Origin of the sequence: Solibacillus sp. FSL R7-0682 (assembly GCF_038005985.1) — a bacterium.
In the GTDB taxonomy this organism is placed as follows: domain Bacteria; phylum Bacillota; class Bacilli; order Bacillales_A; family Planococcaceae; genus Solibacillus.
This window is the reverse complement of sequence record NZ_JBBOUI010000001.1, coordinates 2,217,847-2,275,517: the sequence shown is the minus strand read 5'-3', so window position 1 is coordinate 2,275,517 and position 57,671 is coordinate 2,217,847. Positions and strand designations below refer to the sequence as shown.

Here is a 57,671-nt window from a genome sequence, read left to right as displayed (position 1 = left end):
CGTTATGGGGTCTGCTTATTAAAATCCGCCGCGAAATGAAACAAGCAATTAATGTCCGACCAGCTAAACTATTAAAGGGTTTGGAGTCGCCATTAAAAAATCCAAATGGTTTTAATATTACGGTTGTTCGAGAAAATTCTGAAGGGGAGTATTCAGAGAGCGGTGGGCGCATTCATCAAGGACAAGATGAAATCGCAATGCAAAATGCCGTTTTTACTCGTAAAGCAACGGAACGTGCAATGCGCTATGCGTTTGAATTAGCAAAATCCTCTCGTGGACATGTAACAAGTGCGACGAAATCAAACGGGCTTACATACTCTATGCCGTTTTGGGATGAGGTATTTACAGAAGTGAAAAAGGATTATCCTGACATCGATACAGCGGTGAATCATATTGATGCATTAGCTGCCTTTTTCGTCATGAAACCTCATGCATTTGATGTTGTCGTTGCATCTAATTTGTTCGGGGACATTTTAACCGACTTAGGTGGTGCAATTATGGGAAGTATTGGCATCGCACCAGCTGCGAATTTAAATATTGAACGTCAATTCCCATCTATGTTTGAACCTGTCCATGGATCTGCTCCGGACATTGCTGGTAAAGGTATTGCAAATCCAATCGGACAAATTTGGACCGGCAAAATGATGCTTGACTTCCTAGGTCATCAAGAAGCAGGAAAAAAAGTGCTAGAAGCGATTGAAGCGACTCTTGAAAAGGGAATTAAGACAGGTGACATCGGTGGTCATTCAACTATGTATGAAGTCGTAGAAGAAATTTTAAACCAATTACAATAAAAAAAACGAATGCGCGGTGATTGATGACATTGCACATTCGTTTTTCGTGTTGATAGATTATAAATATGTGTATACACATGCAACCATACATCCACAACCAGCAAGTACAAATAAATGCCAAATCGCATGATTATATGGTAAACGCGTCCATGCATAAAAAATGGCACCAAACGTAAATAATAACCCACCAGCAAGTAAGAGCATAAAGCCTTCAAAAGCTAAATATGCATAAAGGGGACGGATAGCGAAAATAATTAACCAGCCCATAAGGATGTACAAAAACAAAGAAAGTTTTTCAAATCGGTGTATGAATAGGCATTTAAACACAACACCAAATAATGCGATACTCCAAATTAATATGAGCATGACAATGCCAAGTGTCCCTCCGATTGCGATTAGTAAAAATGGCGTATATGTACCAGCAATCAAAATGTAAATAGAGGAATGATCTAATATAGAAAAAACTCTTTTATATTTCTCTGGTACGCTATGTAAAAGAGTAGACATTAGAAAAAGTAAAATTAACGTTGCACCAAATATCGAAAATGCAGTCACTTGAACTGCAGAACCGTGAAGTCCTGCATAGATAATTAACAATATACAGACAGGTATACTTAAAATTAATCCAAATCCATGGGTAAGGGCATTCCATAATTCTTCTTTTGCGTTTTTATAATCAAATGCTTCAACATTTTGCATAAAATTTTTCACGCTCCTTTTGTATTTTACTATAACTAAAGGAGTATCCACTTGCGATAGTTGTTTGTCATAATGTTATACTGGGATATGTCATGTTCCAATAATGATAGATGGTCAATTTGTGGAATGACAAATGTCATATTGGTAAAAAAATTGTATTTATTTATAATAGTAAAGAAGATAGAAAAAGGATGTGTAAGCATTGGGTCAAATTCATATTGTAGCAGATTCAACTTGTGACTTAACAGATGAGGAAATTAAACAGCATGGGATTCATGTTGTTCCACTAACAGTTCAAATTAATGGTAAAACATATACAGATCGTGTAGATTTACAGCCAGACATGTTTATGGATTTAATGAAAGATGCACCTGAGCTACCAAAAAGTTCTCAGCCAGCGCCAGGCGTATTTAAGGAATTATATGACGAGTTAGGCAAAGACGGAGCCCAAGTTATTTCCATACATATGACAGGTGGGATGAGTGGGACAGTTCAATCGGCAAAGCAGGCTTCTGAAATGACCGATACAGATGTAACAGTGATTGATTCACGTTATATTGCATTCGGATTAGCTTTCCAATTACGTGAAGCGATTCGTTTACGCGATGCAGGTGCAACGGTAGAAGAGATTGTAGCAGGGGTAAATCGTGTACGTGAAAATACCCGTTTATTCGTTGTATTAGATACACTTGAAAATATGGTGAAAGGTGGACGAATTGGGAAGGGTAAGGCAGTAGTAAGCTCATTACTTAATATTAAACCAATCGGAAACCTTGATATCGGGGAAGTAACAATATGTGCGAAACCTCGTAGTCATAAACAAGTTGTGAAATTTTTAATGAGTGAATTTGAAAAAGATACTGCTGGAAAAACAGTAAAGTCAGTCGGAATCTCACATGCAAATGCTATGGACACATTAGTAAATCCATTAATTGAACAATTGCGAGCTGCAGGCTTTACAGGAAATGTTGAGGTAGCTTATACATCACCTGTAATTAGTACGCATACAGGCGAAGGTGCCATTGGATTCATGTATTATGCTGAATAAAAAATAAAAGCGAGTTGTTGATTGAGCTAAAAATAAAGCCCTTTCAACAACTCGCTTTTTTGTGTTTTCAGCAACGGAGAATAAACATTCGTTGCTGGAAACATATAATTGAATTAAATGTAATTTTTACTTGTGGCCATTCAATAAAATGATACTTACGAATGTTTACAGCGTAATTAGTACGTGATTTTTTACGTTTTTTGTCACCGTAATTGTACCATCGAAATGGTTGAAGTTTGTGCCAGTTGTATTGTCTGGTGCTGTGGTGGTGTTTTCATTTCCAATTGTAGCGTGGAATAGTACGCTTCCGAAATGGCAATAAAATACATTAAAAATAGTAAAGTCTTTGTTCAATGATTCAAAAAAATCGTTTCTCCTTTAACAAAATCTAATTATACATACGTAAAGATTTGAAAAAAGTTTCATAATTTTTATATGGGACGCAATATATATTTTTATAATGCCATAAATTAGTGTTTTTTAAGTCGTTCTATACCGCAAAACACTAAAAATAACTTATAATAGAATAATAAAGAAATGAAGGGGATATGGTATGTGGCGTTACTTACTAGCAATCATTTTAATGATGTTCTTAGCAGGGTGTTCCGTAACAATTGACCCGAATGAAGTAAATCATCAAAATGAACGGACTTCTGAGAATAATGATCAGCAACCTACTCCAACAAATGAATCGGAGCTGTCGAATGAGGAAAAATCAGATGGCATAATTGAAATGTTAGAAGGGGTTTTCAATCTTGATTGGTCATCGCGAAAAGATAGTAAATCCCAACATATTTTTTATTTAGCCCTTGGTGACTCCTTAACACGTGGTGTAGGGGATGAGTTAAGAGAGTATGGTTATACAATTCGCTTGCAAGAACAAGTAAAAAAGTGGCCAATGATTAAATCGGTTGAACTGGATAATCGAGGGAAAAATGGACGTAGAAGTGATCAACTTTTATCACTTCTTCAAAAAGGACATTATGATGAGGAAATTGCCCAAGCAAATTTAGTAACAATTACACTTGGCGGAAATGATGTCATGAAGGTCGTGAAGCGAAATTTATTTTCGTTAAAGAAAGAAATGTTTGATAAAGAATTACCGGGGTTTGAACAAAGGTATGAGGAGATACTTTCGGAAATTCGCTTAAGAAACCCAGAAGTACCGATAATAATGATAGGGTTTTATAATCCATTTTCAATCGTGGTGGATGAAATAACGGCGTTTGATCCCATTATTTCGGAATGGAATACTGTGATTGATCAAGTGGCTAGTCGTGATAATAATGCTTGCTTTGTTCCTATAGATGATTTATTTTCTTCCAATGAGGATATGGTATATCATGTAGACTTCTTTCATCCGAATGCAACAGGTTACAAGCGCATAACGAATCGAATTATTGAAAGGATGCAAACATGTGATATTGAGCAGATGTCAGATGGTTTAATTGGTTTTGAGGAGTGGGAAGATGAATAAATGGAAAGTAGCATTTTTATTATTAGCAGGCACAGTATTGTTTTTTATCGTTAGCATTTTCTATTTTGCTACGGCTGATGTCAATCAAGCATCGATAAAGGAACCGCTACCGCTAGAAGGCAATATCTTGTCTGTCGAAACGACTGCAAGAGAATTTGAGGCGATTGCCAAACAATACTTAATTGCAGCGATGGATCAATCACCGCTTCCTTTAGAACTAGTTGTGGATGATAAAATTTATTTATATAGTACGTTGACTGCATTCAATGTGGAAATTCCGATTCAGATGGATTTTAGCCCAGTCGTGAAGAATGGAAATATCATTTTAGAGCAAGAGGCAGTGCATGTAGGGAAATGGAATATTCCACCTAAAACAGTTTTAAAATTAGTTGAAGATGCCGTTGATTTCCCGACATGGATTACTGTACGTCCAAATGATGAGGAAATTTTCGTAGATTTATCTCGCATTAACATTGCAAGTGGATCACGTGTTCGGGCAAAGGAAATTGATTTGCCAAATGATAAAATTGTTTTGGAAGTAGTCATTCCAAACGAAACGAAATAGAGGAGGATATACATGACAATACAAAAAGCAACATTTGCTGGTGGCTGTTTTTGGTGTATGGTAAAACCATTTGACACACAGCCCGGCATTTTAGAGGTCATCTCAGGCTATACAGGTGGACATGTAGAAAATCCAACTTATGAGCAAGTTTGTAGTGAAACAACAGGCCATTTAGAAGCAGTACAAATCACATTTGATTCAGACATTTATCCATATGAAAAATTAGTTGAATTATACTGGACTTTAATTGATCCAACTGATGCAGATGGTCAATTTTATGATCGTGGGGAATCGTATACTACGGCGATTTTTTACCACGATGATGTACAAAAGCAAATTGCCGAACTATCGAAAGCAAAGCTAGAGGCAAGTGGAAAGTTCAATGCACCTATTGCCGTAAAGCTGTTACCTGCAAAACCTTTTTACCCAGCAGAGGAATATCATCAGCACTATTATAAAAAAAATCCGGCACATTATAACCGTTATTCTATCGGTTCAGGGCGTGTAGGATTTATTGAAAAGTATTGGGGGACAAATTCATGAATAAAGAAGAAAAATTAAAACAATTAAATGAAATGCAGTACTATGTCACACAGCAACAGGGGACAGAGCCTCCATTTCGCAACGAATACCACGATGTATTTGAAGAGGGAATTTATGTAGACATCGTTTCGGGGAAGCCATTATTCAGTTCCCTTGATAAGTTTGACGCAGGTTGTGGATGGCCGTCATTTTCAAAACCAATTGAAAAGCAGGAGGTAACAGAGCATTTTGATACATCGCATGGCATGCGTCGTGTAGAGGTGCGAAGTAAAACAGCTGATTCACATTTAGGACATGTTTTTCCTGATGGGCCACAAGAACAGGGTGGTTTACGATATTGCATAAATTCAGCTGCATTGCGCTTCATTCCAGTAGCAAAGCTCGAAGAAGAGGGCTACGGCGAATACTTAAACTTGTTTAAATAAATTGAAAAAACTTACGAAGGCTGTATGCGCACTTCGTAAGTTTTTTTGTGTGAATTTTAAATTTTAAATTCATTAACAACACTACGTAAATCGTCTGCCTGTACTGCTAGTTCAACAGCTGAGGCATTAATCTCTTCCATCGAAGCAGAACCTTGTGAAGCGGCCGCAGCACTTCGCTCTGTATTGTCAGCTGTGTTGTTGGCAATGGCAGATACGTGAATAAATGATGCGGTTACATCATGGCTATTTTTTAATGTTTCTTCAATTTGATCAACCATTTGCTTCAAAATTTCCGATGTTTTCTCTGTTTGTACTAGTATATTTTGAAGAGAATTTGTTGTTTCGTTTGTTACTTCTACACCACGGATTACTTTTCTTACACCCGTACTATTTTGTTCGATAATGGAGTTTACTTCACTTTGAATCGAACCGACAATTGTAGATACTTTGCTCGCTGCTTGTTGTGATTGCTCAGCCAATTTTCGAACTTCATCTGCAACAACTGCGAAGCCTTTCCCATGTTCACCAGCTCGGGCTGCTTCAATTGCTGCATTTAATGCTAATAAATTCGTTTGCTCGGCAATCGCTGTAATTGTTCCGATAATAGATGTAATGTCTCCAGATTTGCGACCTAAATTTTCAACGGTTGATGATGTACTAGCCATTGTCTCTTCGATTTCTAACATGACATTGGAAGATTGGACAACCGACTGACTGCCTGTTTGTGCCGCACTTTGCATTTCCACAGCAGCTTGTTGGACTTCATGTGCTTTTTCATTCAATTCGTGCATCGATTGTTCCAGCTTGTGCATATCATTTGCCGCATTCCCAATGCTCGCCATAATTTCATTACTGTCATTTGCGATGTCGAGCGTTGAATTGGCAATGGAATCGATCGAACGAGCATTATCATCTGCAAGGACGGTTAGCTCTTTTGAACTTGTCGATACATTTTCAGCAAGACCGGAAACACGTTTAATTAATGTTGAGATCGACTCAATTAAAATATTTGTCGATTCGGCGATTTGGGCAAATTCATCTTTTGTTTTAACTTGTACACGGCGGGTTAAATCCCCACCAGCCTGTGCGATATCTAAAATCGACTGATTAATCGCATATGTATTTCGGCGAATGGATTTTGATAATATGTAACCAAGAGTTATTGTGAAACTCATCGCAATTACCGCCAACACGAAAAATGATACTTTCGAAGCTAAAGCAAATGACTCTAGTTGTAAGATGGTTTCTTCATTTCTCTGCTCAAGCATTTGGATGAGCTTTGTTGTATTCTCATCAATATAGTTCTTGAAACTTTGACTCCCACTTGATATAAATAGTTTTGCCGCATTTTCATAGCCATATTTTTGACGTACTTCAATCGTCGATTTAGAATAAGATAAATAATTTGCATAAAATTGCTGGATAAGTCCAAGCGTTTTTAGCTCTTCTTCTCGGTTTTCTAACGTTGTTGTTATTGTCGTCATATTGGAATCAATAATGGATTTTGTATCGTCAAATGCTTGTAAATACTTCTCATCACCTGTAATAATATAAGTTTGTTCATAGCTTGACAGTTTAGCAATATCGTTGGCTAAATTATTAATATACATTTGTTGTTTTAAATTTTCGTCTGCAAAATCTCGGAGGCTATTTTGTAAATTTGTAATGTTGAGGTAGGATAAAATTTGCATGGCTAAAATAATACCCATTAAAATGGTGAAGCTTAAAATAATTCTCCCACGTATTAAATGTAGAAATTTAAATGAAGATTTCGGTTTCTTAAATAGTTTGTTATCTTTATGTACTTTACGTTTCTGTTTCTTTCTTTTAATCAAAAAATTCACCTAATTTCTGAAAAATCAATTTTTTAATATTCTACTACATAAATCATCCATTTGTCATAATTAATTGTAAATTTTTTAAAATAGGAGGAATAATATTGAAAAAATCATTTTATCACTATGTTCAAACGTTTAGAGGGGGAGAATGGTCTGACCAAAAGGTACGATTTGCTGAAAGTATGTTTCTCGATCATGCCTTTCCTAAAACTTCGGATGACTTTGACGAACTATCGAACTATATCGAGCTGCAATCCGATGAGTATATAACAATATCTGCGTTTGATGAATTATGGGATTTATATTCTCTGAAATATAAATAGGAAAAAAGAAAGGGCATTTTGTTTCGTGTTTTTTGGGTATACAAAATTGTAGACTAAAAATAGAAGTTATTGAAGGTTCATTAAATTTAAGTAGTTAATTTATGTAATATGCAGATTTTTTATAAAAGAAAGACGTCTAACGATTGAATATTTATGTGGAAACGATTACAATCTAGAAGAATGAAGATGAAAAGAGGTTTTATAGATGAGCGTTCATATTAATGCCAAACAGGGCGAAATTGCAGAAATCGTATTATTACCAGGAGATCCTTTACGTGCAAAATACATTGCAGAAACATTTTTAGAAGATGTTGTTCAGTACAATGAAGTACGTAACATTTTAGGCTACACAGGTACATATAAAGGAAAGCGTGTTTCTGTTCAAGGAACAGGTATGGGTGTACCATCGATTTCAATTTACGCGACAGAACTGATGCAAGAATACGGTGTACAAAAATTAATCCGTGTTGGTACTTGTGGTGCAATTCAAAAAGACGTGAAAGTACGTGACGTTATTATTGCACAAGCATCATCAACAGATTCGAACTTAAACCGTGTTATTTTCGGTGGGAACTTAGATTACGCACCAACTGCAGACTTTGATTTATTATTAAAAGCATACAATGCAGCGAAAGAAGCGAACTTAAATGTACGTGTAGGAAATATCTTCACGGCTGATATGTTCTATTCGGATGAAGCACAAAACGAAAAATTAGCACAATACGGTGTTTTAGCGGTTGAAATGGAAACATCAGCACTTTACACATTAGCTGCTAAATTTGGACGTCAAGCACTAACAGTATTAACTGTTTCTGACCACATTTTAACAGGTGAAGTAACAACTTCAGAAGAACGTCAAACTACGTTCAATGACATGATGGTAATTGCGTTAGAAGCGGCTATTCAAGAGTAGCAGTGAGGGTTTGTAAGTTATCAAAGTTTATTTTATAAAGGGACAAAAGAGACTATAAGTTTTTTGAATGCCCATCTAAAGCCTGCTAGACAAGAATTTGTTTAGTGGGCTTTTTTATTTGAATGAATTGAATAGGGAAGTTGGAAGTTGTGTCACATTTGAGCATGAGGAATCATTCGTGCAGGTTGTAATACATAGCCTGTGTTGTAGCTTTTGAATAAAGTTCGATTAAAAGTAAGTTGCAACGCTAATTTTATACAGAAAGAAACCAACTGTTTGAAACAGATTAAAATAGTTGGTTCTTTATTGATCTAGTTTGGATTGAAAATTTCGGGATATAATTATTCAATTAAAACAACCGTTAATATAAAAATCATTTTGATAAGGGCTTGTCAAAATACTCCATTACTAGTATTAATAGCCCCAAAATCGACAACAACAATCCTACAACAAATGGGAAACCTAGGAATAAACTTTCAACACTTTCATTCCCATATTGCTTTCCTCCAAAAATTGCATACCACAACTGTGAACCAGACCAACTAGTCATGCTGGGAATATATAAAGCTGCCACCACAATTATAGTTAATGTAGTAAATAATCCCCCAAACATTATAAAGCCGCCAATTACTGTCCTTTTCATTCTTTAGCCTCCAATCTATAAATTTTCCCCTTATTTTCATCCTTTTTTACTCTATCTATAAATAAACAATCTTTATTACAAAGTTACATGTGTGGTACTGAGGAATTGTGTGCGCATAACAAAAAGACTTATGTTGTATGTTTCATACGCACAAGTCCATAGAATTATGAAAAATCAATACTAGTATTCTCTTAAAAATTTTGTGCTTTTTAAGGATACCATGAAAGTTTAGAATCACTATCTAATGGTTTCGTTTTTATTTCCTCACTCAAAGTATTGAACCATTTACTTAAAATATCTGCTTTTTTTAAGTCAACAATGTCGTCATCTTCCCAAATGATATGAGAGAACCAAGCCCCTGTTGCCCATTCAAATTGTAGTTCAGCAAATGAAATTCTAGGATGGTTAGCTTGAGTGAATTTGCCATTTACTGCGATAACAACATCAGCAGCTTGAGGGAGTAACTCATTTTGAATTTTTTCTGTAATACTAGTATTTTCAAGCTCATTCCACATCTTGAGACAACCATCAACTTGGTAAAAAATATTGAAAGATGGATGTTCGCCCATATCTATTAAAATAAAGGCACGTTCTATTGTGTTGTCAGTCGCCCTAACTGCGTTTACGATAATATTTTGTGCCATTTCCACCCAAAAGTTATTTGCTTCGTCTAGTGGCGACTCTAAATAAAACTCAGATTCAAGTTCAGAAACAGCAACTTCACCTTTATTACTATCTTCTATTTTTTTAAAAAACCTCTCAAAGAATCCCATTAATTGCACATCCTCCAATATTATTTATGATAAATGATTTAAGTTATATATCCTCACAAAAAATATATATTACAAATTTTAACATATAAAAGTGTTGAATAATGTGTACGTATAGACCTAATTGAGCCTTTGAGCTTTGAGAGAGGTATCTTCACATAGATTTCTTTTTGGTGTTACATTTTTAGATATAGGAGCTATTGAGAGAACATAACAAAAGGAATTGGTATGGATGAGATTTAAACGTACAAGTCCTAAGGGGTTTCTTTATTGATGCCACTCATATTTATATAATTGATGGCTTTTGGCTTTGTATAATAAAATAATGAAGTCATTTCCATTATTGCGTCCATCATAGTAATAATAGTCATCAATTTCTGCTTTAATATCATATTGATTAAATATATCAACAATTTCTTTCGATTTTTGACGAATATCAATTGTACTTTTTTCGAATTGCGCTATTTTATTATTTACATGACTTACATCACTCGAAGTAAGTTTTGTAAAGCTTGTATTACTAAAATCAATTGGTTTTGAATAATCGAATAATGTAAACCATTCCCCATCACCATGAAAATTAGCTTCAGTTGTTAGTAAATATATAACTTCATCTGCTTTAGGTAAATTAATCCCCCAATTACTTTCGAGTACCTCATATTCATTTGGGAGAAGGCTTTTAATTAGTAAAGCACACCCTGAAAACAAAAATATAATTGCTATAAAAACCGTTATTAACCATTTTTTCATAAAATCACCTCGATTTAAAGACGAAAGTATTTTTTGGGGGTTGCATTTTGTTTATTTTTGATTGACTGATTCTATCTATAGAGAAGTCATAACATGGCAAGGACGAGTTGTTAGAAAAATGGTAAATGTGTTATTAATGAGTTTGACAATTAAATTAAAATAATCGGTAGATGCTTTATATTTTGTGAGTCAAATTTTGAAGATAAGCTATTTACTCGGTTTACTATACATTTAGGTTACAAGATTTACAATTGTATTAAATGGGTTGAGTGTTGCATTTATCGGTGGTAGATTAAGTAAGAGGGGTGTAAATATGAACGAAATAATGATTCTACCAAAACTAGATGCTCATATACAGTTCGCTAATACTTTGCATGGCCGAAGATTACGTGTACTTAAATTACAATTCCTTATAATTAAAGAAATTTCTAATGATTGGGAATCCTTGCATATTTAAGATGATACATATTGAAATAACGAGCTTGGGTCCTGAAATAGAAGAGTAGATAGCTAAAAAATTCAAAGCCTGTCACACAGTTAAAGTTATTGTGACAGGCTTTTGGCATTTATAAGATTAGTAATAGTTAGACCGTGTTTATTGTACGATTCAATAAATTTAATTTGGGGATTTTTGGTGGTTTTGTTTTGACATATAGGTCCCTCCACCTGCGAGCATAGACTCCATCTTAGATAAACACACGTTAGCGTAATAAAAGCCACTTAAAATGTAATAAAAAATGGATAATTATTTTTGTCTAAACATATTAAAAGTTCTTCTTTAAAGTAATCATTTTTTATCAGTTTTAACGCAACTTCTATGCTAAAAAAACCAACCTCTAAACTTTCTTTACTTGTTTTTAAACTTCCCTTTATCGGTGTTCCTAACCACCACATATTACATATATTTCTTTTTAATTCTTGTGAAACCCCACAAAATTCAATAATATCAATATATATTCCTGTTTCTTCTTCAACTTCTCTAATTACTGCATTCTTTATATTTTCATTCTCTTCTACAATACCACCTGGTAATTCCCAACCTCGATTAGGGTCTTTTTTTAATAAGATCCTGTTTTGATTATCAATAACTACAGCACCTGATGTAACAGTAAATTTATTCATAGAAACACCACCTACAATATCATTATTTATCTTGAACTATTACTATGCAGTTAGCCCAAAACCACTCACTTCTTTACAGATTGCGTTACCTATTTCAAGCATATTTTAGTCCACATAATCATATCTCTTGTCACTTTGATCTTATACCATATGGCACCAACTACTTGATTTTCTCCGTTGAATGCGATTAATGCAACAGCGCCATTTCTTCCCTAATCTACATGATATTTTTTTATGAGCAGAGTTTAAATAACGCTTCTTTGGTTGGATTGTTTTGCGGAATATGAATTGCTACATATAGCTTTTCCGTTAAAAAAACGACCTCACTATTTTTATAACTTCAAATGCTAAACCAGTTTAACGACTCCTAAAACTTGGGAGCCTTTCGCAATAACGATGCCTGTTCAAATGCATAAGCAAATTTGATTAAAACACCTTCACTGAAAGCAGAACTTGCAAAAGTAATTCCAAATGGTCGACCACTTTCCATATAACCTGCAGGAACAGCGATTGATGGGTAGCCCGCTTTGGCACAAAGTGTTGAACCAATGTAAGAAGGAAAAACAATTGCATCAAGTCCATATTTTTTTAATGAAAAATCAATTCCTTGTTCTTGTGAAAAATATAAATCTTCTAATTTTGCGTTTAAATACTCTGCATTCCGTAATGTATTCGGAAAGAATTTTCTACGTTCCAACTTATCCTGTCCATACTTCAATGCTTTTTCGCCAATCGTCTGATTAAATTGAATTAACTCAGAAATTGAGTGCACGGGCATATGTGCAGGTAATTGATGTAGGTAATTATCGAGACTATGTTTTAACTCATACAAAGAGACGTCCCATTTCCATTCTCTATGAAAGGAGGGGATATCAATATTTTTAATTATCGTAGCCCCTTGCTCCGTTAAAATTTGAATTGCATTGTTAAATAGTTGTTCATCATATTCTCCACATTCGTAATAATCTTTAGATCCCTTATTAAATAGACCAATTGTAGCGCCCTTTAAACCGTTTGGGTCTAAATAGCCTGTGTAATCCTGTGGTTTACTATTTTCCCCCTTATACGTGACGATATCGTTTTCATCTTTTCCTGTTAAAACCCCTAACAAAACGGCTGCATCCTTAACATTTCTTGCAAACGGCCCAGGTGTATCTTGTGAGTATGTAAAAGGAATAACACCGTCTCGACTGATTAAACCAACCGTAGGCTTTATACCGACAACTGAATTTTGAATGGCAGGGCTAAGAATAGAGCCATCTGTTTCTGTTCCGACAGATAAAACGGTAAAATTCGAGGCAACCGCTACTGCAGAACCAGAACTAGAGCCGCCAACAAACAGTGTTGGATCTCCATAAGGATTTAAGGTTTGACCTCCTCGTGCACTGTAGCCAGCCCACATTGTACTGGACATTCCATTTGCTAATTCGGTCATATTTGCCTTCCCTAATAGGATAGCACCTGCTTCACGGAGCTGTTTAACAAGAAAAGCATCCTTGCTAGCGAGATGATTTTCTAATGCAATTGTTCCTGCACTAGTATGCATTGAATCTTTTGTTTCTATATTATCCTTGAGTACAACGGGAATACCATGTAAGGGTCCTCGTGCACCTTTTAATATTCTTTCATTATCCAGTGCTTCTGCTATAAATAAGGCATCCGGATTTATTTCGAGCATTGAATTTATTTGTTTACCACTTTGATCGTATTTTGCAATCCGGGACAAATAAAACATCACTAATTCTTTTGATGTGATTTCTCCGTTATCCATAGCAACTTGTATGTCATCGATTGAAAGTTCATCTCTAAAAAATCGTTTGAAATTTATCTCCATTTTATTACCTTTCCTATGCTGTTTTATTTTTTATTTCTAATAACCAACCTCACTTCATGAATACATAAAATACTTGTGTTGAAATTGTAAACAAATTTTGGAAATAGTACAATGGAATAATTACATATACGTTACATAAAGGAGAACGAACGAAATGCCTGTTTATAATAAGCTTGTAAGAGATAAGATTTTAGAAATAATTGAAGCGGAAGGGCTGCAATATAACGCTAAGATTTTAAATGCCAGTGAGTTTAAAGATTCAGTTAAAGTAAAAATGAAGGAAGAGGCGCAAGAGTTTTATGAGGCAAAGAATATAAATGAGAGCATTGAAGAGTTGGCGGATATATTAGAGTTAGTACATGCCGCTGTAAATTTACTAGGTGTAAGTTATGAAGAATTAGATAGTATTAGAGAACAAAAGAAAGCAAAACGAGGTGGTTTTGATAAAGGAATTTATTTAATGGATGTAATTGATATATAAATCCCAGCATAATGAAAGTAACTAATTCTCCAGTGAAAACTGAAACAATTCCAACTAATAGCGTAGATAAATAGTACATTTTATCCATATGTAAAAATTTTACTCCTTTACTTGTATAGTGTATCGTAAATATATTATACTAAATAATGGTAAATATCGATATGGCTATTTTGATGAATTGTATAGAAAGAAACTTGATACAAATGATCAATATTTTTGTTTCTTCTTATTTAAATGATGTTTAAGTAATAGAAGAAGGGTATAAGTCATAGTAATCTACTGGAGAGAGGTTGGAATGATATGAAAAGGAAAATCTTTTTAGCTGCAACAAGTCTTTCATTATTGACTATTGCTGCGTGTGGGGATACAGCAACACCGACAAGTGGTGTAAAGGACGAATCAAATTTAACTTTACAGGAAGTATATAATAAGGCGATTGAGCGCCAGCAATCTTTAGAAAGCGTTCATGCAAAGCTAGAAATGAATCAAGCTACGGAATTGTCGATTGATGGTCAATCTGTCATGTTAACGTCTTCATCGAATTTAACGATGGAAATGACACAAAACCCACTCAGTTTCTATACGAATGGAACTGTTGATATGAATATGGGTGATGAGAAAGTAAGTATGCCTATGGAAATGTATATGACCGAAAAGGATGGATTTTTCTTCTATAATGGCCAAAATGAACAATGGTTGAAGCTTCCTGAAAGTCAACAAGAGCTATTATTACAACAAACGGGTGCCCAGGCAGATGCATCAGAGCAATTGGAACAATTAAAGCCATTTATTGAGGATTTTACATTTAAGCAGGATAACGATTCCTATCTATTAACATTAAGTATTGAAGGCGAAAAGTTTAAAGAATTTATTCTTTCTCAGATGAACACAAGTTTAGGTGACTTGACAGAAGTAAATGAAGAAATATATACGAATATGTCTTTTAAAGATTCAAAATATGAAATCGTTATCGAAAAAGATACGTTTGATACAAAACAGATTGATATGGATTTAACACTTTTAATGGATATAGAAGGCCAAACAACAAAGGTTGAAAGTGACACGAAAGTTGAATATTCTAAGTTTGATGAAATGGATCAAATTAAAATTCCAGATGCAGTGAAAAATAAAGCGATTTCTAGTGATTTTTAAGTATTTTAATTAGTAGTGGCGGTGTTTTTTCTTCACAATCACTACTTTTTTCTATTGTTTTGGAAATCCATTAAAAAAAATGTTGTCTGTTCTTTCCTATCGCTTTGTAAACTGCTATTATTGGTATAGTGTGAAATCAGTCAGTGTAAAATGAGAGTGGTGAAATTTAATGGATGAACAAAAAAAAGACGGGGAACAAACAGAAATGAATGAGCAACAAGTCAAAACTGAAAAGCCAGCCGGCAAGTTTTTACGCATTAAGCCATTTGCATTCATTATGTTGATTTTCCTCACAATTTTAGTGACAGTAGGGTTAACCATTTTTGCGTTAACTTTCGGTGATCAAAAAGTTGTAGAAGTAAAAGTACCTATAGAGCGTACAGAATTTAAAAAGCTATATGAAGCGTATGACGCGTTACAATCAAAATATTATGAAGATATAAATGAAGAAGATGTTGTATATGGTGCGATAAACGGTATGTTTGATGCACTAGGAGATCCTTATTCGGATTATATGAATCATGAAGAAGCTACATCGTTCAATGAAAGTTTATCTTCTAGCTTCCAAGGGATTGGCGCTGAGATTTCAGAGAGAAATGGCTATATTATGATTGTTTCACCAATTAAAAACACGCCGGCCGAAAAGGCGGGTCTACAACCAAGAGATATGGTATTAGCGGTTGATGGTCAAAGCGTAAAAGGTATGAGTTCAACAGAAGCCGTACTATTAATTCGTGGTGAAAAGGGAACGAAAGTTGTGTTAACTATTCAGCGTGGAGAAGCAGAACCAACAAATATTACAATTGTTCGTGACGATATTCCGGTTGAGACAGTGTATGGACAATTAGATGAAAGTGGTATTGCTCATTTCCAAATTACTTCATTTAGTGAGAACACAGCAAAAGAGCTTGAAAAACTTATGGCTGAGTTTGAAACAAAAGGAATGAAGGCGATCGTACTTGACGTTCGTCAAAATCCAGGTGGTTTCTTAAAAGCAGCCATTGACATTTCAAATCTATTCGTAGAGCAAGGCAAAACAATTGTACAAATTCAAGAAAAAGACAGTGAGCCAGAATTAGTCGTTGCAGAAGGCGGTAAAAAGTATCAATTACCTGTAACAGTTCTAATTGATGAAGGTAGTGCATCAGCATCTGAAATATTAGCCGGTGCTTTAAAAGAATCTTTCGGTGCAAAAATTGTTGGTTTAACTTCATTTGGTAAAGGTACAATGCAAGAAGTTATTTATCTTGAAGATGGTTCAAACTTAAAATTCACAACGGGCAAATGGTTAACGCCAAAAGGGAATTGGATTAACGAAAAAGGAATTAAACCAGACGTTGAAGTAGCATATCCTGATTATGCTTCGTTACCGTATATTGATCCAAGTCAAAAATTCGAAATCGGTGCAAATCACGTAACGATTCAAGCGGCTAAACGCATTTTAGAAGTGCTTGGATACGACCCAGGTGAAGTGAATCAAGAGTTTGATGAAAAAACTGCTGCTGCTTTAAAGGAATTCCAACAAGCGAATGAACTAGAAGCAACAGGCATTTTATCAGGCGATACAACGTACGCATTAATGGATGCAATTAGCGAAAAGCTTAAAACAGATGACCCACAAATCGTTAAAGCAAAAGAATTATTAGGTGTTAAGACTGAAGAAGCAACTTCAAATGAATAAAGCCCCTGTTACGGCAGGGAGAAAAATTGGCTGGTGTAAAGTGTAGGACACTTTGTACCAGCCTCTATTTATAGGATGTGATTGAGATGAAGGATGTCTATTTATTTAGTGGATTTTTAGGGAGTGGCAAAACATCTATGCTAACGGATGTGATTCGCCAATTAAAAGATGTAGGTCTAAAGCCTGCTGTCATCATGAATGAATTAGGGAAATTACCGTTTGATTCTCAAGCAGTGGAAGCGGATGTTCCCCTAAAGGAAATGTTAGAAGGGTGTATTTGTTGTAGTGGAGCGGAAAAAACAGAAGCGCAAATTCAATCTCTACTACATGATCAAGAGTTTGATGTGTTAATTATCGAAACGACTGGCGCGGCCCACCCAGTAGAAGCTTTAGATGCAGTGTATTCACCAATATTCGCTGATCAACTAAATATTAAAGGGATAGTTACAGTAGCCGATAGTAAGCTATGGCTTGATCGAGCTTCGTTAACCCCGCAAGTGCGTTCTTTATTTATGGAACAAATTCGCCATGCACATTTACTGTTAGCCAATAAAACGGATTTATTAACAGAATCAGAGCAAGCGCAAGTTGTGTATGAGCTGCAAGGTTTTAATCCGAATGCTTTTATTTTGCAAACAATAAATGGACGTGTTCCACTTAAACTCTTACAAAATATGCAATCTACAGCACAGGTGGCAAAGGAAGAAATCGTTTCTGCTCGCATAGGAGAAAGCTTTAATTTGGGCTCGAGACTAGTCGAATTCACAGAAAGCTTTACACAAGAGCAAGTTGAAGACTGGGTTCGTGCTTTACCAGATACGGTTTATCGAATGAAAGGCTATATACCAATTGAGGGCATAAAAAATCCGATGCTCTTTCAATATGCATATGGAATGGTTCAATGGCTGCCAGAATTCATTAAAATGCAACCGAATCTTGTGATTATTGGTGAAAATATTCAAAATATAAAAGTGATAGGCGAGAAATCATAATTCGTCAATAGCTTTTCAGATGAAATTGATTCTTTAATTGGATAAATTTATTGAAAAATTGTATTTAAAAATACTATAAAAAAGGCTTATAGATTGGTAGATGGCTATCTTACCAATTTATAGGCCATTTTTTTTGAAAAAAGTATTTTACGATAAGGGCACACGAAAGGAGGCGTACAAAATGAAAAAATCGTTAATGACATTTTGTGCAGTAATACTTTTATCAACTCAAGCACCAATCGCTAAGGCGGAAGAGGTGAAAGAAAACAAAGGAATCGAGGATTACAAACATTACTATAGCTACGTTGTAACTTCGAATGATCAATATAAACTGGTAGATTTAAAAGAACTTTTGAAAAAATGGACATTTAAAGGTACAGCAACAGTGGAGGATAATCAAACTTCAACTGATAAGAAAAATCAAACTTCTACTAAACAAGAGCAAAAAGATACGAAAGTAGAACAACCAAAGAAGGAAGCTACTGTAACTAAACCAGTAACTAAGCCAGTTGAAAAACCAGTAACAAAACCTGTTGAAGAAAAGGTACCAGCTAAGCCGGTTGAAGAAAAAGAAACTACAAATCAAGTGGTGACACAACCAACAGAAACACCAAAAACACCAGTTGTTGAATCACAACCAGTAAAAGAAGAACCTAAAAACGAGTCATTAAGTGATATTGATGCAATTGAAGCAAAAGTAGTTGAATTGACGAATGCAGAGCGTGCAAAAAATGGTTTAAGTGCACTTCAAATTGATAAACCATTAATGGCAGCTGCTCGTGAAAAATCTCAAGATATGAAAGATAATAATTACTTCTCTCATACTTCACCAACTTGGGGAAGCCCATTTGATCGATTAAAAGCTCTTGGTATTTCATATCAAGCTGCAGGAGAAAATATCGCTAAAGGTCAAAAAACAGCTGAAGAAGTTGTTACAGCTTGGATGAATTCTGAAGGCCACCGTGCGAATATTTTAGATGCTAAATTTACTCACATTGGTGTTGGGTATGTAAAAGACGGAAATATTTGGACACAACAGTTTATTAAAAAATAACAATTCACTCACTATCTATTTCGAAATGAAGTAGATAGTGTTTTTCTTTTTATTTATTGTATTAAACTGTCTCCAGAAGCATTTTTGTTTGGAAAAGAATTTATCCGATTGCCATACTATGCTACAATTAACATTATAATTAAAAGGTGTGGGAAATACATATGGACGATCTTTCACAACAATCATTAATTATTTTAAATGTTTAAATCGTTTTTTATAACAAAAGCTATATTGATAAACAAGAATTTTTCATACTAATTTATATTATCGCTATATACAAGCAAATTGAGACGAAACATATCGATTTTTGTAAGCATGAATGAACTTGTATAAGCATAAATTGGAATAAGGAAAATTGACTGTGTTAGGAGAAATTTATGAACGAAAAATCAATCATTTTAACTGGTGGGGGTACGGCTGGACATGTTTCGTTAAATGAAGCAATTATCCCATCATTAATTGAAGCAGGATACAAAGTACATTATATAGGTTCACACGATGGTATTGAGAAAGAAATTATCGGCAATGCATTTCCTAATATACCTTATCATAGTATTTCTAGTGGAAAGCTAAGACGTTATTTTTCAATGAAAAACTTTTCAGATCCATTCCGAGTAATGGCAGGGGTTGGACAAGCTTTCTCTATTATAAAAAAGGTAAAACCTACAGTAATATTTTCTAAGGGAGGATTCGTCTCAGTACCAGTCGTTATGGCGGCCAAACTGGCAAATATACCGGTAGTAGTACATGAATCAGATGTAACGCCTGGTTTAGCGAATAAAATAGCACAACCATTTGCGTCACATGTTTTTACTGTTTTTAAAGAAACGATGAAGCATTTACCAAACGACAAATCGACAAATACGGGATCAATTATTCGTCAACAGCTTTTTGAAGGAAATAAAGAGCGTGGTTTAACGTTTTGTGGATTTACAACGGATAAAAAAGTGTTGTTAGTCATGGGAGGAAGCTTAGGCTCAGTCGTTATAAATGATGCGCTACGGAAAAATTTGAATACATTATTAGATCAATATCAAATTATTCATTTATGTGGTAAAGGAAACAAGGATGCGAGTTTAGAAAATCTGAAAGGCTATAAGCAATTTGAATATGTAACGACAGAATTACCGGATTTATTATATGCGGCGGATTTAGTTGTATCACGTGCTGGTTCAAACTCAATTTTCGAATTTTTGGCATTGCATAAACCAATGTTACTAATTCCGTTATCCGCAACAAAAAGTCGCGGCGATCAAATTTTAAATGCCCGTTTATTTAAGAAACAAGGTTTTGCTCATGTATTAGATGAAGATACGATGACAACGGCAACTTTTTTAGCTGCAGTAATGCAGCTTGATAAAGAGGGGGATGAAATGATTGATCGAATGCTCGATGTAGAACAACCAAAAACACCAGCAGAAATGGTATCGCTAATTACGCAATATGAGAAGTAAATAGAAAAGATGCTGGAACAAAACCTGCCTCAAAAGCAAATGCAGTCCAATTTTACGATAAGTAAAATTTGGACTGCTTTATTTTTTATTTCAGCTTCGTAACTATTGTTCTCCGTTACGGCGGAAGCTTTCCTAGGGACAAGGCTCGAGCCTGTAGTCTTTCCCACGTGCTGTTCTACTGGGAGTTCCAAAACTTTTTAAAATAAGTTTATTCAATATAAAAACCACCCATACAAAGTAGTAGGGTGGATTGTAGTTTGTGTGATTACATTGCTTGTTCTTCTTCTTCTGTTTGTGTGTTTGCTGTAGTTAAATAGAATAAATCTCTTGGGATTTTAAAAAGGTGGAATTTTGTCTCACCTTGATTGATTTCATCAAATAATGCGGGATTACTCAACTCAGCATCAACTACGTAAGGTAATTTTAATGCTGCAGCTTTTGAACGAGCATTTTCTTTACGAATACGTAAGAAAACCGTATGGAAATCATAATTAAAAAACAAATCTTGAAGAAAAGCTAACTTTGCTTTTTGATTGTAGCCAAATCCTTGGTAAGGCTTACCAATCCAAGTGCCTAGAAAACCAGCGCCATCTTGGATATCAAAAATACTAATAGTTCCGATTGGGGCGCCCCATTCGTCAACAATTGTTCGAGAAATTGTTAAGCCGTTCAATTCTTCTTCGATTAATTGCTTTGTCATAAATAAATATTCTTCAGCAGATGTTGCTTTTTGACGAACAAATGGAAATACAGACGGATGACGTAATAGCTCATATAGCTCTGCAGTTTCATGTAGTTCTCGGTGTTTTAACATTTGAAACGCCTCCTTTTAAGAAGAAAAATGGTAGAGCCCTTTGTAAAGAATGGTTACAATGAAATTTCATCAAAATAATAAATTTCTTTATCACAAGGCAGTAGTCATTTCGAACTTGATCCAACCTAAAAGAATTTGACGTTAAACTATGGCGTGCAATCGTCTCTGTCTCGCTCTATTCTAGACAATGAAAAACAATATCGAAATAAGATTATTATCTACATTTTATTATAATATATTCTCTTGGTGCAACTTTCAAGCTCGAAAAAAACATTTTTTTCTATTAATTGACGATTAATTCTGAAAAATCTTAATATTCATTCGACTGTTGTGTCGTGTGTTTTTAAAAGCGTATAATAGAGTGATATAGGAAAGTAGGGGGAATATTTTTGAAGTATCAATTATTAAAAGTGCATGGTTCAGGTAATACATTTTATTTATACGATTCATTATATGAAAATGAATTGGATTGGGTTCGTTTAACTAAATGGCTATGTGATCCAAACAATCACGAGGGAGCGGACGGGTTATTACTTGTTTTGCCTTCTGAAAAAGCAGATGCAAAAATGCGAGTTATTAATGCAGATGGCTCGGAAGCATCAATGTGTGGAAATGGATTGCGATGTGTAGCTCGTTATATTTGTGAAAAGTTAAATGTTGACAGCGCAATAATTGAAACAATGAAAGCCAATTTAACTGTTCGTAAAGAGGCGCCGATTTTTGAATCGCTCCCAACATATGCAGTAGAAATTTCTCCGGTATCGTTTGATTTGCAAACATTGCCGATGCATTATGAACACAAAACTGAAATTAAAAATCAACTACTACCGGCTTTCTCGGATGAAATTTTATTTACAGCTGTTTCAGTTCCTAATCCTCATCTTATTGGAATCGTGGATAAGCAGTATATTGAAGACGTTTCACATCAGCAAAAATTGGCCGCTTATTTAAATGGGGATAATGAATATTTTCCAGATGGTGTAAATGTTAGCTATGTTTTGCCGATTTCTGAAAGTGAAATATTTGTGAGAACATATGAACGTGGTGTAGGATTTACAAATGCATGTGGTACTGCAATGACAGCATCTGCATTAATTGCTAAACTATATGATTACGTAAATGTTCCAAAAATTAAGGTGTACAATCCCGGCGGCTTCGTTCAATGTCAAGTTGAGGCTAATGAAAACAGCTACCAATTATCATTAATTGGAAACGCTACAGTGCTAGGGAATTATGAAATCGATAATGATTTACATATTTTAGGTTGTTTTATGACGGATGAGCAGTTACAATATGAAAAATGTAACATTTTTGTAAAAGAGAAATTAGGTAATCTTATTTAGTTGTTTGAGATTTAAGGAGGGATTTTAAAGATGGATTCGAAATTTTCTGTTGAGCAGCTCGAACTGTTATTTGGAAAAAGCCGAGATGCAGTATTTTTTATGGAAAAAATCGAAGATGACTATCGATATAATTTTTTAAATGATACTGCGATCAAATTAATTAATATGAATCCAATCGGACAAACATTACTACAAGTAATCCCTCCACATACATCAAAAAACATATTTCATTATTATCAAATTTCGGATGAACAACAAGATCAAGTGGAATTTGAAGATTATACGTATTCAAAGTTCGAAATACGTAAGCAAAAGACGACGGTCATTCCTGTCCAAACAGAAGGGAAGTCTTTTTTGCTTGCAATTACAAGAGAAATTCCAGTTGGTCGTGACTTGGAAGATAAATATTTGTTCATGCGCTCGGTATTTTACAAATCGTTTTTATCGACTATTCTTATTTCGACAGAATTCCAATTGCTAGAGGCAAATCAGAAGTTTGTTGATGAATTTAATATTCGTTTAGAAGATAGCCATAGTAATTTTTTTGAGTTGCCATTTATCGACCAAGAATGTGTACCTATGCTCAAGGAGTATATTAATCAAGCGCAAAATGGAGAAAATATTACGTCAAAAATGTTGTACTTCATCGATAAAAACCATGTGAGACGATACTACACGGCTACATTTTCATCGTTGACAAGCAATGATAAAACAATTGCAGTATTTATTATTTTGCAAGAAATTACAGCATTTGTGGAACAAAAGCAAGCGTTGCGTACTGCTTCCCATGGTCTCGAAACATTAAAAAATGCCATTAGTTCGGCTGCAGATGTTATTTTCACAAATACAGATGGCATAATCATCGATGTAAACGAACGAGTAATTCAAAATACTGGATATGCTCGTGAAGAGCTTGTGGGGAAAACTCATCGCGTGTTTAATTCCGGATACCATACGAAACAATTTTTCGATAGGCTTTGGAAAACGATTAAAAGTGGAAATATTTGGCGTGACGAGATTTGTAATCGAAAGAAGAATGGTGAGACATATTGGATGGATGCAACAACGATTCCGATCATTGATGAAAATGGTGAAATCGAACAATATATTACGATTCAATATAATATTTCCTCGAAGAAGGAATTAATGTCAGAGCTATATAAAATCGAAAGTAACTTTCGTGCAATTACGGAAAACACAAATGATTTTATTTTAATAGCCGATAAGGATGGGAAAATAAAATATGCTTCACCTTCATATATTCGTAAATTAGGATATTCTGAAGAGGAGCTAATTGGTCAAACATACGAAAATTTACTGACGATTGACAGTTTAGCTGTCTGGCAAAAGGAGCTTTCCATTATTAAAAGAAATGGCATTTTAGAAAATAAAATTGAATTGCAACTTTTATCTAAAAACCATCATACTATGTGGACAGAAGGAAATTACACTATTACGTTAGATATGGCACAACAAAAAATAGAAGAAATCGTGATGGTATCAAGAGAAATTACAGAGCGAAAGCAATTAGAAGATAAATTAACCTATTTAGCTTATCATGATAGCCTGACACAGCTAGGTAATCGACGACTCCTCTATAGAGATTTTCCGGAGATATTAAATAAGGCGATCATTAATAATGAATCAATTGCCATTTTCTATATAGATGGTGATAATTTTAAACAGGTAAATGATCTTTATGGACATGACGTAGGCGATGAATTTTTAAAAGAATTTGGTCAAGCACTTGTAAAATGTATTCGTAATGATGATTTAATTGTCCGTTTAGGTGGGGATGAGTTTTTAATTGCTTTAACGGGCCTTTCCTCAAATGAGCAAGTGCGCTTAGAGCAAATTAAACATATCGTCGAACGCATCCGATTACAATTAAAAATTGGTTGGACAATTCGTGATTTACACTTTGCGCCAACGACATCAATTGGCATTTCAATTTATCCTGAACATAGTGATACATTAGAGCAATTAATTGATTTAGCAGATCGTGCGCTCTATCAAGCAAAACAAATATCAAAAAACAATTATTGTATTAGCAGTGTACAACTAAATGTTTAAAAGAATGCTCAGTGTTGCAATAGAACACTGAGTTTTTTATTTTGTAAATAGAAATTCAAGTGAAAGAAATGGTAGACTAACTGCAAAATTATTCATAGAAACGCTATAATATGTCAACGCTATATAGACCATGATAAACTAGTAAAAAAGGTTAAAATAATTCGTTTATTCGAGGGGTAATATGAAACAAAAAATATTGATAGTTGAAGATGAAAAAAATATTGCTAGATTTTTAGAATTAGAATTAAAGCATGAGCAATTCGACGTTGCGGTTGCATATGATGGAAGAAAAGGACTTGAAGTTGCGACATCTGAAACATTTGACTGTATATTACTTGATGTCATGCTTCCAGAATTAAATGGGATAGAAGTTTGTCGACGTATTCGGAAACAAAGTGATGTGCCAGTCTTATTACTGACAGCACGTGATGCCGTTATGGATCGTGTAGCTGGACTTGATGCGGGCGCGGATGATTATATTGTAAAACCGTTTGCCATTGAAGAGTTATTAGCACGGATTCGTTCAATTTTAAGAAGAGTACGTCCTGTCCATACAACGGAACAATTGACCGTTCGAGATATACGCATTGACCCAAATGCATACGAAGTCTTTTTTGAAGGCAAAAAGTTAGAATTAACTCGTAAAGAATATGATTTATTAAAGTTTCTTGTTGAAAACCTGAACCGAGTATGTACAAGAGAGCTTATTTTAGAAAATGTTTGGGGATTTGACAGTGAGGTGGAGACGAATGTAGTAGATGTTTATATTCGCCATTTACGAACAAAACTACTAACAAATTCAGAACCGTACATTGAAACCGTTCGGGGGGTTGGATATGTGGTGAGAGGATGAAGAGACTTCGAAAAGGGTTATATAATTTATCACTTAAATCAAAATGGACCTTAACGGTAGGTGCGACGATCTTTATAAGTTATGCAATGATTTCAATTGTATTGTATATAGCGTTACAAACATGGCTCATTAACAATGAAGAAAAAAATGCAATTCGAACTGTTGATGATATTACGAGTTTTTTTGAAGCACAAGGAAGCACTGTTACAATACAGCAATTACAAAATAATAACGCATTGATGAAAGCTATTATGACACAGGAGCAAACTGTTCGTATTTTTAATTTAGATGGAGTTGAAGTGATCCGAATTAATGATGTTACGGAAGCTGCTATTTTTCCACAAACGAATCGGAAAAATGTTCCTACTATTATAGAAGAGCAAAATATTGGAGGGACTGAAGCGTTTGTCATCCATCAAGTTGTTCAAATTGGACCGTTTCATGGAATTATGCAACTTATCCATCCGTTGACAACATTTCAATCGATGATGAAATATATTTTGACAACAATTTTAATAGTAGGACTTGGCGCATTATTGTTTTCCGTTTCAATTAGTTATTATTTAGCGAATTTACTAATGAAACCACTTGTTCAGCTGCGAGATGCAATGAATCTTGTACGTGATCGTGGCTTTACAGCGCAACCACAATTTCAATATGAAGCAGATGATGAAATTGGTGATTTGCTTAAAATGTATCGCTCCTTAATGAATGAATTAGAAATTTCATTTACTAAACAACAGCAATTTATAGCCGATGCATCCCATGAGTTACGTACACCAATCCAAGTAATTGAGGGACATTTATCGTTGTTAAAACGATGGGGGAAAGATGACCCAGTAGTGTTAACGGAATCTTTAAATACGTCATTAGAAGAAATTTCACGCATGAAAAAAATGATTGAAGAATTGCTTCAACTTGCTAAGCGCGAAGAGGTTGATAAAAAAGCTGAAGCAGATTTAGAAGTTGTTTATGATAACGTAAAAATAGAACTTTTACAGCTGTATCATGATGTCATTATTGAAAAAACTGTTGTAGGACAGAAAAAAACAGCCTTAATAAGCGAACATGCTGCAACGCAAATCTTTAGAAATATTATGAGTAATGGTATACGATATAATAGCAATCAACCGAATCTTCAAGTAGCTATTTATTATACTGAACAATTCATTTCTGTCACAATACAAGATAATGGAATTGGTATTTCAGAAAAGCAACTTCCGCATATTTTTGATCGCTTTTATCGAGTAGAGGAATCTAGGACGAAGGAGATTTCTGGAACGGGTTTAGGGCTGAGTATTACAAAAATGCTCGCAGAAAAATATCAGATTGAGATGCAGGTCGAAAGTTCAGTAAATAATGGAACTGCGTTTATACTTAAATTCCCTACAAAATAGAACATTTCTTGTGGTTCCAAATTGATTTTTAATTGTTCAAGAAAAAATATGCTTATTTTGCTAAAAAGAGTTGTATTTTTTGTGAAGAGTAGTAAGATTGAGATGGAAAAAATGTTCTTCTACACGTAATGACATTGTGCTTTTAGTCTGTGTTGAAGAATGGTAAAATATTATTTGATTTATTTAGGTAGATAACAAAGTCAAACTTTTTATCAACAAAGGGAAGTACAGTAGTTGTGCTTAGCATAGCAATGTCTTTCTAAGTAAATTATTGGAACAGCCATTAGGCAAAATTTGGAGGTTATTTTCATGTCGAACAATGTATTACCTGCAGGTTCCCCATGGTCAGCATTCTCAGGTCCAAACTTAGGTTATGTACTTGAGCAGTATGACTTATTCCTGCAATCTCCTGAAGAAGTAGAAGCAGAGCTAGTTGAATTATTCAAAGCATATGGTGGTCCTGTATTCGCAGAGGGTCAAGCTCCTGTTGTTTCTGGAGATACAGCAGTCCCAGGTACTGGCGATTATAAAAAAGTGTTAGCAGCAGTAAAACTAGCAGATTCTATTCGTGAATACGGTCATTTAGCGGCGGATTTATATCCATTAAAAAACCGTGCATTAGATACTTCTCGTATTGAAGAAAGCGTATTCAATTTAACTTCTACAGACTTAGCAGCAATTCCTGCGTCTGTATTCTTTAAAAACGTTCCTGCTGGTGTAACAAATGGTAAAGAGGCAATTGACTTTTTAAAATCAGTTTACACTGACAAAGTTGGTGTTGAAGTTGCACACTTACAAAATGCAGAAGAACGTGCATGGATTGAAGCACAAGTCGAGGCTGGTGCTTTTAAGCAAGCATTATCTGTAGATGAAAAGAAAGCGGTTTTAGAACGCTTAACTCGTATTGAAAACTTTGAAAAATTCATTCACAAAACGTTTGTAGGTCAAAAACGTTTCTCTGGTGAAGGTTTAGATACACAAATTATTTTACTTGATGAAATTATTAACGCATCTGAAACAAAAGGCGTAAAAAATGTTCGTATCGGGATGGCCCACCGTGGTCGTTTAAACGTTTTAACACACGTATTAAACAAACCATACGACATGATGTTCTCAGATTTTGCACACGTTTCAAATGAATTATTCTTACCAGAAGACGGTCGTTTAGAAATTACAAAAGGCTGGACAGGTGACGTTAAATATCACATGGGTGCTTCATATACTCGTGATTCTGGAATGAATGTTAAATTAGCATATAACCCTTCTCATTTAGAAGTAGGGAACCCAATCGTAATTGGTTCGGTTCGCGCGGCTCAAGATGATACATCTGCAGCTGGTTTTGCAAAGCATGATCCATCTAAAGCGTTAGGTATTTTACTACACGGTGATGCAGCATTCGCTGGTCAAGGTATCGTAACAGAAGGCTTCAACTTCTCTCAAACAGAAGGCTTCACAACAGGTGGTACAGTTCAAATTATTGCGAACAACATGATCGGTTTCACAACTGAATTATATGATTCACGTTCGTCAAATTATTCATCTGACCCTGCAAAAGGTTATGATATCCCAGTTATTCACGTTAACGCGGATAGCCCAGAAACAGTTGCACAAGTAGGTCGTTTTGTAGCAGAATACCGTGCGAAGTTCAAAAAAGATATCGTAATTGACCTAATCGGTTACCGTCGCTATGGTCACAACGAAACAGATGATCCAACAGTTACGAACCCTGAAACATATAAATTAGTATCAAAACACGAGCCAATTCGTGCTTTATATGGCGCTGAATTAGCGACAACTGGTGTTTTATCTACGGACGAAATAAAAGCTTTAGATACAAACATTTATGCAGAAATGCAAGCTGCGTATGACCACGTAAAAGCAATGGCAGAAAAAGATGAGCATTTAACACCTGAAATGCCAGAAGAAGTGAAAGTGGAATTCCCGGAAATTGATACTTCAGTTGAGTTAGATCGTTTAAATAAAATTAACGAAGACTTATTAGTATTCGAAGATGGCTTTGAACCACAAAACAAATTAGGTAAAATTTTAGAAAAACGTCGTGATGCATTTGCAAACGCAAAAATTGACTGGGGTCATGCAGAGACTTTAGCATATGCAACAATTACTCAAGATGGCACACCAGTTCGTTTCACTGGTCAAGATGCACAACGTGGTACATTCTCACAACGCCACTTAGTATTACATGATAAAAACAACGGTTCTGAATATACACCATTACATCATGTAGATGGCGTTAATGCGTCATTCACAGTATACAATTCACCACTTACAGAAGCAGGTGTAGTTGGATATGAGTATGGTTATAACTTAGAAAACGAAAACGTATTATCTGTATGGGAAGCGCAATTTGGTGACTTCGCGAACATGGCACAAGTAATGTTCGATAACTTTATCTCAAGTGCACGTTCAAAATGGGGTCAAAAATCTGGATTTGTTATCCTTTTACCACATGGTTATGAAGGTCAAGGTCCAGAGCACTCATCAAGCCGTATGGAGCGTTACTTACAATTATCAGCAGAAAACAACTGGTTCGTAGCGAACTGTTCAAATGCTGGTAACTACTACCACCTATTACGTCGTCAAGCAGGCTTACTTGGTACTGAAGGCGTTCGTCCATTAGTTGTAGTATCTCCAAAATCACTTTTACGTCACCCATTAGCAGCAGCTGATGCGAACCAACTTGCAACAGGTCGCTTCCAAGAAGTAATCGAGCAAGAAGGCTTAGGTAAAAATGTAAAAGCAGTAGAAAAAGTAGTATTAGGTTCTGGTAAGGTAATGATTGACCTTGCAGAGCGTGTTAAAGATGGCGAAGGCTTCGATCACTTACACATCGTACGTGTTGAGCAAATTTATCCATTCCCAACACAACAAGTGAAGGACATTATCGCTCGATTCCCGAATGTAAAAGAAATCGTTTGGGTTCAAGAAGAGCCGAAAAACCAAGGGTCATGGACATATGTTCTTGAAACATTATATGATATCGCTGAAGGCAAAAAAGTTCGCTATGTAGGACGTCCTGCAATGAGCTCAACTTCTGAAGGCGACGGCGATTCACATAAAGCAGCACAAGCAAAACTTGTTAATGAAGCATTAGAAAAGTAAGATTGAACTTGAATGAAATGGGCTACTTATATAAGTAGCCCAGCTATACAGCTTGTATAGCGTAATTAAAGGAGGATATTAACGTGGCTGAAATTAAAGTCCCTGAATTAGCAGAATCGATTACTGAAGGTACAATTGCCCAGTGGGTTAAAAAAGTTGGAGATCGCGTAGAAAAAGGCGAATTCATCGTAGAATTAGAAACAGATAAAGTAAACGCTGAAATCATCTCTGAAGAAGCAGGCGTATTAACTCAAATTTTAGCTGAAGAAGGCGATACTGTACTAGTAGGTCAAGTAATCGCAGTTGTAGAAGCAGGCGAAGGCGCTGCACCAGCACCGGCTGCACCAGCTAAAGAGGAAGCTCCAGCAGCACCAGCTCAAGAAGCACCAAAAGCGGCTCCTGCTCCTGTAGCAGTAGAAGAAACTTCTGGTGAGCGTGTAATCGCTTCTCCAGCAGCTCGTAAATTAGCACGTGAAAAAGGTATCGACTTAGCAGCGATTTCTCCAGTAGATCCACAAGGTCGTGTACGCGTACAAGACGTAGCAGCACATGGTACAGCACCAGTTGCGGCGCCGGCAGCAGCACCAGTTGCAAACGGTCCAATGATTTTCACACCAGCGGGTGACTCTGATCGTGTAACTGTAGAAAAAATGTCACGTCGTCGTCAAACGATTGCAAAACGTTTATTAGAAGTTAAACAATCAACTGCGATGTTAACTACATTCAACGAAATCGACATGACAAACATCATGGCATTACGTAAACGTAAACAAGACGAGTTCGTAAAAGCGAATGACATCAAATTAGGCTTCATGTCATTCTTCACAAAAGCAGTAGTTGCTGCACTTAAAAAATATCCATACGTTAACGCTCAAATTAACGGTGACGAAATTCACTTAAATAACTTCTTTGATATTGGTATCGCGGTATCTACTGAAGAAGGATTAGTAGTACCAGTAGTTCGTGATGCAAACGCTAAAAACTTCGCTGAAATCGAGAAAAACATTGCTGAATTAGCAGGTAAAGCTCGTGACAAAAAATTAGGCTTAAACGACATGGCTGGTGGATCATTCACAATCACAAACGGTGGTGTATTCGGTTCATTAATGTCAACGCCTATCATGAACGGTACTCAAGCGGGTATTTTAGGAATGCACTCAATCGTTAACCGTCCAATCGCTGTTAACGGTGAAGTACAAATCCGCCCAATGATGTATGTGGCATTATCTTATGACCACCGTATTATTGATGGTAAAGATTCTGTAGGCTTCTTAAAAACAGTTAAAGAAATGATCGAAAACCCAGAAGATTTACTATTAAACTCTTAATTTGAACAATAAGCGTCGGCATCGAGAGATGTCGGCGCTTTTTTCGTTTGAATTAATTTGCTTGCATACCACCATCGACATTGTAAAGGGAACCTGTGACGAAGGAAGCGTTATTAGATGCTAGAAAATAGACGATTTGTGCTACTTCTTGTGGAGTACCAAAACGACCAAGCGGTATTCCTTGTTTAATCGCTTCGCCGGCTGAATCTGGGGTTTCTGGTGAAATGTTTGATTGGATTGTCGTAAGCATTTGCGTATCTATTGCTGCGGGTGCCACTGCATTTACACGAATACCGTATGCAGCAGCTTCTAAAGCGGCGGTTTTCGTTAAACCTGCCACTGCATGTTTAGATGCAATATAGCCAGCCATTCCCGCCGAACCAATGTATGCAGCATTGGAAGCTGTATTAACAATTGTGCCATATCCTTGCTTTTCCATTTGTTGAATGACATACTTGAGCCCTAGGAAAACACCTGTTACATTAATATTCATCAGAAGATTAAATTGCTCAAGCTCCAAATCTTTTATCATTTTAAAAGGTCCACTAATGCCAGCGTTGTTAAAAAATACATCAATTTTGCCAAATTTCTCAACGGTTTCGTTTACATATCTTCTCACGTCTTGTTCATTCGTTACATCGGCTGTAATTGTGTGTACGTATCCTTTTGCTACTTGTATGGATTGTAGTGCTTCTTCTAATGCTTCTGTTTTCAAATCGACTAATACAATCGTAGCCCCATGTTCTAAAAACAATTGCGCCGTAGCTTTTCCAATTCCCCCTGCACCGCCAGTAATTAAAACGACTTGACTTTCCACATTTTTCACCCTTTCACCTAGTAATACTAATATTATAGAAAACGGCAAATAAAACGGCAAATAAATACATTTACGAGAAATATAGTTAGGGGATGTTTAACATAAACTATTTGTAGCAACTTTTTCTTTTAAATGCATTTTAATTTTGAGTAGTAATTAAAAGGAAATTGTAAATATTAAGAAATTAATAAGGTATTTTACAATAGTTGTCGAATAGATTATTTAGATGATGATTAAGGAGGAATTGGATTATGTTCAAGACATATGATTCAACTAATTTTTTTGATGAGATGATTGAAAATAATGTACCTAAGCGCCATTATGCACCTTTTTATGAACAACTACTCGCCTTAACAAATGAACAGCTATTGACGAAACACAATGCTGCACAATCCAGTTTTTTACGGCAAGGTATAACGTTTACGGTATATGGTGCTGAAGGGGGGACGGAGCGTACGATGCCATTTGACTTCATTCCGATTATTATTCCACATGATCAGTGGCTTGTAATTGAACAAGGAATGAAACAACGCATTAAAGCATTAAATATGTTTTTACACGATGTTTATAATGAACGTCGAATAATCCATGAAGGTGTAATACCAGCAACATTAGTTGATGAAAATCCTTATTATTCCCGACAAGTCATCGGCGCAAATATTGCTTTACAAAATCATGTGTTTATGGCCGGAATCGATTTAATTCGTGACGAACATGGTACATATCGTGTTTTAGAAGATAATTTACGCAACCCATCAGGTTTAAGCTATGTATTTCAAAATCGTTATGTAATGCGAAAAATATATCCTGAGTTTTTTAAAAACTATGCAATTGAAACACTTGAAGATCAAATGGGGAAACTTCAAGAAGCACTACTAGCTCATCGCCCCCCTAATCTCCCACATTATGAACAGCCGACTGCGGTGTTGCTTTCTGCTGGAGTATACAATTCTGCGTATTACGATCATGTTTTTTTAGCAAAAGAGATGAATATTCGCCTTGTTGAAGGAAGAGATTTACTCGTAAAGGACGATAAAGTTTACGTAAAGACGATTCGTGGACTAAAACGTGTTGATATTATTTATCGTAGAATAGACGATGATTTTCTTGACCCTACTGTATTTCGTGAAGACTCACTTCTTGGTGTAGCAGGAGTTTTACAGGCATATAAGAAGGGAAATGTATCGATTTTAAATGCAGTAGGGAATGGGGTAGCGGACGATAAAGCAATGTATGTATACGTACCTGACATGATACGCTATTACTTAAATGAAGAGCCTATAATTGGAAATGTAAAAACCTACTTGTTAACAAATGCTGATGATTTAGACTATGTTTTGAAAAATTTAGAAACATTAGTAGTAAAAAATGTAGGAGAATCTGGTGGATACGACATGTTAATTGGTCCGCATGCAAGTGAGGAATTACGTCAAAAATTCCGTGAAAAAATACTTGCCGCTCCTCATTCATACATTGCGCAGCCAACAATTAAGCTTTCCCGTGCACCTGCATTTCAGCAAGGTAAATTTTATCCGTGTCACATTGATTTACGTATTTTTGTGATACAAGGTAGAACAACACATATTGTTCCAGGAGGACTTTCAAGAGTGGCATTACAGGAGGGCTCCCTCGTTGTGAATTCATCACAAGGGGGTGGTGGTAAAGATACTTGGGTGTTAAAGGAGGAAGACCCACATGCTTAGTCGAGTAGCAGATGCACTTTATTGGATTGGTCGCTACAGTGAGCGTACTTGTACAAATGCACATATTTTAAATTATCAACTAGAACATATGCTGGAATTAGGAAGAACAGATAAGCAATATAAGCATCAATGGAATACTGTACTAAGTATTTGTGGATACTATGATGATTTTTCAGCACGTTATGGAAGCTGTGATATTTCACAAATGCTCTATTATTTATGTAAAGATGAGCATAATTTAAATGCACTAGATTCATTAATTAATAAACTCCGAAATAATGCAAAAAATTCACGTGATTGTATTCCGAACGAACTATTTGAAGAATGGAATAGCTTATACTTATTGAACAAAGAAACCTCCTTAGACAAACCATTTGATGTACTAGAGGCAAATGAATATTTAGCAAATATTCGTAAATATTCTTTAACATCAACAGGAATTATTGATTCTGTTATGACAAGAGATGACTGTTATCATTTTATCAAAATTGGAAAATGGCTAGAACGTTCGGAAAAAACTGCACTCATTCTTTTGAACTTAATGGAAGATGAATTGAATTTAAAGAAAGATTTCCCTATTACTACCGCACTCCAGTTTACAAATACTTTCGCAGAATATATACGGCGTTCTGGAACACGAGAAACGAATGCTGTACTAAACTTTTTAATAAATGAAGTACATTGTTCCAAATCAATACTGTACGGAATTACAAAAATAAAAAGTACAATAATAGAGCTAGAAAATTATGAAATCCGCCCATACGCACAAAAGTTGATTGAAGCAATAACTGATGTGGAGAAACTATTGAAAAGTGATGTAAGTAAAATGACAGTAAGTGAACGCAAACAATGGATTATCGCCATTCACAATGCGTGTATTCACCTAGGCCCAATTTTATCAAAAACATATTATTTAACAGAACCGATATTAGTGAAATGAATCGCTCCGCATCGAATAAATAATCAATAAAGGCGAAAAAAGGGGAAATGACAATGAAATACCGCATTACACATACTAATCTATTTCGATATGACACAGATGTTGAGCAATCATTAAATACAATTCGTTTAAAACCACGAAATAATGAGTGCCAGCGCTTGATTTCATATGACGTTAAGATTGAACCCCATTCCCTCACTAGAGATAGTTTTGATATTTGGCGAAATGCTATTAGTACGTTTTTTATTGCAGGAAAACATCGTGAATTGGAGGTAACCTCCTATTCCCATGTGAGTATTCAACGAGCACCCTATATTTATCAAATCAATTATTCCGATGAAATGAAAAATATCTTTCATTCACAATTATTTAAAGAACAATATTTACCGTACTTAACGGTTTCGCGATTTACAACACTTCTACCAGAGCAGCTTGATGAAATTATAGCTGCTGTAGGTATTCCAGATAATCCTGTAAAATATGCGTGTGATTTAATGACCTATTTATTCCATACCATTAAGTATGATCCATCTGCCACCACCGTTCACACTACGGCAAGTGAAGCATGGTCAATTAGGCGTGGGGTATGTCAGGACTATACGCATATAATGCTTGCTGTATTACGACATTTAAATATTCCTGCACGCTACATTAGTGGTTATTTATATGTCGGGGAGGGAGATGAGTTAATCGGAGAGACGGCGACGCATGCATGGGTAGAGGTAATGGTACCAGGAATTGGGTGGATTGGGCTAGATCCAACGAATAATGTTGAAGTGTTAGAAAATCATATTAATTTATGTGTCGGACGGGATTATAGAGACGTTTCACCTATAGAGGGTGTTTATCAAGGAGGTATGCATACACTTGAAGTAAAGGTGAATGTTGAAAAAATCGCTCATAAATAGGTAAAAATATTTAACTATCAGAAAAATCCGTGTTGACTGAATCGTTTTAATAATGTAATATAAGTGTATCAATTTCATAACAAAACCTCACAGTTTCGTGAGGTAGAGGCGCGATATTTATTAGTTTTTCATGGAGTCATTGAGCTGGCGAAGAAATGAAAGAGAAGGAACTATCGCCGAAGTGTTGTTATTGCTCTAAGTAACAGTGCTGGGTCTGTAGTAAATAATTGCAGAACTGTCTCAATCATCTTTCCCTGATGGTTGAGTTGTGCTATCTCAAAATGGGAACTGAATGAGGATTTGGGCTAATTTTAATCGTATGCGACCTGAAGTTCTTCTTTAGGTCGCTTTTTGTATACAATAAAGCCCAAAAATTTAAATTAAAGGAGAGAATTGGAATGAAAAAGAGATTTTTATTATTCTTCACAGCAATGATGACGATGCTTTTATTAGCGGCTTGTGGAACGGATGGATCAGGTGACACAACAAATGGTTCGGATTCTACAGACAAAAAATCAGTACTAAAGGTTGGTATGGAGGCAGGCTATGCACCGTTTAACTGGTCGCAAAATGATGATTCAAATGGAGCAGTTGCTATCAAAGGTACGAAAGAATTTGCAGCAGGCTATGATGTGGAAATTGCAAAACGTATTGCTGATGGCCTAGATATGGAATTACAAATTGTAAAAACGGATTGGGATGGTTTAGTGCCATCATTACAATCAGGAGCAATTGACTTAGTAATTGCTGGTATGTCGCCAACAGCAGATCGAAAAGAAGCGATTGATTTTACTGAAAACTACTATACAAGTGACTACGTTATCGTAGTGAAAGCAGATGGGCCTTACGCAGATGCAAAGTCAATCAATGACTTCGCGGGTGCAAAAGTAACTGGTCAACAAGCAACAACTCACTATGATGTAATCGATCAAATGGAAGGCGTAAAGAAAGAAGTTGCAGCAACAGACTTTGGTGCAATGCGCGTTCAATTACAATCAGGAGCAATTGATGCTTACGTTTCAGAGCGTCCAGAAGGTATTTCAGCAGAGCTAGCTATGAACAATATTAAATACATTATTCCAGAGCCAAACTTCGAAGCAGATCCATCAACAACTGCTGTTGCGGTAGGTCTTAAAAAGGGTTCGGATTTAACAGAAAAAATTAACAAAGTTTTAGCTGAGATTTCAGAAGATGATCGTCAAAAATTAATGGAAGATGCAATTGAAAATCAACCAGCAGCGCAATAATGGTTGAGGATTTAAAGGTTGTCTTGCTAGTATCCAGAAGGCAACCTTTTCAATTAAATGAAAGTACTTAAGACATTGTATATAGTAGTCATGTTGAAGCAGATGTCTTAATAAAATGATTTAAAGAATCGTTGCTTTCCATGTAGAAACATATTACAAACAATATGTATGCATTATGACAGCAAATGATATTGGAGGAGAGCAAAATGGCATTTTTAGATTCAGTTTGGACTTTGTTTATAAATAACTGGGAAGTATTTTTACGCGGTGCCTATACAGCACTTTTATTAGCGGTTATCGGGACAATTGTCGGTGCCCTTATTGGTTTTTTCATCGGAATTATGCATACGATTCCGCAGCGTAAAAAATCTGCGAAAACTATTCTATTAAAAATCGTAAACTTTATTTTAACTGTTTATGTTGAAATATTCCGTGGGACACCAATGATGGTACAAGCGATGGTTGTATTTTATGGTTTAGTATACTTAGGAATTGATATTGATCGCTTTTTAGCTGCAAGTATCGTTATTAGTTTAAATACAGGCGCGTATATGGCAGAATACGTTCGTGGAGGAATTGTTTCTGTTGATAAAGGGCAGTTTGAGGCAGCACAAGCAATTGGTATGAACCACTTACAAACGATGATTTATGTCGTAATACCCCAAGTAGCTCGAAATATTTTACCAGCGACAGGTAACCAGTTTGTCATGAATATTAAAGACTCATCTGTATTAAGTGTTATTTCTGTAGTCGAGTTATTCTTCACTGCGAATTCAGTTGCCGGAAGTAATTATAAATATATTGAAGCATTCTTTATTGCAACAGTCTTATACTTCATTATGACGTTAACGGTAACACGTTTCCTATTATTATTCGAGAAAAAAATGGATGGACCAGATTCATATAAGGTCGAATTAATAACTGGAAATAAGCTAGATAAGGAAGGTGAGTAATTCCATGACAACTGTAATTGATATTCAGCATTTAAACAAAAAATTCGGTGCACATGAAGTATTAAGTGATGTTAATTTCCAAGTGAAAAAAGGGGAAGTTGTAACGCTCATCGGATCTTCAGGCTCAGGAAAATCTACGTTACTACGCTGTATAAATTTATTAGAAACACCGACAGCGGGAAGCATAATTTATAACAATGTAAATATTTTAGAGGACAATCATAATGTAGAAAAATACCGTACGCATTTAGGCATGGTATTCCAATCGTTCAATTTATTTAATAATTTAAATGTTCTCGGAAACTGTATCGTTGGACAGCAAAAGGTATTAAAGCGTACAAAGGAAGAGGCCGAAGCGAATGCGATGAAGTATTTAGAGCTTGTAGGGATGTCTGCCTATAAAAATGCAAAGCCTCGTCAACTATCGGGCGGTCAAAAGCAGCGTGTGGCTATCGCTCGAGCACTTGCAATGGATCCTGATGTAATGTTATTTGATGAACCTACTTCAGCGCTTGACCCTGAGATGGTAGGAGAAGTATTAAAGGTAATGCGACAGCTTGCGGATCAAGGGAATACAATGCTGATCGTAACACATGAGATGGAGTTTGCAAAGGAAGTATCGGACCGCATTGTCTTTATGGATAAAGGGGTTATTGTGGAAGAAGGCCATCCGAATGACGTCTTAGTTAATCCGAAACACGAGCGTACGCAAGCTTTCTTAAAACGTACACTGAAATAGCTAAAAAGGAGCTGTTGTCCTCACGTTGGACTAGCTCCTTTTTTATGTCCATTATCTTCTTGAATTCCATTCATTAATAATGATAAAGACTATGGCAAACGCAATGGCGATTGCAAAAAACCACATCGGAATACTACCAAATGCCATAAATACCACCTCTTGTTAGCAGTTTACCATGATAGAAGGTATAGGAGCAATGGGAGACAGCTCAAAGGGGATAATTGGCAAATAGAATATTGTTGATTTGTGTTACAATGTATGACTGAAAGGAAGCATTATGAAAAGAACAGTATATTTTGATAACGCAAAAGCAATATTAATATATTTTGTAGTATTAGGCCATTTATTGTCAGGCTATTTACTGGAAAACGAATATGTAGATACATTCTATTTAGTTATCTATTTATTTCATATGCCAGCATTTATATTAATAGCTGGGCATTTTTCTAGAAGGATTAAACGTATAGCAGATTTAACAAAAATCGCTAAAACGTTGTTATTACCTTATATCATTTTTCAATTAATCTATAGCCTGTACTATAAAAATATTTTCGGTGATAATGTAAAAATTGAATTTTTAGAACCTCGCTATGCATTATGGTTTTTATTGAGTATGATCATGTGGAAAATCATGCTTTTAGCGTTTGGTAGCCATAGATCGATGGTTTTCGTATCTGTTGCCATATCATTACTTGCAGGCTATATGAGTGAAGTAAATGAGTGGCTATCCCTCTCAAGAACATTTTTCTTCTTCCCATTCTTTTTACTAGGTTACTACTTAGATCGCGAAAATTTTGTGAAGATGAAAAATAAATGGAATGTCCGTGTTGCGAGTATACTAGCAGTTGCGGTTGTATTAATTGTATATCTATATGGTGATATACATTGGCAAGAGTGGTTTTTCGGACGTGTTCCATATGAAGACATTCACTATGGAATTTTACAATTAAACGTCTTGAGTAGACTATTTATATATGGATTAATGATGGTGAGCACCTATATATTCTTAACTCTTGTTCCAAAAGGAAATAGGTGGTATACGACAATAGGTGGTAAAACATTATGTGTTTATTTACTACATTTGTTTATCGTTCGTGCCTTTAAAGAAACACAAATTTTTGAGTGGATAGAGGATACAGGGAATTATGTAGTATTATTTGGAGTCGCTTTTATGATAGTTTATGTATTATCACGTAATTGGGTATGGCGCATAACAGCCCCATTAATAACAGTAAATAAGAAATAGTTTTTATATTGAACTGTAGACAAACAGAATATTGAATTGTCTACAGTTTTTTTATATCGTCCAAATTGATAGTAACGCGTTTATTTTCAGTAATAGACTTTCATCTGAAAGAAAAATCGTATAAAATAAAAGAGAGAATTTATAGACGTTTTGAAAAGTGAGGTAAATAAATGTTACATTTAAAATGGAAAGATGCACCGACAATTCGCACAGTAAAATGCGTACATACGAATGCATCAAAATATTTAGTGTCTAACGTATTAACAGTAGGTAAAGAATACGAAGTGAAAAACGAAACTGAGGAATTTATCTTTGTAATTGACAACACAGGAAATGTTGGCGGGTATTATAAAGAATATTTCGCATAAAATGCTAAAAAGCGCACGAATCAAAGACTGATTCGTGCGTTTTTTATTTGGTTCTATAATATTTGTTGGGGTTCACTGGGCAGTAGATGAAGTCCGTAGAAAAGTACAGAAAGAATGGCATACGTATGACCGGAAGAAAATTAAGCGTATCCGATTTGTCTTACATAAGGATGCGGAGAAACTAAATCCTGATGAACGTTGGTATTTAGAGCGATATTTAAAGACGTCTCCAGATTTAAAAGAAGCATATGAATTAAAAGAGTGCTATAAAAAATGGCAACGAGATTCAAAAGTGACGAAAAATATAACAGAAGTAAAGGCTGGTTTAGAAGCATTTTACCGCAATGTAGAGGAAAGCGGAAAAAAGAAATTTTTAAAAGCAATTTATGACATTTAAAAATTGGCAAGTAGAGATTTTAAATCGTTACGCATTTGGCTATTCAAATGGTTTTTTAGAGGGCATTAATAACACTTCGAAAGTCATCAAGCGTCATGCATTTGGATTTAGGAAGTATGAACACTTCAAAGCAAAAGTACTTTTAAGTAGAGTATATAAAGAAGTCGGTATACACCTTGGTTAACAGAGAGTTGATTGGAATGGAGGGAGGCAGACTCCTGCGGGAACAGCACGTGCGGAAAATCCACTACCAACGGGACGCATCCCGTTGGTAGTTAGTTGGAGCCGTGAGTGCCGATTGATGAATCATTATGACATTACCCCAATATTTGACTTAGAACCTTTTATTTATGTTCGATAATTGTATGCTCGATTTCATGACGCTTCTCATCACTTGTAACTTGTACGCGTAATGTTTCTTCAATATCTTGTAATAGCTTTAATTGAGTTTGTTTAAAGCGGTCAATATCCTCATGTTTTAATAGCTGCTGTTTGCGTGCTTTTGAAGAATTGTGAAGCATTTTTCCATTCTTTTTTAATAATTGTTGAGAAACGTCCATTAAACGTTGCTGAGATTGCATGGCACGTCGTTGATTGTTCATGCTTAGTAGCATACTAATTTGTGACTGCCATAACGGAATTGTATTCATAATTGAACTTTGTATTTTTTCCATAAGCATTTGATTTGTTTGTTGAATCATTCGAATTTGTGGTGCATATTGAATGGCTACCTCACGAGACAGTTCTAAATCGTACATGCGTCGCTCAAGCCATTCAAGCTGCATTTGTACATCCTTTAATTCATGTTGCTTAAATGGGTCTTCTTCAGAAAGTGCAGCCTGTTCAAGTGCTGGTAGTACAACTTCTTTAATATGTTGCTTTTTAATTTCAAGGCCAGCTATGTAGACGTTGATGCCTTGAAAGTAATCTTCGTTCAATGCATAGAGATCATTTAAAAACTGGTAATCTGACAACAAACTATTTTGGTTATGTGCGAGTTGTATACTTAGTCGGTCAATTCGTATGCTAAGTTTATTGTATTGTGTCATGACTTCTTGAAGCGATTGCTTTGGACGACTAAAAATCTTTGCAAAAAAGCCTCTTTCTTCTTCGACTAACGCATCTGGATCGATTTTTTCTAGTTGTTCCATTAAATCGGAGAGCACTTCTCCAACTTTTCTTACATCCTTTCGTTGAATGTATTGAAGCATTTGCGTAGTAAATTTTTTCATTGCCTCTTGCGCAGGTAAACCGAAAGCTAAAATTTCTTCGTATTTTTCACTTTTTAAGCTAAGTGCAAGCTGCATCGCCTGTTGTTTTGCATCATTACTAAGAGACGCGAAAAGCGGTGCCGTTACATTGTTTGCAACGTTCACCGCGAATTGATCTTTTGATACTTGTATATCGACACTTTCACTTGTTTGAAAAGCATCGAATGGATTGATTTCTTTTCCCATGACTTACTCACCGCCGATTTTTAATCGTTCTTTCCGCTTGTCATTCGACATTTTTGCAAAATCAAGCTCGATTTTTAAGTTTTCAATATCAGATGATAGGGCATTTTTTAAGTCATCTTCCATTGTCTCATGAAGCTCTTTTAAAGTTTTTCGTGTATCCTCTAAAGCTAAATAGATGTCGTTACCTGAAACTTGTTCTTTCGTTAACAGCGTATATTTATCAGATAATTGCACAGCAGTAGGGAGATGTGCAAAAAAGAAGTCTTCAACAGCATAAAACTTTTGTGGATTCGTTTGAACAATATTTATAATACGCTTTGAAAGCTTTGACATTTCATTAATTTGCTTAAATGACCGAATCGAACGAACGCGTACATATTGTTGATTTAAAGCCTGTATATGTCCTTTCGCTTGTTTTAGCTGTGATTCAATTAATTCATACTCTGACTTGGATAGACCAAGCTTTTTACTTTGTGATGATTTTTGAATGGCGAATGTTATTTTATTACTTCCATAATATGCTAAAGCTGCAAAAGGTATAGACAGTAATACAGCCGTTCCACCTAAATTTACTGCTGATACGACGAATGCAGTAAAGCTAACTAAAAAGTTTATAATTTGACGTGTTAAAAAATTGATAGGACCCAGCATTTTCGTACCTCCTTTACTAGATACTATAGTTACGTTTGAGCTTCAAAAAAGTTTCATGCATCACTACTATTATCGTACAATGTTTTCCGTTTGTATCAAAGTAAAATGAATTGAATGGTTTTATTTAGAATGTGTTTAATTCGTTATAAAAATACAAAATGGCTGGCCGAAAAGTGAGAAGCTCACATATCGGACAGCCTGCTTTTGTATATAAAAGCATTAGTGCATAAGTCGTTCCTTTTGAATAATAATAATTAATTCATTTATATAGCCGATGACTTGTTCAGAAGCTTGTTCAATTTCACGCAAATGATCATCAGCTTTTGCGAAGTTACCTGCATTAAATTGTTCAACTGCTGCACGAGCTGAAATATGTACTTGCTCATGATGGCGATCTAGCTCTTTATAAGCCGTTAAATTACCAAACCGATTGATTGTTTTTTCAGAACTATACCATTTACCTAATCGACAGTCACGATGTGAAGAAACTTCAGCAGGCGTTAATTTTTCTAAGCCTAAGAACATATTAAATACTCGCCATTTCCATAAAATATGATCAGCTTTAGAAAGGTGTAATAACGAAATACTTGAAAGTTGAACATTATTATTTGCAATAACTTCATTTCGGAATCTTGTAATTTCTTCCCCTAGCTTATGAATATCACGGGATGTGTCATTACCTAACACGCGAATTTCTTCTTGTAAATTCGATATTTGCAACATTCGAACAGATATTTCATCCACAGATGCTGCTTGCTGTTGTGAAGCAGCAGCTGTCTCTGTAACATCCATGTTAATACTTTCAACCGTATCTACAATTGAATTAAGTAATGGCAACGATTCTTTTGCTTCATTCGTTGCTTCTAGTATAACCGACGTCGTTTCAGAAATAGAAGTGGCAACATTGTTTGAATACGACTTTAATGATTGAACATTTGTCGATACTTTTCCTAACGCCGATACTGTATTTTCTGCAAGCTTTCGAACTTCCTGCGCAACGACTGCAAAGCCTTTACCATGTTCACCTGCACGAGCTGCTTCAATTGATGCATTTAAGGCAAGTAAGTTTGTTTGATCAGCAATTTGAGTAATTAGTGTTACGACACTTTCAATATCATTTACATGTTGTTGAAGTTCTTTAAAGCTACTTACTATCTCAGTAAATGTCTCTTCAGTAGTAAAGATTTCTTGTAGTGCATGTTCCACTGCATGTTTACCACGAGATGCGTTTTCCACGGATTCGTTTGTTTTTTCTGCAATATTTGAAGAAGAGCGTGCGATATCGGTAATAGAAGCAGCTAATTGCTCTGAAGCAGCCGTTACATTTGCAATATCATCAGATTGAGTATCAAGATGTTGAATTAAATCTTTCATATACATAATGTTTGCATTTGCATCAGTTAAAGACGCTAACTCTTCAATGACATTTTCAACTAAACGCTCTGTCATTACTTCTATTAGTAATTCTTGTTCAATATTAATAGCCGCAGAAACAGATTTCATGTATTTAAATGCAATATGTGGCTTCATACCGAAATTATGTAAAATTAACGTTGTTATGTAAAAAGAAAATTGATTAAATACAACAATCAATTTTCCTGGCTCAAAACGATTTTCACGTAAAATGTTGAAAAACTTCAATGTTTTATCAACGTATTCATCATCCCGTTCTGCTAGGAAAAATTGCTGTAAATAACGGTCGATTTGGTCATCTGTTATTGAGCTTTTACCGGAGGGGGCAATTTCATTTAAATAATGGTTAAAAATTACGTTCATTGTAGGTGTTAACTTTGCAACACGCTCATATATTGAATGAAGATGATTTTGATCTTGTTTGTTGAAGTTATTGAATGTTAATGTTTCGTGAAAACGTGTAGATGCACTTAAATCTGTACCTCGTTCAAAAAGATCCTTTAATTCTGCCTTAGGTTTTAACTTTGAAATCATGAATGTCCTCCTTGAAGTAAACGAAATATTATTACTATTTTATCATAGGGAAGTTTGCAATAATAGACATATTCAAGGGACACGTTTAAAATAAAGCCTATATTGGAAAGGACAATGTATATGTATAAACTTATTTATATGAAAGCAGATTATGAGCCTTGGTGGCTATTTGAAGGTTGGGAAGAGCATATTATTTCGATTGAAGAGTTTGATAACGAACAGCAATTTTATGATGCTTTAAACGAAACACTTCAAAATTTTCGTCAAACATATGCAAATGAACAATGTAAAAACGATCGATTTTATGCGTTTTGGTCTGAAGAAGAATGTGAGTACTGTGAAGCATGTGATGATGATTCACAAATATATCATGGCATAATAGCGATGTTACCGAATAGAATTACAAGTTAAAATTAAATAGAAAATTTAAGCAATTTAAAGAATTGGAATTGACAGTCCGATTTTCCATGGATATACTATATTTAACAATTAATATGCAATGCCGGAAACAAAGGATTCACATAATACAATGGGTGTTCGATGTCAGTTTATCGGTACTCCTTGTAATATGTGGATTTTTTCATTTGTATGTTGGTTGTTCATTTTTTATTTTTGGAGGTTTTCTTAATGAAACAAGGTACAGTAAAATGGTTTAACTCAGAAAAAGGTTTTGGCTTTATCGAAGTAGATGGTGAAAACGATGTATTCGTACACTTCTCTGCAATTCAAGGTGAAGGTTTCAAAACTTTAGACGAAGGTCAAAAAGTGGAGTTCGAAGTTGTAGATGGCAACCGCGGACCACAAGCTGCTAACGTAACTAAATTATAATTAGTACAAATTCAAAGACACACTAGTTTTTCTAGTGTGTCTTTTCAAATGGAAAAAAGTAGTCTTATAGAGATTGCCAATTGAAAGGGGTTAGAAAAGTAAATCTGATACAACTTGGACAATTAATAAGAATAATATCGCTGGTAATAGCACTTGAATCCATCTTCCTTTTATGTAAGGAATAATTTTTAACCCAATAAATGAACCAAAAATAGAGCCAATCGTGACAGGAATGGCGATCTTCCAAATGACAATGCCGTAAAAATAATAAAACGTAAAAGCACCTGCACAACTAGAAAACATGATGATACGAGAATATTCTACAGCCTTTTGATAAACATAGTTCTTTTTTAAAAAATAAGTAATATTCATTAACCCGGAACCAGGGCCAAAGCCTCCATCATAAATACTAATAAAAAATGGAATAATTGGAGTTGTTTTTTCTTCAGATTTGCCAACTTCCAAATTACCTAAAAGCTTATTACTTTTTAATAGGATAAAAAAAGCACAGATTAAAATCATACAAGCGATACTATTCATTGTTTTTTCTGCTAATCTGGTCGCTAAAAATGCACCAGTTACGCCACCAAGTACTGAGAAAAACATTAACGGTATCATTTTTTGAATAGAAACTTGCTTCTTTATAATAAACGTTAGTACATTGGAAAATGCGGAAACCCCCGAAGCAAATTTATTTACAGCTACACTCGCATGAATTGGAACACCGATTAAAAGCATCGATGGTAATAAGACAAACCCAGCAGCACCAAACATAACGCCAATGATTGCAGCGATTAAACCTATAGAAAATAATAATAATCCCTCATACGAAAACCACTCACTAATGAATACGTCCAAAATAATCACCTCTGCCATAAAAGTACTGCTATAATGACCATAAAACAAATATATGTTTTTTGTTTATTCATAAAATAAATTTATGAAAAGAGAGATTCTATGAATTTACATGCTCTGCGTATCTTTACGAAAGTCGCGCAATTAGGAAGTATTACTGCTGCAGCCAATGAGCTATTAATTAGTCAACCAGCTGTAACGATTCAAATACGTAATTTAGAAAAGGAAATGAATGTGAAATTAGTAGAAGGTAAGGGGAGGGGAATAAGGCTAACATCTGAAGGGCATTTCATTTATGAGCAAGGACTAAGGCTATTTCAATTAGAGCAACAAATAGAAGAGAATATTAAAGTGTTTTTATCGAAAGAGGAAAAAATTAAACTCGCCTCATCTTATATACCTGTAAATTACATACTACCCCGCTATATTGCGAGCTATAAGCTTACAAGGCAGTGTGTAGAGTTTGATATATCACTAGGAAATGTGAAATCGGTTGAAGAAAAAGTACTGAACTATACTGCAGATTTTGGGCTTGTTGTTCAAAGTAATGTTGGACATCATGATTTAAACTTTGAAAGATTAATGGAAATTGAATTTTTATTTGTTATTCATCCGACCCATCCATTAGCGAATAAGCAGATCGAGCTTCGCCAGTTGTCTGCTGAAGAAGTAATCTACAGAGAGCAAGGAAGTTCTACCCGCGATTTATTGGAGGCTGTTTTTTATGCAAATGATTGTCCTTTACCGAAAAAGGGATTGCAAATGCAAGGCTTACATGAATCGATCAAAGCAGTTGAGGCAGGCTATGGCATCACATTAGCTCCAAATTTTAGTGTTGAGGAAAGTTTAAAGCTACAAAAGCTTGCTGTTATTTCAATTCAAGGTATTACTTTGAAGCAAAGCTTATATATTTGTACAAGAAAGAGCGATACGTTTCAAAATGCTTTTATTGCTTATGTAAAGGAGCAAATTCAAAAGGAATGCAGTCAAAAAGAAAAACCCAAATCCATTTAAAAGAAGATTTGGGTTTTGATGATTTAAAATCAATTATTTTAAGCCTTGCGCGTCTTTCCAATCTAGGAATTCATCGTAAGTTAATTGCTTATCTAAAATCGAACCGTCTTCACGGATTTCGATTACACGGTTTGCAATTGTTTGGATAAATTGGTGGTCATGAGATGTGAAAATCATAGCACCTTTAAAGCGGATTAAACCTTCATTAAGCGCTTGAATTGATTCAAGGTCTAAGTGGTTTGTTGGTTCATCTAATAATAATACGTTTGAGTTTGAAAGCATCATTTTTGAAAGCATGCATCGAACTTTTTCGCCCCCTGATAATACAGCAGGAGATTTTTTAACTTCTTCACCAGAGAAAAGCATACGGCCTAAGAAACCACGTAAGAAGCTTTCTGTTTCATCATCTGGAGAGTATGGGCGTAACCAATCAACTAATGACTTTTCATTGCCTCCAAAATATTGGTCATGATCCATTTCGAAGTAGCTTTGAGATGTTGTAACACCCCATTTGAACGAACCAGCATCTGCTTCTTTACGCTCCATTAAAATGTCCATTAAAGCAGATTTTGCGATTGTGTTCCCTAATAAAATAATTTTATCTTCTTTGTTCATAGAGAAGCGAATATCTTTAAATAATGTTTCACCTTCCTGTGAAGCTGTTAACCCATCAACAGTTAATACGTCATTCCCGATTTCACGACCAATTTGGAAGTTGATGAATGGGTATTTACGGCTTGATGGACGAATGTCATCTAACTCGATTTTATCTAACATCTTTTTACGAGATGTTGCTTGAGAAGACTTCGATGCATTTGCAGAGAAGCGGGCGATGAATTCTTTTAATTCTTTAATTTTCTCTTCTTTTTTCGCATTTTGGTCAGCCATCATTTTTTGTGCTAATTGGCTTGACTCATACCAGAAGTCATAGTTACCAACATAAAGTTGGATTTTACCGAAATCTAAGTCTGCGATATGTGTACATACTTTGTTTAAGAAGTGACGGTCATGGGATACTACAATAACTGTGTTTTCAAAGTTGATTAAAAATTCCTCTAACCATTTGATTGCTTTTAAGTCTAAGTGGTTCGTAGGCTCATCTAGTAATAGAACGTCAGGCTTACCGAATAATGCTTGAGCTAATAATACTTTGACTTTGTCAGAACCTTCCAAATCAGCCATCAGCATATAGTGAAGATCATCACCAATACCTAAACCGTTTAAAAGAGTAGCAGCATCTGATTCCGCTTCCCAACCGTTCATGTCTGCGAATTCGCCTTCAAGTTCAGCAGCACGCATGCCATCTTCATCTGTCATTTCTGGCTTCATGTAGATCGCGTCTTTTTCTGCTTTTACTTCCCAAAGACGTTTGTTCCCCATTACTACTGTATCCAGTACGTTAAACTCATCGTACTCGAAGTGGTTTTGTTTTAATACTGAAAGACGCTCATCTTTCCCCATTGATACGTGACCTTCTTGTGCCTCGATATCACCAGATAAAATTTTTAAGAACGTCGATTTACCAGCACCGTTTGCCCCAATAAGACCATAACAGTTCCCTGGAGTGAATTTAATATTTACATCGTCAAATAATTTACGGTCGCCATAGCGAAGACCTACACCAGATACTTGAATCATGTAAGTACCTCCTTGAATATTCTTTTTATTTTTTGATTGTTTAAAAAAAGATTTCTCTTTTGCACACAATGTTTCTATTATAGCATGTCTAATCTTTAAAATGAATAACGGTGCAATTAAAACGGGAGAAAAATTCTGCTGTTGTCGGTGTATTAGTTTTCAGAGGGAGTGGGTAGGGAAAGAATCAGTATTTTTTAGGCCTTCAAAAAAGAAACAAATATGCAATCATCTATAAGAAAGTGCTATTCTATCATTAGTATTTAAGGAAGGTCGGGGAGTAAATTTGTATAAAACGATTGGAGTTTTAGCACATGTGGATGCTGGGAAAACCACTTTTTGTGAACAACTGCTATATGAAATGAGTAGCATAAAAAAGCGCGGACGCGTTGATCACAAAGATGCGTTTTTAGATCATCATGACATAGAAAGAGCTCGTGGAATTACGATATTTGCTGAACAAGGACGATTTGAATTTAAAGGAGATACATATACGTTAATCGATACACCGGGTCACGTCGATTTTTCCCCAGAGATGGAACGAGCAATTCGTGTAATGGATGCTGCCATCATTATTGTAAGTGCTGTTGATGGCATTGAAGGGCATACGGAAACTGTGTGGCGTCTTTTACGTGACAATAACGTGCCAACCTTTTTCTTTATTAATAAAAACGATCGAGAAGGGGCAATTGTGGAGGCAGTTGTTCAACAGTTACAAAAAGAATTTTCATCAGAGCTCATACACTTCGATCATGATATGGACTTAATGAAAGAATGGCTAGCAGAACGAGATGAACCAATAATGAAGCAATATTTTGATGGAACATTAACAGATGAACTTTCGTGGCGTTATTTAGCAGAAAAAGTGTTAAACAATGAAGCATTTTTAAGTATGACAGGGTCAGCTCTAAAAAATGTTGGAGTAGTAGAGTTTTTTGAAGTTGTAGCACAATTAACAGTATCTAAAGCTAAAATGAATGAGCCGTTTCGTGGAATCGTATTTAAAATTCGTCATGACGAACACCATCGTTTAACCTTTATAAAAGCACTTGCTGGCACACTCCATGTTCGACAAGAACTTTCGTTTGGTGAAACTTCAGAGAAGGTTACAGAAATTCGGCTTTATAATGGTCAACAATTTACATCTGTACAGCAAGTGGAAGCAGGAGATGTTTTTGCAGTAAAAGGTTTATCGCAACCTTCAATTGGGGAAATGATTGGCCAACAATTTCCTACAGCTAAGCCTTATGAGCTTATCCCAACGTTGCAAGCAAAGGTTATTGTAAATGGAACAATACCAATGAAGGAAGTAACACGTATATTTCGTTTATTAGAATCGGAAGAGCCGAGCTTAAAGGTCGTATGGCGTGAGCAATTCCAAGAAATTTCTGTACATGTTATGGGTGTTATACAACTAGAAGTATTAGTAGAAATAATGAGAGAGCGATTCGGAATCGAAGTGTCCTTCGGTAAACCACAAATATTGTATATGGAAACTATTCGAAATGCCGTAATTGGATACGGTCATTTTGAACCATTAAAGCATTATGCAGAAGTACATTTAAAAATGGAACCGAATGAACGTGGGAAAGGAATTACGTTTAATAATGCTTGTCATACGGATAATTTATTAGTAGGGCATCAGCGTTTAATTGAGAAACATTTGTTTGAACGTAAGCATCACGGATTATTAACAGGCTTTCCGATAACTGATATTCACTTTACATTGCTAACTGGTCGTGCGCATGTTGAGCATACGTCGGGAGGAGATTTCAGAGAGGCGAGCTTTCGGGCGATACGTCAAGGATTAGAGCAGGCAGAAAATATTGTTCTTGAACCGTATTATAAATTCAAAATGAAAGCTAACCTTGAACATATTGGACGTATGATGTCAGATATTCAGCAAGCAAGCGGTACTTTTGATGCGCCAATTCTTCATGAGGAAAGTGTAACAATTGTCGGCAGGGTACCCGTTTCAACATTTATGGACTATACAACTCAATTTGCTTCCTATACGAATGGGAAAGGGATGCTCTCCTTACAATTTGATCAGTATGATGTGTGTCATAATATGGAACAGGTCATTCTTGAAATAAATTATCAAAAAGATGCTGATCCGGATTATTCATCGTCAAGTATATTTTGTGCAAAGGGGAAAGGCTATAGTGTTAGCTGGCAAGATGCAAAAGCTGCAATGCATTGTCCGGTAGTAGAATGAGTTGGAAAAACGATACTAAAACAATTTTTACTTATTGAAAATGCGCCTGACGGGTGATAAAAGAAGACATCGACATGTAGTTGATGCGTTTTTAGTGAAGGAAATAAAGTATGATATAGTCTTTTTAATTGTCAGACTTTTTATGATATGCTTTACTATCTATCATAGGCAAGCATGTTTGAAACGAGGAACTAACTATGAAACAACAAACAAGTTGGAAAACGGTATTTATTATTTTAGCTATTTTTTTAGTTTCAATTAATCTTCGACCAGCAGTTACTTCTGTTGGGCCTATTTTATCGACAATCAGTGATGCACTTAAAGTATCGAGTACACAAATGAGCCTACTTACATCAATTCCAGTATTTTGTATGGGCTTATTTGCGCCACTTGCTGTGCCAGTACAAAAGAAGTTCGGTTATAAATGGTCAATTGCCCTATTAGTAGCATTAATTGGAATATCAACGGCGACACGGATTAGTTTTTCAAGCTACGCTGCGCTCATTATTACAAGCTTTGTAGCAGGTTTTGCAATTGCTATTATTAGTCCAATGATCAATGCTTACATTAAAGAAAAGTTTCCGAATAAATTAGAACCGGTTATCGGTGTATATTCCTTTGCAATAGGGTTTGGCGCTACCATTAGTGCTGGTTTTACAGGAATTATCTACGAGCAATTTGAAGGCAATTGGTCGATGGCACTTGGCGTTTGGGGAATTTTAGCGATCATAGCAATGTTTAGTTGGCTACTTGTAGTTGATTCTACTAAACACCAAACATCTCCTATGTTTTCTGAAAAACATCAATCAGCACGTAATCCGTGGAAAAATCCACTAGCTTGGACAATTTTAATTTATTTTGGAATCCAAACATCATTATTTTTTAGTTTAACGACATGGTTACCTTCAATTGCGTTAGAACAAGGAATGGGATTATTAACTGCGGGTTCAGTTTTAACCCTAATGTCAGTAGTACAATTAATTGGAAATCTATTAATTCCATCATTCATTAATCGTTATCCGAACCGCATTAGTTGGCTGTACAGCTTAATCATCTTTGGATTAGTAGGGTCAGCAATATTTTTCATCGATGCCGTTTGGACAATATGGGTTTGCGCCGTTATTTTCGGTATCGTTCTCAGTGGATTATTCCCGATTGGGTTAATGTTACCGTTAGATGAAGCAAAAAATAACCAAGAAGCGAACGAATGGAGTTCAATGGTATTATCAGGTGGTTTCATGATGAGTGCCCTTGTACCATTATTTATTGGGGCTGTTTTTGATTTAACAACAACTCATTTTATGACAAAGGTTATTTTTGTTATACTATTCCTCCTTATGTCATTAGCAACTTTCGTAATGCAAAAATTAAAGAAACAAGTATAATGAAAAGTAGTCGTTTTTTGACTGCTTTTTAATTTGAGTGAATATCTAGTTTACATAATCTTTTTATTGTAAAGGAGTACACGATGAAACGAATCGTATTATTAATGATCACATTATTGCTAGCTGCTTGTTCTGATAATGCACAAGGAGATTGGGTAGCACAAAACATCCCAAAAGAAGAAAAACAAGTATCCCCAACATATGAAGCTGAAGTTCCTATTTATAGCCCGACATCTACAACAACTGGGTTAGTCATTCACCAGGAAGGGCGAGATAAGTGGATTTTAGTAAATGCTCAGGATATTTCAGGTCATCCGAATGTACTTGTACATCCAAAATTTCTGACAAAGGGAGACGTAGAAGGGATTGATGTTGAGCATAATATCGCGATTGTTCATATTCGTAATAGTTATGATTTCGACGTTTTACAATTAGTCGATGAAACAATTACAAATGGAGTCGATTTCGAATCGGGAAAAATCGCCTATTTTGAAACGACATTAAATGATGAATTAATTAAGACGCCTGCAAAGCAAATTCAACAATTACTTAATAAAACAATAGATGAGCCTATAACTTGGCAAGAACGTTATGAAAAAAACGAACAGTTACAAAAAGATAAAGTACAACCAATAACAAATTTTACAACCTATTACGAAAAAAATATATTTACATATAACAGTGATGAGCTCATGCATTTTGCTGTCAGTTTTATTGATCAATTTAATAGTAGCATTGACACAAATGACTGGCAGCTAATTTCATCTTATTTATCTTCAGATGAAGTGAGAGAAGAATTGCAATTTGTTTCGAAAAAAATCATGAACTATGAAGTAAGGGAAGTTCGAAAAGAGGGCGTATATTACTTTGTCAACGGAATAAATGAACAGCGTGAAGAAGTTCGTTTATCAATTATTCGTGATCAAGGCAACTTTAAAATAATTGGTACAAACTTAATTAATGAGGATATGCATTATGAAGAAAAATTACCAGTAATTGACCTGAACAATGCACACAAGATGGAAGACCTTCCGGCATTGCAAATGTTTATTAATGGCCATATAAATAAAATTTTAATCGTACCCTTTGAAACGAATGAGAAGTGGAAGCTTGAAAAGAAGGATAAGAAAATTGTCGTGAAGGTAAATACTACTAAAAATTCTACAACATCGTTTACTTGTAGTGAACTAGAGCTTAATGATGAAAGTAATGGTAAATTTGTTCAATTAATTGGCTGTTCAAATTTAGATCAATCTACAATTCAATTAGGTGAAACGCACTGAAAAATACGCAAGCTTTAAAACGGCTTGCATATTTTTTATGGTCTTTTAATAAAGATTGATAATTAATAATTAAGTTCGAACATTTGTAATAAAGTTTGATAAAAAACTTTATTGTATGCAGTTTTTGTTATTCCACAATCGGACCATTTAATTGAATAACTTTTATGGAATAGCCTCAGAAAAATCCTGATTTATAGCGGTAATAATATACAGGATTTTATACAAAGTGAAGAACAAACCCAGCAAGCAAAAAATATTGCTATATCAACCGTTTGAGCTATTTGTATAAAATAATGTATAAAAAATGTTCATAGGAAAAGTCACGATACGTTGATATAACAACATTCGTGACTTTTGGATGTGCGCCCTAACTTTTATTTGGGAACGTTATTTTGTATGGATTTGTATAATTTCACCAAGTGTCAAAACTCTAATTATAAAACAGTTGAGATGTTTAGAAGTGCAGAATAAAAGACCTCTAAAATGAGGTCCGATTATTAATTTAGTTCTGATAATTTTCCACCCGTAAGTATTTCAAATAGTTCTGCTGACTTGCTCGTATTTAATTGAACATATTTATTTCCAGCGTCTATAACGAGTTCTACTTTATCTTTGTTTGGACTTACCCAAAGTTCATATAACACTGCTTTTGCTTCAATTTTAGGATTCTTAAATTGAAATATGAACCTGTAATCAGCAGGATAAGCCATATTTACTTTCGCATTTTCCCAATCAATATCGTTTAAAATATCTTTCACTTTTTGAACCTGTTCATTATCAGTGATTTCTTTGAAGTCTTCATATTTATTTTCATCACCAACACGCTTTTGAATTGTTATATATTGTTCTTCAGTTTCTATTTCGTTTGAACAACCTACTAGAAAAATTGAAATTATTCCAATAAAAACGGTTAAGTATTTAAAATTTTTCAAGTACAAGTCTCCCTTTATAAACTAGGCGTTTTTAATTTGCGTATGTTACAAATTTCACCTTTTATTATAACGAATTTTTAAAAAGTAGCTAGAAACTTGATAAAAGATTCTAGCTACCTTATCGAACATTCCCTAAGTGGCATTTGGGAACGTCATTTTTTTAAGAAGTGTATAGTCATACAAATGGTTAATTTAAATTTCTAGAAGTTTAAATTAATATTTAAAAAGGATGGTAAAATTGTTAATATATTTTAAAGAAAAAGAGGTAGAGATAATGAACACTTCTGCAGATATTTTAATCATTATAGATTTGCAAAATGGCGTATGTTATGGTGAAACGCATTTATTTGATTTACGAAATTTAATTACTAAAGTAAACAATAGGATTTCCTTATATAGGGGATTACAAAAACCAATCATTTTTGTTCAACACTGCGATGAAGAATTAGTACCTGAGGAAAAAACATGGGCTATTATTGATAATTTAGATGTTAAAGAACAAGATTATTTTGTTAGAAAAACACATGCAAATTCTTTTTACAAAACAAATTTAAAAAATCTTTTAGAGCAATTATCTGTACAAAAAATTGAGTTTTGTGGTGCTCAAACAGAATACTGTATGGATGCTACGATTAAATTTTCTCATGGATTGGGGTACGAAAACTTCATGGCCCACAAAGCAACCTCCACATTAAATAATTCATATATGTCTGCAAAAGAAACAATTGATTTTTATGAAAGTATTTGGAATCATAGATTTTTAAAATTAATTGATGATGAATCTTAGAATAAATGATTACTAAATAAATAAGGATACCAAAGCGTCCTTTGGTAACATTTCAGTGAGATTTAATTTATATGTTACCTCCATTCAGAACGAGTGAATTGAGCAGTCCTCTTTAAAATAATTTCTCGCAGCGTCTCAGAGCGTTACTTTCTAATAAAAACAGCGACAAGCACTGTTAAATGATATGCTCCCCATTAGGTAGACAGATTAAAAAATAAAATCTGTTTATCGATTGGAGGGCATTTTTTTGTCTAATAAAACATTTTCATTAGAGACGAAGATTTCAGCTCTTAAATACCTAGAGGAAGGTCGTTATTCTGCAAGAGAAATTTGCAAGATGTTTAATTTGAATCCAAATCGCTTATATGAATGGCGCGCTAAATATCAATTCGGGGGCACAGATGCATTACTTCGTCCCGTTAAAAATAAAAGATACCCTAAAGAATTGAAAAAAAACGCCGTTGAAGATTACCTAACAGGCAATTATTCAAAGTATGAGATCATGATTAAATATGGAATCAGTGGTCGAAAAGTATTCAATAGCTGGTTAAAAAAATATAATAGTCATAGTGAATTAAAAGACTCGAATCAAAGGATGAGCCAAACTATGACTAAAGGAAGAAAAACTACTTTTGAAGAACGAATTGAAATCGTGAAAGCTTGCTTAACAAATGAAAAGGATTATAAAACAACAGCGGTTCAATATGATGTGACTTATCAACAAGTATATCAGTGGGTGCGTAAGTTTGAAGATGGTGGCGAAGCATCTCTTGAAGATCGCCGTGGGCGAATGAAATCAGCAGATGAACGTACACCAGAAGAAAAATTACGTATAAAAATCAAAAAAATAGAACGTGAAAATGAAAGATTACGTGCTGAAAATTTACTTTTAAAAAAGTTAGAGGAAATCGAAAGGAGGCTTCGTTAAGTAAACTTCGTACGCAAAGTCATTATCTAGCTATTAAAGAACTGGCAGAAAAAGAAAAATTTCCGATTCTATTACTTTGTAAATTAGTGAATGTTTCACGAGCAGCTTATTATAAATGGTTAAACCGCCAACCGACATCACATGAACTAGAAAACAAGCAGTTAATCGAATCGATTGAACATTTATATAAGCAAGTAAATGGTATTTACGGTTATCGTAGAATCACGATGACAATCAATCGCCAACGAAAAAAGAATGGCTTAAATAAAGTAAATAAAAAACGTATTTATCGTCTTATGCAGATTTCCGAATTGCAGGCAGTTATTCGACGTCGTCCCAAAAAGTACCGTAAGGTAACACCAGATTACACAGCTGAGAACGTATTAGCACGTGAATTCACGGCCGAAAAGCCAAATCAAAAATGGTGTACAGACGTAACTGAATTCCAGTATGGAAACGGTAAAAAGGCTTATTTAAGTGCGATTATTGATCTTTATGACAAATCTATTGTGAGTTACAAATTTGGACAATTAAATAACAATGATTTAGTTTTCAAGACGCTTAAACCAGCTATACGCCAATTAAATAAACAGGAATTTCCTATCCTACATAGTGATCGAGGATATCAATATACATCAAAAGAATTTAAACGAATCATGGAGAAAGCCAATCTGACACATAGTATGTCGAGAGTCGGCCGCTGTATTGATAATGGACCGATAGAAGCGTTTTGGGGAACTCTAAAAGTAGAGAAGTATTATTTACATAAATTTGAGACGTATGAAGAGTTAAAAAATGCGATTGATACGTACATAAAATTCTATAACAACGAACGATATCAAGAAACATTAAACGGCTTAAGTCCTAAGGAATTCAGGTCTCAAGCCGCTTGATGAATTTTTATTATTTCGACTGTCTACTTGACGGGGTGCAGTTCATAAATC

General features: G+C 35.0%; 53 protein-coding genes and 1 riboswitch (1 of these 54 running past the window's edge). Of the genes, 38 read left to right on the top strand and 15 right to left on the bottom strand.

Translation table 11 applies throughout. The annotated features are described in order from the left end of the window. Nucleotides 1–794, top strand: the 3' portion of a protein-coding gene (locus tag MKZ17_RS11580; protein WP_340723889.1) for a tartrate dehydrogenase. The gene continues 259 nt to the left of window position 1, outside the view; only the last 794 of its 1,053 coding nucleotides appear in the window; its start codon lies off the left edge, out of view; the stop codon is at nt 792–794. A gap of 57 nt (nt 795–851) precedes the next feature. On the opposite strand, the gene trhA is transcribed toward MKZ17_RS11580, so the two are convergent. Further along, nucleotides 852–1,493 carry a PAQR family membrane homeostasis protein TrhA gene (gene trhA, locus MKZ17_RS11575; protein WP_340723888.1) on the bottom strand — a complete coding sequence of 214 codons (642 nt, stop codon included), beginning with the start codon at nt 1,491–1,493 and terminating at the stop codon, nt 852–854. Between the two features lie 202 nt (nt 1,494–1,695). Between trhA and MKZ17_RS11570 the strand changes: the two genes are divergently transcribed. From MKZ17_RS11570 to msrB, 5 genes are all read left to right on the top strand, one after another. Then, complete coding sequence (locus tag MKZ17_RS11570; protein ID WP_340723887.1) at nt 1,696–2,541, top strand: DegV family protein; 846 nt, start codon at nt 1,696–1,698, stop codon at nt 2,539–2,541. A gap of 553 nt (nt 2,542–3,094) precedes the next feature. Continuing rightward, nucleotides 3,095–4,018: a GDSL-type esterase/lipase family protein gene (locus MKZ17_RS11565; RefSeq protein ID WP_340723886.1), complete on the top strand. Its 924-nt coding sequence runs from the start codon at nt 3,095–3,097 to the stop codon at nt 4,016–4,018. Further along, the gene (locus tag MKZ17_RS11560) at nt 4,011–4,583 is read left to right on the top strand and encodes a YpmS family protein (RefSeq protein WP_340723885.1); all 573 of its coding nucleotides are present in this window, start codon (nt 4,011–4,013) and stop codon (nt 4,581–4,583) included. Before MKZ17_RS11565 ends, MKZ17_RS11560 begins: the two co-directional genes overlap by 8 nt. Before the next feature lie 12 nt (nt 4,584–4,595). Further along, nucleotides 4,596–5,126: a peptide-methionine (S)-S-oxide reductase MsrA gene (gene msrA, locus MKZ17_RS11555; protein ID WP_340723884.1), complete on the top strand. Its 531-nt coding sequence runs from the start codon at nt 4,596–4,598 to the stop codon at nt 5,124–5,126. Then, on the top strand, nt 5,123–5,551 hold the full coding sequence (msrB, locus tag MKZ17_RS11550) for a peptide-methionine (R)-S-oxide reductase MsrB (protein ID WP_340723883.1): 429 nt from the start codon (nt 5,123–5,125) through the stop codon (nt 5,549–5,551). The genes msrA and msrB overlap by 4 nt, the downstream gene beginning before the upstream one ends. Nucleotides 5,552–5,607: 56 nt before the next feature. Here msrB and MKZ17_RS11545 read toward each other — a convergent pair whose 3' ends face one another. Next, the gene (locus MKZ17_RS11545) at nt 5,608–7,386 is read right to left on the bottom strand and encodes a methyl-accepting chemotaxis protein (RefSeq protein WP_340723882.1); all 1,779 of its coding nucleotides are present in this window, start codon (nt 7,384–7,386) and stop codon (nt 5,608–5,610) included. 104 nt (nt 7,387–7,490) lie between these two features. Here MKZ17_RS11545 and MKZ17_RS11540 point away from each other — a divergent pair, with 104 nt between their 5' ends. Together MKZ17_RS11540 and deoD are read left to right on the top strand one after the other, a co-directional pair. After that, nucleotides 7,491–7,712, top strand: a complete 222-nt coding sequence (locus tag MKZ17_RS11540; RefSeq protein WP_340723881.1) for a YozE family protein — start codon at nt 7,491–7,493, stop codon at nt 7,710–7,712. Nucleotides 7,713–7,917: 205 nt separating this feature from the next. Continuing rightward, entirely contained in the window at nt 7,918–8,625 is a 708-nt protein-coding gene (gene deoD / locus MKZ17_RS11535; protein WP_340723880.1) for a purine-nucleoside phosphorylase, read from the top strand. Between the two features lie 373 nt (nt 8,626–8,998). Here the strand turns inward: deoD and MKZ17_RS11530 are convergent, their stop codons facing one another. The 5 genes from MKZ17_RS11530 to MKZ17_RS11510 form a co-directional block, all read right to left on the bottom strand. Beyond that, a complete protein-coding gene (locus MKZ17_RS11530) occupies nt 8,999–9,268 on the bottom strand; it encodes a hypothetical protein (RefSeq protein ID WP_340723879.1) in 270 nt (89 codons plus the stop codon). 209 nt (nt 9,269–9,477) lie between these two features. Next, complete coding sequence (locus MKZ17_RS11525; protein ID WP_340723878.1) at nt 9,478–10,041, bottom strand: hypothetical protein; 564 nt, start codon at nt 10,039–10,041, stop codon at nt 9,478–9,480. Nucleotides 10,042–10,305: 264 nt separating this feature from the next. Then, nucleotides 10,306–10,788, bottom strand: coding sequence for a hypothetical protein (locus MKZ17_RS11520; RefSeq protein ID WP_340723877.1), 483 nt, complete (start codon nt 10,786–10,788; stop codon nt 10,306–10,308). A 720-nt stretch (nt 10,789–11,508) separates the two neighbouring features. Next, on the bottom strand, nt 11,509–11,910 hold the full coding sequence (locus MKZ17_RS11515; protein ID WP_340723876.1) for an NUDIX hydrolase: 402 nt from the start codon (nt 11,908–11,910) through the stop codon (nt 11,509–11,511). Between the two features lie 367 nt (nt 11,911–12,277). After that, entirely contained in the window at nt 12,278–13,744 is a 1,467-nt protein-coding gene (locus tag MKZ17_RS11510; RefSeq protein ID WP_340723875.1) for an amidase family protein, read from the bottom strand. A 154-nt stretch (nt 13,745–13,898) separates the two neighbouring features. On the opposite strand from MKZ17_RS11510, the gene MKZ17_RS11505 reads away from it, so the two are divergent. The 6 genes from MKZ17_RS11505 (at nt 13,899) to MKZ17_RS11480 (ending at nt 20,558) form a co-directional block, all read left to right on the top strand. After that, entirely contained in the window at nt 13,899–14,225 is a 327-nt protein-coding gene (locus MKZ17_RS11505) for a nucleoside triphosphate pyrophosphohydrolase (protein ID WP_340723874.1), read from the top strand. A gap of 300 nt (nt 14,226–14,525) precedes the next feature. Then, complete coding sequence (locus MKZ17_RS11500) at nt 14,526–15,377, top strand: DUF6612 family protein (RefSeq protein ID WP_340723873.1); 852 nt, start codon at nt 14,526–14,528, stop codon at nt 15,375–15,377. A gap of 169 nt (nt 15,378–15,546) precedes the next feature. Beyond that, nucleotides 15,547–17,058: a lmo1851 family serine protease gene (locus tag MKZ17_RS11495; protein WP_340723872.1), complete on the top strand. Its 1,512-nt coding sequence runs from the start codon at nt 15,547–15,549 to the stop codon at nt 17,056–17,058. An 86-nt stretch (nt 17,059–17,144) separates the two neighbouring features. Next, nucleotides 17,145–18,050, top strand: a complete 906-nt coding sequence (locus MKZ17_RS11490) for a CobW family GTP-binding protein (protein ID WP_340723871.1) — start codon at nt 17,145–17,147, stop codon at nt 18,048–18,050. Between the two features lie 181 nt (nt 18,051–18,231). Then, a complete protein-coding gene (locus MKZ17_RS11485) occupies nt 18,232–19,104 on the top strand; it encodes a CAP domain-containing protein (protein WP_340723870.1) in 873 nt (290 codons plus the stop codon). Between the two features lie 377 nt (nt 19,105–19,481). Continuing rightward, a complete protein-coding gene (locus tag MKZ17_RS11480) occupies nt 19,482–20,558 on the top strand; it encodes an undecaprenyldiphospho-muramoylpentapeptide beta-N-acetylglucosaminyltransferase (RefSeq protein ID WP_340723869.1) in 1,077 nt (358 codons plus the stop codon). Nucleotides 20,559–20,823: 265 nt separating this feature from the next. On the opposite strand, the gene MKZ17_RS11475 is transcribed toward MKZ17_RS11480, so the two are convergent. After that, complete coding sequence (locus MKZ17_RS11475) at nt 20,824–21,372, bottom strand: GNAT family N-acetyltransferase (protein WP_340723868.1); 549 nt, start codon at nt 21,370–21,372, stop codon at nt 20,824–20,826. Nucleotides 21,373–21,761: 389 nt separating this feature from the next. Here MKZ17_RS11475 and dapF point away from each other — a divergent pair, with 389 nt between their 5' ends. From dapF to odhB, 6 genes are all read left to right on the top strand, one after another. Next, nucleotides 21,762–22,715 carry a diaminopimelate epimerase gene (gene dapF / locus MKZ17_RS11470; RefSeq protein WP_340723867.1) on the top strand — a complete coding sequence of 318 codons (954 nt, stop codon included), beginning with the start codon at nt 21,762–21,764 and terminating at the stop codon, nt 22,713–22,715. A gap of 30 nt (nt 22,716–22,745) precedes the next feature. Further along, nucleotides 22,746–24,788, top strand: coding sequence for a sensor domain-containing diguanylate cyclase (locus MKZ17_RS11465; RefSeq protein WP_340723866.1), 2,043 nt, complete (start codon nt 22,746–22,748; stop codon nt 24,786–24,788). A 181-nt stretch (nt 24,789–24,969) separates the two neighbouring features. Continuing rightward, entirely contained in the window at nt 24,970–25,641 is a 672-nt protein-coding gene (locus tag MKZ17_RS11460; RefSeq protein ID WP_340723865.1) for a response regulator transcription factor, read from the top strand. After that, on the top strand, nt 25,638–27,038 hold the full coding sequence (locus tag MKZ17_RS11455) for a HAMP domain-containing sensor histidine kinase (protein WP_340723864.1): 1,401 nt from the start codon (nt 25,638–25,640) through the stop codon (nt 27,036–27,038). The genes MKZ17_RS11460 and MKZ17_RS11455 overlap by 4 nt, the downstream gene beginning before the upstream one ends. Before the next feature lie 309 nt (nt 27,039–27,347). Further along, the gene (locus tag MKZ17_RS11450) at nt 27,348–30,161 is read left to right on the top strand and encodes a 2-oxoglutarate dehydrogenase E1 component (protein WP_340723863.1); all 2,814 of its coding nucleotides are present in this window, start codon (nt 27,348–27,350) and stop codon (nt 30,159–30,161) included. Nucleotides 30,162–30,244: 83 nt separating this feature from the next. Then, a complete protein-coding gene (odhB, locus tag MKZ17_RS11445) occupies nt 30,245–31,489 on the top strand; it encodes a 2-oxoglutarate dehydrogenase complex dihydrolipoyllysine-residue succinyltransferase (protein ID WP_340723862.1) in 1,245 nt (414 codons plus the stop codon). Nucleotides 31,490–31,541: 52 nt separating this feature from the next. Here odhB and MKZ17_RS11440 read toward each other — a convergent pair whose 3' ends face one another. Then, a complete protein-coding gene (locus MKZ17_RS11440) occupies nt 31,542–32,306 on the bottom strand; it encodes an SDR family NAD(P)-dependent oxidoreductase (protein ID WP_340723861.1) in 765 nt (254 codons plus the stop codon). Between the two features lie 251 nt (nt 32,307–32,557). Here MKZ17_RS11440 and MKZ17_RS11435 point away from each other — a divergent pair, with 251 nt between their 5' ends. The 10 genes from MKZ17_RS11435 to MKZ17_RS11390 all read left to right on the top strand — a co-directional run bounded on the left by MKZ17_RS11435 (nt 32,558) and on the right by MKZ17_RS11390 (nt 40,991). Then, nucleotides 32,558–34,009 carry a circularly permuted type 2 ATP-grasp protein gene (locus MKZ17_RS11435; protein WP_340723860.1) on the top strand — a complete coding sequence of 484 codons (1,452 nt, stop codon included), beginning with the start codon at nt 32,558–32,560 and terminating at the stop codon, nt 34,007–34,009. After that, nucleotides 34,002–34,949, top strand: a complete 948-nt coding sequence (locus MKZ17_RS11430) for an alpha-E domain-containing protein (RefSeq protein WP_340723859.1) — start codon at nt 34,002–34,004, stop codon at nt 34,947–34,949. Before MKZ17_RS11435 ends, MKZ17_RS11430 begins: the two co-directional genes overlap by 8 nt. A 53-nt stretch (nt 34,950–35,002) precedes the next feature. Beyond that, entirely contained in the window at nt 35,003–35,857 is an 855-nt protein-coding gene (locus MKZ17_RS11425; protein ID WP_340723858.1) for a transglutaminase family protein, read from the top strand. A gap of 95 nt (nt 35,858–35,952) precedes the next feature. Further along, nucleotides 35,953–36,139, top strand: a riboswitch (Lysine riboswitch). Nucleotides 36,140–36,255: 116 nt separating this feature from the next. Further along, a complete protein-coding gene (locus MKZ17_RS11420) occupies nt 36,256–37,104 on the top strand; it encodes a transporter substrate-binding domain-containing protein (protein ID WP_340723857.1) in 849 nt (282 codons plus the stop codon). Between the two features lie 206 nt (nt 37,105–37,310). Continuing rightward, the gene (locus MKZ17_RS11415) at nt 37,311–38,057 is read left to right on the top strand and encodes an amino acid ABC transporter permease (protein WP_340723856.1); all 747 of its coding nucleotides are present in this window, start codon (nt 37,311–37,313) and stop codon (nt 38,055–38,057) included. 4 nt (nt 38,058–38,061) lie between these two features. Beyond that, nucleotides 38,062–38,796 carry an amino acid ABC transporter ATP-binding protein gene (locus MKZ17_RS11410; RefSeq protein ID WP_340723855.1) on the top strand — a complete coding sequence of 245 codons (735 nt, stop codon included), beginning with the start codon at nt 38,062–38,064 and terminating at the stop codon, nt 38,794–38,796. Between the two features lie 277 nt (nt 38,797–39,073). Next, nucleotides 39,074–40,042, top strand: coding sequence for an acyltransferase family protein (locus tag MKZ17_RS11405; RefSeq protein ID WP_340723854.1), 969 nt, complete (start codon nt 39,074–39,076; stop codon nt 40,040–40,042). A 170-nt stretch (nt 40,043–40,212) separates the two neighbouring features. Beyond that, a complete protein-coding gene (locus MKZ17_RS11400) occupies nt 40,213–40,410 on the top strand; it encodes a DUF6501 family protein (RefSeq protein WP_108712688.1) in 198 nt (65 codons plus the stop codon). A 34-nt stretch (nt 40,411–40,444) separates the two neighbouring features. Further along, complete coding sequence (locus MKZ17_RS11395) at nt 40,445–40,807, top strand: transposase (protein ID WP_340723853.1); 363 nt, start codon at nt 40,445–40,447, stop codon at nt 40,805–40,807. Then, nucleotides 40,797–40,991, top strand: a complete 195-nt coding sequence (locus tag MKZ17_RS11390) for a transposase (RefSeq protein ID WP_340723852.1) — start codon at nt 40,797–40,799, stop codon at nt 40,989–40,991. The genes MKZ17_RS11395 and MKZ17_RS11390 overlap by 11 nt, the downstream gene beginning before the upstream one ends. Before the next feature lie 160 nt (nt 40,992–41,151). Here the strand turns inward: MKZ17_RS11390 and MKZ17_RS11385 are convergent, their stop codons facing one another. The 3 genes from MKZ17_RS11385 to MKZ17_RS11375 form a co-directional block, all read right to left on the bottom strand. Next, on the bottom strand, nt 41,152–42,264 hold the full coding sequence (locus tag MKZ17_RS11385) for a toxic anion resistance protein (protein ID WP_340723851.1): 1,113 nt from the start codon (nt 42,262–42,264) through the stop codon (nt 41,152–41,154). Between the two features lie 3 nt (nt 42,265–42,267). Further along, nucleotides 42,268–42,915 (bottom strand): 5-bromo-4-chloroindolyl phosphate hydrolysis family protein, encoded by a 648-nt coding sequence (locus MKZ17_RS11380; protein WP_340723850.1) that lies wholly within the window; start codon nt 42,913–42,915, stop codon nt 42,268–42,270. A gap of 219 nt (nt 42,916–43,134) precedes the next feature. After that, entirely contained in the window at nt 43,135–44,862 is a 1,728-nt protein-coding gene (locus MKZ17_RS11375) for a methyl-accepting chemotaxis protein (protein ID WP_340723849.1), read from the bottom strand. Between the two features lie 120 nt (nt 44,863–44,982). Here MKZ17_RS11375 and MKZ17_RS11370 point away from each other — a divergent pair, with 120 nt between their 5' ends. Continuing rightward, nucleotides 44,983–45,273, top strand: coding sequence for a DUF1033 family protein (locus tag MKZ17_RS11370; RefSeq protein ID WP_340723848.1), 291 nt, complete (start codon nt 44,983–44,985; stop codon nt 45,271–45,273). Nucleotides 45,274–45,489: 216 nt separating this feature from the next. Continuing rightward, entirely contained in the window at nt 45,490–45,690 is a 201-nt protein-coding gene (locus tag MKZ17_RS11365; protein WP_066542581.1) for a cold-shock protein, read from the top strand. Nucleotides 45,691–45,780: 90 nt separating this feature from the next. Here MKZ17_RS11365 and MKZ17_RS11360 read toward each other — a convergent pair whose 3' ends face one another. Further along, the gene (locus tag MKZ17_RS11360; RefSeq protein ID WP_445326949.1) at nt 45,781–46,557 is read right to left on the bottom strand and encodes a sulfite exporter TauE/SafE family protein; all 777 of its coding nucleotides are present in this window, start codon (nt 46,555–46,557) and stop codon (nt 45,781–45,783) included. A gap of 90 nt (nt 46,558–46,647) precedes the next feature. On the opposite strand from MKZ17_RS11360, the gene MKZ17_RS11355 reads away from it, so the two are divergent. Further along, the gene (locus MKZ17_RS11355; RefSeq protein ID WP_340723846.1) at nt 46,648–47,559 is read left to right on the top strand and encodes a LysR family transcriptional regulator; all 912 of its coding nucleotides are present in this window, start codon (nt 46,648–46,650) and stop codon (nt 47,557–47,559) included. A gap of 33 nt (nt 47,560–47,592) precedes the next feature. Here the strand turns inward: MKZ17_RS11355 and MKZ17_RS11350 are convergent, their stop codons facing one another. After that, the gene (locus tag MKZ17_RS11350; protein WP_340723845.1) at nt 47,593–49,197 is read right to left on the bottom strand and encodes an ABC-F family ATP-binding cassette domain-containing protein; all 1,605 of its coding nucleotides are present in this window, start codon (nt 49,195–49,197) and stop codon (nt 47,593–47,595) included. A 283-nt stretch (nt 49,198–49,480) separates the two neighbouring features. Between MKZ17_RS11350 and MKZ17_RS11345 the strand changes: the two genes are divergently transcribed. The 3 genes from MKZ17_RS11345 (at nt 49,481) to MKZ17_RS11335 (ending at nt 54,080) form a co-directional block, all read left to right on the top strand. After that, on the top strand, nt 49,481–51,412 hold the full coding sequence (locus MKZ17_RS11345) for a translation factor GTPase family protein (protein WP_340723844.1): 1,932 nt from the start codon (nt 49,481–49,483) through the stop codon (nt 51,410–51,412). A 197-nt stretch (nt 51,413–51,609) separates the two neighbouring features. Continuing rightward, the gene (locus tag MKZ17_RS11340) at nt 51,610–52,797 is read left to right on the top strand and encodes an MFS transporter (protein WP_340723843.1); all 1,188 of its coding nucleotides are present in this window, start codon (nt 51,610–51,612) and stop codon (nt 52,795–52,797) included. An 83-nt stretch (nt 52,798–52,880) separates the two neighbouring features. Next, a complete protein-coding gene (locus MKZ17_RS11335; protein WP_340723842.1) occupies nt 52,881–54,080 on the top strand; it encodes a hypothetical protein in 1,200 nt (399 codons plus the stop codon). 497 nt (nt 54,081–54,577) lie between these two features. Here the strand turns inward: MKZ17_RS11335 and MKZ17_RS11330 are convergent, their stop codons facing one another. Then, entirely contained in the window at nt 54,578–55,012 is a 435-nt protein-coding gene (locus MKZ17_RS11330; RefSeq protein ID WP_340723841.1) for a hypothetical protein, read from the bottom strand. A 274-nt stretch (nt 55,013–55,286) separates the two neighbouring features. On the opposite strand from MKZ17_RS11330, the gene MKZ17_RS11325 reads away from it, so the two are divergent. Continuing rightward, on the top strand, nt 55,287–55,799 hold the full coding sequence (locus MKZ17_RS11325) for a cysteine hydrolase family protein (RefSeq protein WP_340723840.1): 513 nt from the start codon (nt 55,287–55,289) through the stop codon (nt 55,797–55,799). Nucleotides 55,800–56,046: 247 nt separating this feature from the next. After that, nucleotides 56,047–57,620 (top strand): IS3 family transposase gene (locus MKZ17_RS11320; protein WP_340723839.1). Its coding sequence is split into 2 segments (ribosomal slippage): nt 56,047–56,686 and nt 56,686–57,620, totalling 1,575 coding nucleotides; the frame shifts between segments, so codons are not numbered across the junction. The last annotated feature ends 51 nt before the right edge of the window (nt 57,621–57,671 follow it).

What these genes read in the sequence shown, in the direction of transcription:
- MKZ17_RS11530 (WP_340723879.1), bottom strand. Translation starts at nt 9,268, where the DNA reads ATGAAAAGGACAGTAATTGGCGGCTTTATAATGTTTGGGGGATTATTT.
- MKZ17_RS11505 (WP_340723874.1), top strand. Translation starts at nt 13,899, where the DNA reads ATGCCTGTTTATAATAAGCTTGTAAGAGATAAGATTTTAGAAATAATT.
- MKZ17_RS11495 (WP_340723872.1), top strand. Translation starts at nt 15,547, where the DNA reads ATGGATGAACAAAAAAAAGACGGGGAACAAACAGAAATGAATGAGCAA.
- MKZ17_RS11485 (WP_340723870.1), top strand. Translation starts at nt 18,232, where the DNA reads ATGAAAAAATCGTTAATGACATTTTGTGCAGTAATACTTTTATCAACT.
- MKZ17_RS11525 (WP_340723878.1), bottom strand. Translation starts at nt 10,041, where the DNA reads ATGGGATTCTTTGAGAGGTTTTTTAAAAAAATAGAAGATAGTAATAAA.
- MKZ17_RS11560 (WP_340723885.1), top strand. Translation starts at nt 4,011, where the DNA reads ATGAATAAATGGAAAGTAGCATTTTTATTATTAGCAGGCACAGTATTG.
- MKZ17_RS11380 (WP_340723850.1), bottom strand. Translation starts at nt 42,915, where the DNA reads ATGCTGGGTCCTATCAATTTTTTAACACGTCAAATTATAAACTTTTTA.
- MKZ17_RS11565 (WP_340723886.1), top strand. Translation starts at nt 3,095, where the DNA reads ATGTGGCGTTACTTACTAGCAATCATTTTAATGATGTTCTTAGCAGGG.
- MKZ17_RS11415 (WP_340723856.1), top strand. Translation starts at nt 37,311, where the DNA reads ATGGCATTTTTAGATTCAGTTTGGACTTTGTTTATAAATAACTGGGAA.
- MKZ17_RS11350 (WP_340723845.1), bottom strand. Translation starts at nt 49,197, where the DNA reads ATGATTCAAGTATCTGGTGTAGGTCTTCGCTATGGCGACCGTAAATTA.
- deoD (WP_340723880.1), top strand. Translation starts at nt 7,918, where the DNA reads ATGAGCGTTCATATTAATGCCAAACAGGGCGAAATTGCAGAAATCGTA.
- MKZ17_RS11355 (WP_340723846.1), top strand. Translation starts at nt 46,648, where the DNA reads ATGAATTTACATGCTCTGCGTATCTTTACGAAAGTCGCGCAATTAGGA.
- MKZ17_RS11325 (WP_340723840.1), top strand. Translation starts at nt 55,287, where the DNA reads ATGAACACTTCTGCAGATATTTTAATCATTATAGATTTGCAAAATGGC.
- MKZ17_RS11500 (WP_340723873.1), top strand. Translation starts at nt 14,526, where the DNA reads ATGAAAAGGAAAATCTTTTTAGCTGCAACAAGTCTTTCATTATTGACT.
- MKZ17_RS11420 (WP_340723857.1), top strand. Translation starts at nt 36,256, where the DNA reads ATGAAAAAGAGATTTTTATTATTCTTCACAGCAATGATGACGATGCTT.
- MKZ17_RS11400 (WP_108712688.1), top strand. Translation starts at nt 40,213, where the DNA reads ATGTTACATTTAAAATGGAAAGATGCACCGACAATTCGCACAGTAAAA.
- MKZ17_RS11390 (WP_340723852.1), top strand. Translation starts at nt 40,797, where the DNA reads ATGACATTTAAAAATTGGCAAGTAGAGATTTTAAATCGTTACGCATTT.
- MKZ17_RS11405 (WP_340723854.1), top strand. Translation starts at nt 39,074, where the DNA reads ATGAAAAGAACAGTATATTTTGATAACGCAAAAGCAATATTAATATAT.
- MKZ17_RS11410 (WP_340723855.1), top strand. Translation starts at nt 38,062, where the DNA reads ATGACAACTGTAATTGATATTCAGCATTTAAACAAAAAATTCGGTGCA.
- trhA (WP_340723888.1), bottom strand. Translation starts at nt 1,493, where the DNA reads ATGCAAAATGTTGAAGCATTTGATTATAAAAACGCAAAAGAAGAATTA.
- MKZ17_RS11465 (WP_340723866.1), top strand. Translation starts at nt 22,746, where the DNA reads ATGGATTCGAAATTTTCTGTTGAGCAGCTCGAACTGTTATTTGGAAAA.
- MKZ17_RS11365 (WP_066542581.1), top strand. Translation starts at nt 45,490, where the DNA reads ATGAAACAAGGTACAGTAAAATGGTTTAACTCAGAAAAAGGTTTTGGC.
- MKZ17_RS11480 (WP_340723869.1), top strand. Translation starts at nt 19,482, where the DNA reads ATGAACGAAAAATCAATCATTTTAACTGGTGGGGGTACGGCTGGACAT.
- MKZ17_RS11385 (WP_340723851.1), bottom strand. Translation starts at nt 42,264, where the DNA reads ATGGGAAAAGAAATCAATCCATTCGATGCTTTTCAAACAAGTGAAAGT.
- MKZ17_RS11375 (WP_340723849.1), bottom strand. Translation starts at nt 44,862, where the DNA reads ATGATTTCAAAGTTAAAACCTAAGGCAGAATTAAAGGATCTTTTTGAA.
- msrB (WP_340723883.1), top strand. Translation starts at nt 5,123, where the DNA reads ATGAATAAAGAAGAAAAATTAAAACAATTAAATGAAATGCAGTACTAT.
- MKZ17_RS11430 (WP_340723859.1), top strand. Translation starts at nt 34,002, where the DNA reads ATGCTTAGTCGAGTAGCAGATGCACTTTATTGGATTGGTCGCTACAGT.
- MKZ17_RS11520 (WP_340723877.1), bottom strand. Translation starts at nt 10,788, where the DNA reads ATGAAAAAATGGTTAATAACGGTTTTTATAGCAATTATATTTTTGTTT.
- MKZ17_RS11475 (WP_340723868.1), bottom strand. Translation starts at nt 21,372, where the DNA reads ATGTTAAAACACCGAGAACTACATGAAACTGCAGAGCTATATGAGCTA.
- MKZ17_RS11460 (WP_340723865.1), top strand. Translation starts at nt 24,970, where the DNA reads ATGAAACAAAAAATATTGATAGTTGAAGATGAAAAAAATATTGCTAGA.
- MKZ17_RS11515 (WP_340723876.1), bottom strand. Translation starts at nt 11,910, where the DNA reads ATGAATAAATTTACTGTTACATCAGGTGCTGTAGTTATTGATAATCAA.
- MKZ17_RS11340 (WP_340723843.1), top strand. Translation starts at nt 51,610, where the DNA reads ATGAAACAACAAACAAGTTGGAAAACGGTATTTATTATTTTAGCTATT.
- MKZ17_RS11370 (WP_340723848.1), top strand. Translation starts at nt 44,983, where the DNA reads ATGTATAAACTTATTTATATGAAAGCAGATTATGAGCCTTGGTGGCTA.
- MKZ17_RS11435 (WP_340723860.1), top strand. Translation starts at nt 32,558, where the DNA reads ATGTTCAAGACATATGATTCAACTAATTTTTTTGATGAGATGATTGAA.
- MKZ17_RS11510 (WP_340723875.1), bottom strand. Translation starts at nt 13,744, where the DNA reads ATGGAGATAAATTTCAAACGATTTTTTAGAGATGAACTTTCAATCGAT.
- MKZ17_RS11490 (WP_340723871.1), top strand. Translation starts at nt 17,145, where the DNA reads ATGAAGGATGTCTATTTATTTAGTGGATTTTTAGGGAGTGGCAAAACA.
- MKZ17_RS11425 (WP_340723858.1), top strand. Translation starts at nt 35,003, where the DNA reads ATGAAATACCGCATTACACATACTAATCTATTTCGATATGACACAGAT.
- MKZ17_RS11455 (WP_340723864.1), top strand. Translation starts at nt 25,638, where the DNA reads ATGAAGAGACTTCGAAAAGGGTTATATAATTTATCACTTAAATCAAAA.
- MKZ17_RS11335 (WP_340723842.1), top strand. Translation starts at nt 52,881, where the DNA reads ATGAAACGAATCGTATTATTAATGATCACATTATTGCTAGCTGCTTGT.
- MKZ17_RS11450 (WP_340723863.1), top strand. Translation starts at nt 27,348, where the DNA reads ATGTCGAACAATGTATTACCTGCAGGTTCCCCATGGTCAGCATTCTCA.
- msrA (WP_340723884.1), top strand. Translation starts at nt 4,596, where the DNA reads ATGACAATACAAAAAGCAACATTTGCTGGTGGCTGTTTTTGGTGTATG.